39 protein-coding genes and 1 pseudogene (1 of these 40 only partly in view) are annotated in these 49,946 nt (G+C 60.8%); 31 read left to right on the top strand and 9 right to left on the bottom strand.

Going from position 1 to position 49,946, the window contains the following annotated elements; translation table 11 throughout:
• Positions 1–718: tRNA (5-methylaminomethyl-2-thiouridine)(34)-methyltransferase MnmC2 (mnmC2, locus tag L6D75_RS16125; protein WP_236193685.1), on the bottom strand; the 718-nt coding region annotated here is incomplete at its 3' end.
• Between the two features lie 200 nt (positions 719–918).
• Here mnmC2 and pap point away from each other — a divergent pair.
• Together pap and L6D75_RS16115 are read left to right on the top strand one after the other, a co-directional pair.
• Positions 919–2,412 (top strand): polyphosphate:AMP phosphotransferase, encoded by a 1,494-nt coding sequence (gene pap, locus L6D75_RS16120; protein WP_176517083.1) that lies wholly within the window; start codon positions 919–921, stop codon positions 2,410–2,412.
• 106 nt (positions 2,413–2,518) lie between these two features.
• The gene (locus L6D75_RS16115; protein WP_176517085.1) at positions 2,519–3,475 is read left to right on the top strand and encodes a DMT family transporter; all 957 of its coding nucleotides are present in this window, start codon (positions 2,519–2,521) and stop codon (positions 3,473–3,475) included.
• A 108-nt stretch (positions 3,476–3,583) separates the two neighbouring features.
• Here the strand turns inward: L6D75_RS16115 and L6D75_RS16110 are convergent, their stop codons facing one another.
• Positions 3,584–4,978 carry a class II fumarate hydratase gene (locus L6D75_RS16110; protein WP_176517087.1) on the bottom strand — a complete coding sequence of 465 codons (1,395 nt, stop codon included), beginning with the start codon at positions 4,976–4,978 and terminating at the stop codon, positions 3,584–3,586.
• A 154-nt stretch (positions 4,979–5,132) separates the two neighbouring features.
• Between L6D75_RS16110 and L6D75_RS16105 the strand changes: the two genes are divergently transcribed.
• From L6D75_RS16105 to L6D75_RS16075, 7 genes are all read left to right on the top strand, one after another.
• Entirely contained in the window at positions 5,133–5,657 is a 525-nt protein-coding gene (locus L6D75_RS16105; RefSeq protein ID WP_176517088.1) for a DUF2059 domain-containing protein, read from the top strand.
• Between the two features lie 10 nt (positions 5,658–5,667).
• Complete coding sequence (locus L6D75_RS16100) at positions 5,668–5,964, top strand: BolA family protein (protein ID WP_176517089.1); 297 nt, start codon at positions 5,668–5,670, stop codon at positions 5,962–5,964.
• Positions 5,965–6,168: 204 nt separating this feature from the next.
• Entirely contained in the window at positions 6,169–7,101 is a 933-nt protein-coding gene (trhO, locus tag L6D75_RS16095; protein WP_176517090.1) for an oxygen-dependent tRNA uridine(34) hydroxylase TrhO, read from the top strand.
• A gap of 3 nt (positions 7,102–7,104) precedes the next feature.
• On the top strand, positions 7,105–7,737 hold the full coding sequence (locus L6D75_RS16090) for a DsbA family protein (protein WP_176517091.1): 633 nt from the start codon (positions 7,105–7,107) through the stop codon (positions 7,735–7,737).
• Positions 7,730–9,562 carry an ABC transporter ATP-binding protein gene (locus tag L6D75_RS16085; protein WP_176517092.1) on the top strand — a complete coding sequence of 611 codons (1,833 nt, stop codon included), beginning with the start codon at positions 7,730–7,732 and terminating at the stop codon, positions 9,560–9,562. The genes L6D75_RS16090 and L6D75_RS16085 overlap by 8 nt, the downstream gene beginning before the upstream one ends.
• Before the next feature lie 105 nt (positions 9,563–9,667).
• Positions 9,668–12,124, top strand: coding sequence for an EAL domain-containing protein (locus L6D75_RS16080; RefSeq protein ID WP_236193682.1), 2,457 nt, complete (start codon positions 9,668–9,670; stop codon positions 12,122–12,124).
• Between the two features lie 39 nt (positions 12,125–12,163).
• A complete protein-coding gene (locus L6D75_RS16075) occupies positions 12,164–12,949 on the top strand; it encodes an iron-containing redox enzyme family protein (RefSeq protein ID WP_176514230.1) in 786 nt (261 codons plus the stop codon).
• Between the two features lie 75 nt (positions 12,950–13,024).
• On the opposite strand, the gene L6D75_RS16070 is transcribed toward L6D75_RS16075, so the two are convergent.
• From L6D75_RS16070 to ubiG, 3 genes are all read right to left on the bottom strand, one after another.
• On the bottom strand, positions 13,025–13,765 hold the full coding sequence (locus L6D75_RS16070; protein ID WP_176514228.1) for a YciK family oxidoreductase: 741 nt from the start codon (positions 13,763–13,765) through the stop codon (positions 13,025–13,027).
• Between the two features lie 87 nt (positions 13,766–13,852).
• A complete protein-coding gene (mupP, locus tag L6D75_RS16065; RefSeq protein ID WP_176514226.1) occupies positions 13,853–14,524 on the bottom strand; it encodes an N-acetylmuramic acid 6-phosphate phosphatase MupP in 672 nt (223 codons plus the stop codon).
• Between the two features lie 2 nt (positions 14,525–14,526).
• Positions 14,527–15,225 (bottom strand): bifunctional 2-polyprenyl-6-hydroxyphenol methylase/3-demethylubiquinol 3-O-methyltransferase UbiG, encoded by a 699-nt coding sequence (gene ubiG / locus L6D75_RS16060; RefSeq protein WP_176514224.1) that lies wholly within the window; start codon positions 15,223–15,225, stop codon positions 14,527–14,529.
• 110 nt (positions 15,226–15,335) lie between these two features.
• Here ubiG and mtnA point away from each other — a divergent pair, with 110 nt between their 5' ends.
• From mtnA to L6D75_RS15980, 16 genes and pseudogenes are all read left to right on the top strand, one after another.
• Positions 15,336–16,412, top strand: coding sequence for an S-methyl-5-thioribose-1-phosphate isomerase (mtnA, locus tag L6D75_RS16055; RefSeq protein WP_176514222.1), 1,077 nt, complete (start codon positions 15,336–15,338; stop codon positions 16,410–16,412).
• A gap of 335 nt (positions 16,413–16,747) precedes the next feature.
• Positions 16,748–19,510, top strand: coding sequence for a DNA gyrase subunit A (gene gyrA / locus L6D75_RS16050; protein ID WP_176514220.1), 2,763 nt, complete (start codon positions 16,748–16,750; stop codon positions 19,508–19,510).
• Positions 19,511–19,767: 257 nt separating this feature from the next.
• On the top strand, positions 19,768–20,853 hold the full coding sequence (gene serC, locus L6D75_RS16045; RefSeq protein WP_176514218.1) for a 3-phosphoserine/phosphohydroxythreonine transaminase: 1,086 nt from the start codon (positions 19,768–19,770) through the stop codon (positions 20,851–20,853).
• A complete protein-coding gene (gene pheA / locus L6D75_RS16040; RefSeq protein WP_011532773.1) occupies positions 20,853–21,947 on the top strand; it encodes a prephenate dehydratase in 1,095 nt (364 codons plus the stop codon). Before serC ends, pheA begins: the two co-directional genes overlap by 1 nt.
• Positions 21,948–22,095: 148 nt before the next feature.
• The gene (locus tag L6D75_RS16035) at positions 22,096–24,336 is read left to right on the top strand and encodes a bifunctional prephenate dehydrogenase/3-phosphoshikimate 1-carboxyvinyltransferase (RefSeq protein WP_176514216.1); all 2,241 of its coding nucleotides are present in this window, start codon (positions 22,096–22,098) and stop codon (positions 24,334–24,336) included.
• Positions 24,333–25,019 (top strand): (d)CMP kinase, encoded by a 687-nt coding sequence (gene cmk / locus L6D75_RS16030; RefSeq protein WP_176514213.1) that lies wholly within the window; start codon positions 24,333–24,335, stop codon positions 25,017–25,019. The genes L6D75_RS16035 and cmk overlap by 4 nt, the downstream gene beginning before the upstream one ends.
• 123 nt (positions 25,020–25,142) lie before the next feature.
• A complete protein-coding gene (gene rpsA, locus L6D75_RS16025) occupies positions 25,143–26,819 on the top strand; it encodes a 30S ribosomal protein S1 (RefSeq protein WP_008095150.1) in 1,677 nt (558 codons plus the stop codon).
• A gap of 242 nt (positions 26,820–27,061) precedes the next feature.
• Positions 27,062–27,358 carry an integration host factor subunit beta gene (gene ihfB / locus L6D75_RS16020; protein WP_167058638.1) on the top strand — a complete coding sequence of 99 codons (297 nt, stop codon included), beginning with the start codon at positions 27,062–27,064 and terminating at the stop codon, positions 27,356–27,358.
• 19 nt (positions 27,359–27,377) lie between these two features.
• A complete protein-coding gene (locus L6D75_RS16015; RefSeq protein ID WP_176514211.1) occupies positions 27,378–27,644 on the top strand; it encodes a LapA family protein in 267 nt (88 codons plus the stop codon).
• A gap of 99 nt (positions 27,645–27,743) precedes the next feature.
• Positions 27,744–28,056: pseudogene (locus L6D75_RS16010) on the top strand (MBL fold metallo-hydrolase); the annotation flags it as partial.
• A gap of 751 nt (positions 28,057–28,807) precedes the next feature.
• Positions 28,808–30,061: a glycosyltransferase family 4 protein gene (locus tag L6D75_RS16005; protein WP_236193680.1), complete on the top strand. Its 1,254-nt coding sequence runs from the start codon at positions 28,808–28,810 to the stop codon at positions 30,059–30,061.
• Positions 30,061–30,921 (top strand): dTDP-4-dehydrorhamnose reductase family protein, encoded by an 861-nt coding sequence (locus tag L6D75_RS16000; protein ID WP_176514209.1) that lies wholly within the window; start codon positions 30,061–30,063, stop codon positions 30,919–30,921. Before L6D75_RS16005 ends, L6D75_RS16000 begins: the two co-directional genes overlap by 1 nt.
• Before the next feature lie 21 nt (positions 30,922–30,942).
• Positions 30,943–31,953: a polysaccharide biosynthesis protein gene (locus L6D75_RS15995; protein ID WP_176514207.1), complete on the top strand. Its 1,011-nt coding sequence runs from the start codon at positions 30,943–30,945 to the stop codon at positions 31,951–31,953.
• Complete coding sequence (gene wecB / locus L6D75_RS15990; protein WP_176514205.1) at positions 31,946–33,070, top strand: non-hydrolyzing UDP-N-acetylglucosamine 2-epimerase; 1,125 nt, start codon at positions 31,946–31,948, stop codon at positions 33,068–33,070. Before L6D75_RS15995 ends, wecB begins: the two co-directional genes overlap by 8 nt.
• 205 nt (positions 33,071–33,275) lie before the next feature.
• Positions 33,276–34,202, top strand: a complete 927-nt coding sequence (locus L6D75_RS15985) for an NAD-dependent epimerase/dehydratase family protein (RefSeq protein ID WP_176514203.1) — start codon at positions 33,276–33,278, stop codon at positions 34,200–34,202.
• A complete protein-coding gene (locus L6D75_RS15980) occupies positions 34,199–35,326 on the top strand; it encodes a glycosyltransferase (RefSeq protein WP_176514201.1) in 1,128 nt (375 codons plus the stop codon). The genes L6D75_RS15985 and L6D75_RS15980 overlap by 4 nt, the downstream gene beginning before the upstream one ends.
• Positions 35,327–35,377: 51 nt before the next feature.
• Here the strand turns inward: L6D75_RS15980 and L6D75_RS15975 are convergent, their stop codons facing one another.
• The 4 genes from L6D75_RS15975 to L6D75_RS15960 all read right to left on the bottom strand — a co-directional run bounded on the left by L6D75_RS15975 (position 35,378) and on the right by L6D75_RS15960 (position 40,860).
• Positions 35,378–36,739: a hypothetical protein gene (locus L6D75_RS15975; protein ID WP_176514199.1), complete on the bottom strand. Its 1,362-nt coding sequence runs from the start codon at positions 36,737–36,739 to the stop codon at positions 35,378–35,380.
• Positions 36,740–36,915: 176 nt separating this feature from the next.
• The gene (locus L6D75_RS15970) at positions 36,916–38,532 is read right to left on the bottom strand and encodes a hypothetical protein (protein WP_176514197.1); all 1,617 of its coding nucleotides are present in this window, start codon (positions 38,530–38,532) and stop codon (positions 36,916–36,918) included.
• A gap of 71 nt (positions 38,533–38,603) precedes the next feature.
• Positions 38,604–39,512 (bottom strand): glycosyltransferase, encoded by a 909-nt coding sequence (locus L6D75_RS15965; protein WP_176514195.1) that lies wholly within the window; start codon positions 39,510–39,512, stop codon positions 38,604–38,606.
• Complete coding sequence (locus tag L6D75_RS15960; RefSeq protein ID WP_176514193.1) at positions 39,502–40,860, bottom strand: lipopolysaccharide biosynthesis protein; 1,359 nt, start codon at positions 40,858–40,860, stop codon at positions 39,502–39,504. The genes L6D75_RS15965 and L6D75_RS15960 overlap by 11 nt, the downstream gene beginning before the upstream one ends.
• A 459-nt stretch (positions 40,861–41,319) precedes the next feature.
• Between L6D75_RS15960 and L6D75_RS15955 the strand changes: the two genes are divergently transcribed.
• The 6 genes from L6D75_RS15955 to L6D75_RS15930 all read left to right on the top strand — a co-directional run.
• Positions 41,320–43,308, top strand: coding sequence for a polysaccharide biosynthesis protein (locus L6D75_RS15955; RefSeq protein WP_176514190.1), 1,989 nt, complete (start codon positions 41,320–41,322; stop codon positions 43,306–43,308).
• A gap of 258 nt (positions 43,309–43,566) precedes the next feature.
• Positions 43,567–44,631 (top strand): LPS O-antigen chain length determinant protein WzzB, encoded by a 1,065-nt coding sequence (locus tag L6D75_RS15950; RefSeq protein ID WP_176514188.1) that lies wholly within the window; start codon positions 43,567–43,569, stop codon positions 44,629–44,631.
• Between the two features lie 156 nt (positions 44,632–44,787).
• Positions 44,788–46,137 (top strand): Wzz/FepE/Etk N-terminal domain-containing protein, encoded by a 1,350-nt coding sequence (locus tag L6D75_RS15945; protein WP_176514186.1) that lies wholly within the window; start codon positions 44,788–44,790, stop codon positions 46,135–46,137.
• Between the two features lie 253 nt (positions 46,138–46,390).
• Complete coding sequence (gene tviB, locus L6D75_RS15940) at positions 46,391–47,668, top strand: Vi polysaccharide biosynthesis UDP-N-acetylglucosamine C-6 dehydrogenase TviB (protein WP_176514184.1); 1,278 nt, start codon at positions 46,391–46,393, stop codon at positions 47,666–47,668.
• Positions 47,669–47,725: 57 nt separating this feature from the next.
• Entirely contained in the window at positions 47,726–48,748 is a 1,023-nt protein-coding gene (locus L6D75_RS15935; protein ID WP_176514183.1) for an NAD-dependent epimerase/dehydratase family protein, read from the top strand.
• Positions 48,749–48,825: 77 nt separating this feature from the next.
• Positions 48,826–49,946: the 5' portion of a glycosyltransferase gene (locus L6D75_RS15930; RefSeq protein ID WP_176514181.1), read on the top strand. The gene runs 73 nt beyond the window's last position; the window shows 1,121 of its 1,194 coding nt (coding positions 1–1,121); its start codon is at positions 48,826–48,828; its stop codon lies off the right edge, out of view.

Genomic DNA, 49,946 nt, shown 5'->3' with positions numbered 1-49,946 from the left:
GGAGGGGGCCGACGTAGGCGCCGCTCATCACCTCCCACTTCTTGCCGATACCCGGCACCTTCTTCATGGCAAAGCCCGCCTCGACCAGGCTGCGGCGCACCCAGCCGGTGGTGGTGAAGGTGCCCAGCACAGTGCCCAGGTGCGACAGCCGCGCCAGCTGAGCGAACAGCTCCGGTGTCCACATGTCGGGGTTCTTGGCGGGGGCGAAGCCGTCGAGGAACCACACATCGATCTGCGCATCGAGTTGCGGCAGCTGTTCCAGCACATCGCCGATCAACAGGGTGAGGGTGACCCGGCCTTCGGCGAAGGTAAATTGCTGGAAGCCCGGGTGCACCGCCACGTACTGCGCCAGCAGCGGCTCGGTGTAGGCGGCAAGCTCTGGCCACAGGCGAACGGCGCGGGCCATGTCGGCGTGGCCGAGGGGGTATTTTTCGACGCTGACGAAGTGCAGGCGCGCATCGCTGTGCGCGTGCTGCTCGAACAGCTGCCAGGCGCAGAAGAAATTCATGCCGGTGCCAAAACCGGTTTCGCCGATCACCACGCAGGCGTGCGGCGCCAGGTTGGCAAAGCGCTCGGCCAGGCGGGTCTGGCCGAGGAACACGTGCTGGGTTTCCTCGATGCCTTCGTTGACCGCGAAATAGACGTCGTCGTATTGCCGCGAATGGGGGCGGCCCTGGTCGTCCCAGTCGATCTGGGCGTGTTGCAGAAGGGTGGACATGGTTGGCTCGGTTGCAGCGGATGTGCGGATTTTATGCCATCTGCCGGATTTGCGCTGTGCCAGTAATGGCCCTGTCGCCCGCAAGCCGGCTCCCACCAGGAACCTGCCGAACCTTGTGGGAGCCGGCTTGCCGGCGATTGGGCCTTTACAGCCCCCGAGGAAAATCCGCTAGTCTTGCTAATCCAATGAAGGAGCCCAGCATGTTCGAATCCGCGGAAATCGGTCACAGCATCGACAAGGAAACCTACGAGGCCGAAGTGCCCGCCCTGCGCGAGGCGCTGCTCGAAGCCCAGTACGAACTCAAGCAGCAGGCGCGGTTCCCGGTGATCGTGCTGATCAACGGCATCGAAGGCGCCGGCAAGGGCGAGACGGTCAAGCTGCTGAACGAGTGGATGGACCCGCGCATGATCGATGTGCTCACCTTCGACCAGCAGACCGACGAAGAACTGGCCCGGCCCCCGGCCTGGCGCTACTGGCGCGCCCTGCCGCCGAAAGGGCGGATGGGCGTGTTCTTCGGCAACTGGTACAGCCAGATGCTCCAGGGGCGGGTGCACGGGGTGTTCAAGGATGCCGTGCTCGACCAGGCCATCGCCGGTGCCGAGCGCCTGGAGCAGATGCTCTGCGATGAAGGCGCGCTGATCATCAAGTTCTGGTTCCACCTGTCCAAGAAACAGATGAAGGCGCGCCTCAAGGCGCTCAAGGACGACCCGCTGCACAGCTGGCGGATCAGCCCGCTGGACTGGCAGCAGTCGGAAACCTACGACCGTTTCGTGCGCTTCGGCGAGCGCGTGCTGCGCCGCACCAGCCGCGACTACGCGCCCTGGCACATCGTCGAAGGCGCCGACCCGCACTACCGCAGCCTGGCGGTCGGGCGCATCCTGCTGGACAGCCTGCAGACGGCGCTGGCGGTCAACCCCAAGGGCAAGCACCAGGGCAACATCGCCCCGCTGGGCCGCAGCATCGACCAGCGCAACCTGCTTGGCGCGCTGGACATGACCCTGCGCCTGGACAAGCAGGACTACCAGGAGCAACTGGTGACCGAACAGGCGCGCCTGGCCGGCTTGCTGCGCCACAAGCACATGCGCCGGCATGCCCTGGTGGCGGCCTTCGAAGGCAACGATGCCGCAGGCAAGGGCGGCGCCATCCGCCGCGTGGCGGCCGCGCTGGACCCGCGGCAGTACCGCATCGTGCCGATTGCCGCGCCCACCGAGGAGGAGCGTGCGCAGCCCTACCTGTGGCGCTTCTGGCGGCATATCCCGGCACGCGGCAAGTTCACCATCTTCGACCGCTCGTGGTACGGGCGGGTGCTGGTCGAGCGGGTCGAGGGCTTCTGCACGCCCAATGACTGGATGCGCGCCTACAGCGAAATCAACGACTTCGAGGAGCAGTTGGTGAACGCCGGCGTGGTGGTGGTCAAGTTCTGGCTGGCGATCGACCAGCAGACCCAGCTGGAGCGCTTCGAGGAGCGTGAGCAGATCCCGTTCAAGCGCTACAAGATCACCGAGGACGACTGGCGCAACCGCGACAAGTGGGACCTGTACGTCGATGCGGTGGGCGACATGGTCGACCGCACCAGCAGCGAGATCGCGCCATGGACACTGGTCGAAGCCAATGACAAGCGCTGGGCCCGGGTGAAGGTGCTGCGCACCATCAACGAGGCGCTGGAAGCGGCGTTCGCCAAGCACAAGAAGTAAGCCTGCATGCCGCCGGGGAATGAACTGATGAATTCTTTTCCCGGCAGTTTTCCCTCAAGCCCTTAGAATCCAGCCTACCCCCACCACGGGCTCGATCGAGGACTTTATGCACACAACATCCGGCCGCTGGGGCTATGGCCTGTTCCTGGCACTGCTTACCGCGCTGCTCTGGGGCATCCTGCCCATCAAGCTCAAGCAAGTGCTGCAGGTGATGGACCCGGTGACCGTCACCTGGTACCGCCTGATGGTGTCCGGTGGTTTGCTGTTCGCCTGGCTGGCGATGCAGCGGCGTTTGCCGGCCGTGGGCAAGCTGCCGGCCAGGGGCAAGGGCCTGCTGGTGGTCGCGGTGTTCGGCCTGCTCGGCAACTACGTGCTGTACCTGTTCGGCCTGAAGCAGCTCAGCGCTGGCACCACGCAGCTGGTGGTGCAGATGGGCCCGGTGTTGTTGCTGGTGGCCAGCGTGCTGGTGTTCAAGGAGCGCTTCAGCCTGGGGCAGGGCGTCGGCCTGTTGATCCTGCTGGGGGGCTTTGGCCTGTTCTTCAATCAACGCCTGGAAGAGCTGCTGACTTCGCTGGGCATTTACACCACCGGGGTGCTCACGGTGCTGCTGGCCACCAGCATCTGGGTGTTCTATGCGCTGAGCCAGAAACAGCTGCTGACGGTGTGGCATTCGCAGCAGGTGATGATGGTGATCTACCTGGGCTGCGCCGCGCTGCTGACGCCCTGGGTGCACCCGCTGCAGGCGCTGCAGCTGTCGCCGCTGCAGGGCTGGCTGTTGCTGGCCTGTTGCCTGAATACCCTGGTGGCTTATGGCGCCTTTGCCGAGGCGCTGGCGCACTGGGAAGCCTCGCGGGTGAGTGCCACGCTGGCGATGACGCCGCTGGTGACGTTCGTGGCGGTGGCGGTGGCAGCCTGGGTGTGGCCTGACTATGTGCAGGCCGAGGACATCAATGCCCTGGGGTATGTGGGGGCGGTGACGGTGGTGCTGGGGTCGACGCTGGTGGCGGTGGGGCCTTCGCTGGTAGCGGGCTGGCGGGCGCGCACGGCCAGGGTGGCGGGTTGAGGCTAGTGGCCCTATCGCCGGCAAGCCGGCTCCCACAGGGTCACCACAACCTTGAACAGTGTGGGGTGCCTGTGGGAGCCGGCTTGCCGGCGATAGGGCCGGTACAGATCAGCCTTTGCCACCGGGTGCCAGCATGTTCTCCGGCCGCACCCACTGGTCGAACTGCTCGTTGGTGAGGTACTTCAACTCCAGCGCCGCCTCGCGCAAGGTCTTGCCTTCGCTGTAGGCCTTCTTGGCGATTTCCGCCGCCTTGTCATAGCCGATATGCGGGTTCAGCGCCGTCACCAGCATCAGCCCGCGCTCCAGGTGCGCAGCCATCTGCTCGGCATCCGGCTCGATCCCGGCCACGCAGTGCAGCTGGAAGTTGCGACAGCCATCGGCCAGCAGCTCGATCGACTGCAGCAGGTTATGGATGATCACCGGCTTGAACACGTTCAGCTGCAGGTGCCCTTGGCTGGCGGCAAAGCCGATCGCCGTGTCGTTGCCCAGCACCTGGCAGGCCAGCATCGACAGCGCCTCGCACTGGGTCGGGTTGACCTTGCCGGGCATGATCGAGCTGCCCGGCTCGTTGGCCGGCAGGCGCACTTCGGCCAGCCCCGCGCGTGGGCCGGAACCGAGCAGGCGCAGGTCGTTGGCGATTTTCATCAAGGCCACCGCCAGGGTCTTCAGGGCGCCGGCCAGGCTGGTCAGTGGCTCGTGGCCGGCAAGCGCGGCGAACTTGTTCGGCGCGGTGACGAAGGGCAGGCCGGAGAGGGCGGCAAGCTCGGCGGCGATGGCTTCGGCAAAACCGTGCGGGGCATTCAGCCCGGTGCCTACCGCCGTGCCGCCCTGGGCCAGCTCGCACACCGCCGGCAAGGTGGCGCGGATGGCGCGCTGGGCATAGTCGAGCTGGGCGACGAAGGCCGACACCTCCTGGCCGAAGGTGATCGGCGTGGCGTCCATCATGTGCGTGCGGCCGGTCTTGACCAGCTGGTGGTGGCGCGCCGACAGCTCGGCCAGGCCCGAGGACAGCTCGGCCACCGCTGGCAGCAGTTGCTCGTGCACCGCTTGCGCCGCAGCGATGTGCATGGCGGTGGGGAAGCAGTCGTTGGAGCTCTGCGAGCGGTTGACGTGGTCGTTCGGGTGCACCGGCGCCTTGCCGCCGCGGCCCTTGCCGGCCAGCTCGTTGGCGCGCCCGGCGATCACTTCGTTGACGTTCATGTTGCTCTGGGTGCCGCTGCCGGTCTGCCACACCACCAGCGGGAACTGATCGTCGTGCTCGCCATCGAGCACTTCGTCGGCGGCCTGCTCGATCAGCCGGGCGATATCGGCCGGCAGGTCGCCATTGCGGTCGTTGACCCGCGCCGCGGCTTTCTTGATCAGGGCCAGGGCGTGCAGCACCGCGAGCGGCATGCGTTCCTTGCCGATGGCAAAGTTGATCAGCGAGCGCTGGGTCTGCGCGCCCCAGTAGGCGTTCTCCGGAACTTCGACTGGGCCCAGGCTGTCTGTCTCGATACGGCTCATGCTGCGTTCACTCCTTTGTCAGTCAGAATCAGCAGTTTAGGCCCTCATGCGAACGTGCGGTTCAATCGCTCGTCGTGCCACTTGAGCGCTGCGCCCCTGCGGGAGCAGAATGCTCTACTCTGAGGTACCGCCTCCCCCTCCTGAAGGAAATGCAATGACCCGTCTTCGTGTCCTCTGTGCCGCCGTCGCCCTGGCCTGTGCCAGCGGCCAGGTACTCGCTGCCACCGCCAGCCACAACGCTGCTGCCGAGAAATTCCTGACCCTGGCCAACGCCGACAAGCTGGGCACTCCGGTGTACATGCAGGTGCAGCAGATGTTCGCCCAGCGTTTCGCCCAGACCAAGGCGCCGTCTTCCAAGCAGCCGGTGCTGGAAAGCTACCAGGCCAAGGCCAACGCCGCCCTGGACAACGCCATCGGCTGGAACAAGCTGAAGCCGAAGATGGTCGACCTGTACACCCAGACCTTCACCGAGCAGGAGCTCAAGGACCTGGTCAAGTTCTACGAGTCGCCACTGGGCAAGAAAGTGCTGCGTGAAATGCCCAAGGTCACCCAGCAGTCGGCCCAGCTGACCCAGCAGAGCCTGGAACCTGCGGTACCTGTGGTCAACAAGCTGCTCGAAGACATGACCAAGGAACTGGACCCCAACGCTGGCAAGGCCGCCGCCCCGGCGAAGAAGTGAGTAGCGAGCGATGAGCATGCAGCAACGCATCGAGCAGCAGTTGGCCGCGCTGGCCCCGCAACACCTTGAAGTGCTCAACGAAAGCCACATGCACAGCCGTGGCCAGGAAACCCACTACAAGGCGGTGATCGTCAGCGAGCAGTTCGCCGGGCTCAATAGCGTCAAGCGCCACCAGAAGGTGTACGCCGCCATGGGTGAGCTGATGGGCGAGATTCACGCCCTGGCGATCCACACCTACACCGCCGAGGAGTGGGCCAAGGTCGGTGCTGCACCGGCCTCGCCGGTGTGTGCTGGCGGCGGGCACTGAATCCGTTCCGTCGTTCTGGTACAATCTGCAACATCCCAAGGGGGCCGCTGAGCGGCCCATCGCCGGCAAGCCGGCTCTCACAGGTACAGCGCACGCCGCATCTGTGGGAGCCGGCTTGCCGGCGATGGGCTGCGCAGCAGCCCCCTGTTTCATGTCAAACCCGGTCCGCCCCTTACGAGGGCAACCACCTGGAGATTCACTTACATGTCCCAACCGATCGTCGTGGCGGCGCTGTACAAGTTCGTCACCCTGGAAGACTACGTCGAACTGCGCGAGCCGCTGCTCAAGGCCATGCTCGACAACGGCGTCAAAGGCACCTTGCTGATTGCCCATGAAGGCATCAACGGCACCGTCTCGGCCACCCGCGAAGGCATCGACGGCCTGCTCGCCTGGCTGCGCAGCGATGCGCGCCTGGTGGATGTCGACCACAAGGAGTCGTACTGCGACGAGCAGCCGTTCTACCGCACCAAGGTCAAGCTCAAGAAAGAGATCGTCACCCTGGGCGTGCCGGGCGTCGACCCGAACCAGGCCGTTGGCACCTATGTCGAGCCCAAGGACTGGAACGCGCTGATCAGCGACCCGCAAGTGCTGCTGATAGACACCCGCAACGACTACGAAGTGGCCATCGGCACCTTCAAGGGCGCCATCGACCCGAAGACCGAGACCTTCCGCGAGTTCCCCGAGTACATCAAGGCCAACTTCGACCCGAGCAAGCACAAGAAGGTGGCGATGTTCTGCACCGGCGGCATCCGCTGCGAAAAAGCCTCCAGCTACATGCTCGGTGAAGGCTATGAGGCGGTCTATCATCTTAAGGGCGGCATCCTCAAATACTTCGAGGAAGTGCCTCAGGAAGAGAGCCTGTGGGATGGCGACTGCTTCGTCTTCGACAACCGCGTCACGGTGCGCCATGACCTGAGCGAAGGCGAGTACGACCAGTGCCATGCCTGCCGCCACCCGGTCAACGTGGAAGACCGCGCGTCCGAGCACTATTCGCCAGGCGTGAGCTGCCCGCACTGCTGGGACAGCCTGAGCGAAAAGACCCGGCGCAGCGCCATCGACCGGCAGAAGCAGATCGAGCTGGCCAAGGCCCGCAACCTGCCGCACCCGATCGGTTACAACTACAAAGCCGAGGCCTGATGCATGACCGCACGCCTGCTCTATGTGATGGACCCGATGTGCTCCTGGTGCTGGGGGTTCGCGCCAGTGGCCGCGGCCCTGATCGCCCAGGCGGCTGAGGCGGGCGTGCCGACGCGGCTGGTGCTGGGTGGCTTGCGCAGTGGCGGCAGCGCCCTGGATGCCTCCACCCGGCGCTACATCCTCGAACATTGGCAGGCGGTGAGCGAGGCCACCGGGCAGCCGTTTCGTTTTGACGGCGCCATGCCCGACGGCTTCGTCTACGACACCGAGCCGGCTTGCCGGGCCCTGGTCACCGCCCGCGAGCTGGACGCCGAGCGCGTATGGCCGCTGCTGGCGCTGATCCAGGCGTCGTTCTACGAGCAGGGCGTGGACGTCACCACCGCCCCGCACCTGGTCGAGCTGGCCGAGCGGGCCGGTTTTGACCGCGCGCTGTTCGCCGAGGCCTTCGCCCGCGCCGATCTGCGCGCCGCTACGGCCGCTGATTTCAGCTGGGTGCAGGACTTGGGCATCGCCGGCTTCCCGACGCTGCTGGCCGAACGCAATGGCCAGCTGGCGCTGCTGACCAACGGCTACCAGCCGCTGGAAAGCCTGCAACCGTTGCTCGGCCGCTGGCTGCAGCAGGCCGTCTGTGCTTGATTTGCCAGGGTCGCCCGACCCTGTGCCAGGGAAGCCCGCTGCTGTGCCCGACCGCCTGAGCTGGGCAGAAATCCGCCGCCTGGCCCTGCATCACAAGAAAAACCTGTGGACTGCCAACCTGGTGGCGGTGTTGGCTGCCTGCTGCAGCGTGCCGATCCCGTTGCTGCTGCCGTTGCTGGTCGACGAAGTGCTGCTGGGCCATGGCGACGCCGCCCTGAAGTTCATGAACCACCTGCTGCCCAGCGGCTGGCAGGTGGCGGCCGGCTACATCGGCCTGATGCTGGTGGTGACGCTGTGCCTGCGCCTGGCCGCGCTGGCGTTCAACGTGGTGCAGGCCAAGCTGTTCGCGGGCCTGGCCAAGGACATCGTCTACCGCCTGCGCATCCGCCTGATCGAACGGCTCAAGCGCATCTCGCTCAAGGAATACGAAAGCCTGGGCAGCGGCACCGTGACCACCCACCTGGTCACCGACCTGGACACCCTGGACAAGTTCGTCGGCGAAACCCTCAGCCGTTTCCTGGTGGCCATGCTCACGCTGACCGGCACCGCGGCGATCCTGATGTGGATGCACTGGAAGCTGGCGCTGCTGATCCTGCTGTTCAACCCGCTGGTGATCTACTTCACCGTGCAGCTGGGCAAGCGCGTCAAGCACCTGAAGAAGCTCGAGAACGACAGCACGTCGCGCTTTACCCAGGCGCTGGCGGAAACCCTCGATGCCATCCAGGAAATTCGCGCCGGCAACCGCCAGGGCTACTTCCTCGGCCGCCTTGGCCTGCGCGCCCGCGAAGTGCGCGACTACGCCGTGGATTCGCAATGGAAGAGCGACGCCAGCGGCCGCGCCAGTGGCCTGCTGTTCCAGTTCGGCATCGATATCTTCCGCGCGGCGGCGATGCTCACGGTGCTGTTCTCCGACCTGTCGATCGGGCAGATGCTGGCGGTGTTCAGCTACCTGTGGTTCATGATCGGCCCGGTCGAGCAGCTGCTCAATCTGCAATACGCCTACTATGCGGCCGGTGGTGCGCTGAGCCGCCTCAACGAGCTGCTGGCGCGCGATGACGAGCCCCAGTACGCGGCGGCCAGCGACCCGTTCGCCGGCCGTGAGACCGTGGGCATCGAAGTGCGCGACCTGCGTTTTGCCTATGCCGACGAGCCGGTGCTCGAACACCTCGACCTGTCCATTGCGCCGGGTGAAAAGGTGGCCATCGTCGGTGCCAGTGGCGGCGGCAAGAGTACCCTGGTGCAGTTGCTGCTGGGCTTGTACAGCGCCCAGGCCGGCACTATCCGCTTCGGCGGTGCGAGCCTGCAGGAAATCGGCCTGGAAACCTTGCGCGAGAATGTCGCGGTGGTGCTGCAGCACCCGTCGCTGTTCAACGACAGCGTGCGCGCCAACCTGACCATGGGCCGCGAGTGCACCGATGAAGCCTGCTGGCAGGCTCTGCGCATCGCCCAGCTGGACGCCACCATCGCCGCCTTGCCCCAGGGCCTGGACAGTGTGGTCGGGCGTTCCGGGGTGCGCTTGTCGGGCGGGCAGCGCCAGCGCCTGGCGATTGCCCGCATGGTCCTGGCCGAGCCCAAGGTGGTGATCCTCGACGAGGCCACCTCGGCGCTGGACGCTGCCACCGAGTACAACCTGCATCAGGCCCTGGCGCGTTTTCTCAGTGGCCGTACCACGCTGATCATCGCCCACCGCCTGTCGGCGGTGAAGCAGGCTGACCGGGTGCTGGTGTTCGATGGTGGGCATGTGGCCGAGGACGGAGGCCATCAGCAGCTGATTGCCGAAGGCGGGCTGTATGCCAAGTTGTATGGGCATTTGCAGCAGACCTGAATCCTGATATCCCTGGCGAAATTCCCCGTCATGCAGATGGCAAATGGCCTACGCTGTGCTTGTCTGGGTTGAATCGAGCCTTTTCTGCTCTGTGACAGGGACTACATGAAGGGATATCGCACGCTAGAGGCGCCAAGGTTGCTGGGTATCATCTGGCCCTTCATCGCCGTTGTAGTCTTCCAGGTCTTGCTCGGCAGCCTCAGTCTTTATGCGCTGTCGGCGGTGCGGGCCTATGTCGCGGGCGAAAGCCTGTGGTCCAAGGCGCAGAAAGATGCCATCTACTACCTGAACCTGTATGCCGACAGCGGCGACGAGCGCACCTATGAGCGCTACCGCCAGGTCATCACCGTGCCCCAGGGCGACCACTTGCTGCGCGAGGTCCTCGACCAGCCCGACCCGGACCTGGAGGCCGCGCGCCAGGCCGTGCTGCAGGGCGGCAACCACCCCGACGACGTCGACCGGATCATCTGGTTCTACCGCAACTTCCACCAGATCAGCTACATGCAGACCGCCATCGCCTACTGGAACATCGGCGACGACTACCTGAACAAGCTGGACGTGCTGGCCAACGAAGTGCGCGACGGCTTCGCCAAGGGGCAGGCCACGCCTGAGCGGGTGGGCGACTGGCGTGCCCGCATCGTCTTCATCAATGAAGGCGTGACCCCGGCGGCCAAGGCCTTCAGCGATGCCCTGGGCGAGGGCTCGCGCATGCTGCTGCGGGTACTGCTGATCACCAACCTGCTCACCGCGCTGTTTCTCATCACCATCGCCTGGCGCCGTTCGAGCAAGTTGCTGGCCCAGCGCCAGGCCTTCGCCAGCGCCCTGCAGGAAGAAAAGGAGCGGGCGCAGATCACCTTGCAGGCGATTGGCGATGCGGTGATCACCACCGATGTCGACGGCTGCATCGGCTACATGAACCCCGCCGCCGAGCAACTCACCCACTGGCAGGCCGGGCAGGCCGTGGGGCTACCACTGACGGCGCTGTTCAGCCTGGTCGAGGAGCAGGCCGAGAGCGATGGCAGGGGGCTGCTCGAGCAGGTGCTCAGTGGCAACCTCAAGGGTGGTGCCGAGCATGCCCGGCTGATCCAGCGCCTGGACGGCACCACGGTATCGATCAACCTAGTCGGCTCGCCGATCATCAATGACGGGCAGGTGGCCGGCATCGTGCTGGTGCTGCACGACATGACCCAGGAGCGCCAGTACATCGCCAACCTGTCATGGCAGGCGACCCACGACGCCCTGACCGGCCTGGCCAACCGCCGCGAGTTCGAGTACCGCCTGGAGCAGGCGCTCAATGGCCTGGTGCGCCAGGCCGGGCGGCACGCGCTGATGTTCCTCGACCTCGACCAGTTCAAGCTGGTCAACGATACCTGCGGCCATGCCGCCGGCGATGAGTTGCTGCGGCACATCTGCGCCGTGCTGCAGTCGGGGCTGCGCGAGGGTGACACCCTGGCCCGCCTGGGCGGCGACGAATTCGGCGTGCTGCTGGAAAACTGCCCGCCCGAGCAGGCGGAAAAGATCGCCGAAAACCTGCGCCAGGCCGTGCAGAGCTTGCACTTCGTGTGGAAGGGGCGGCCCTTCGTGACCACCGTGAGCATCGGCCTGGTCAACATGGCACAGGCGCCTTCCACCCTGGAAGCCTCCCTGCGGGCGGCCGATATGGCCTGCTACATGGCCAAGGAGAAGGGGCGCAACCGGGTGCAGGTGTACCACGCCGATGACAGCGAGCTGTCCATGCGCTTTGGCGAGATGGCCTGGATCCAGCGCCTGCACGTGGCCCTGGAAGAAAACCGCTTCTGCCTCTACGCCCAGGAAATTGCCCCGCTCGCGGCCATCGACGGGCCTGGCCATATCGAAATCCTCCTGCGCCTGCACGATGAAAGCGGCCGCACCATCCTGCCGGACAGCTTCATCCCGGCGGCCGAGCGTTATGGCCTGATGACGGCGCTCGACCGCTGGGTGGTGCGCAATGTGTTCCAGGTCATCCGGCAAAGCCTGGACGAAGGCCGGGAAGGCCCGCTGGCCATGTGCGCGATCAACCTGTCGGGTTCGAGCATCGGCGATGACAAGTTTCTCGAGTACCTGCGGCGACTGTTCGTCGAATATGCCATCCCGCCCCGGCTGATCTGTTTCGAGATCACGGAAACCAGCGCCATTGCCAACCTGGGCAGCGCCATCCGATTCATCAACGAATTGAAAGGGCTGGGCTGCAAGTTCTCGCTGGATGACTTCTGTGCCGGAATGTCGTCATTCGCTTATTTGAAACATTTACCCGTCGACTTCTTGAAGATCGACGGAAGTTTTGTCAAAGATATGCTGGATGATCCGGTCAACCGGGCCATGGTCGAGGTGATCAACCACATCGGCCATGTCATGGGCAAACGGACCATCGCCGAGTTCGTTGAAACACCGTTGATCGAGCAGGCCTTGCAGGAGATCGGCGTGGACTACGCCCAGGGCTATCTGATCGAACGACCGCAGGTGTTCACCTGCGACAGTCTGCAGCGCCAACGGATTGCTGCACGGCCCCTGCTGCATCGGGCGCCTGGAACCTTTCGCTGAATACATGCCGGCAAGATCACAGGGATCAAGGAGCTGAAAGTGATTGATGCATTCGTTCGTATCGGGCCATTGATGGACCCCGCCAGTTACCCCCAATGGGCTCAGCAGCTGATCGAAGATTGCCGGGAGAGCAAGCGCCGGGTGGTCGAGCATGCGTTCTACCAGCGCTTGCGCGATGGCCAGCTGCGCCAGGCGACCATTCGCCAGTACCTGATCGGTGGCTGGCCGGTGGTGGAGCAGTTCTCGCTGTACATGGCCCATAACCTGACCAAGACCCGCTACGCCCGCCACCCCGGCGAGGACATGGCGCGGCGCTGGCTGATGCGCAATATCCGCGTCGAACTCAACCATGCCGACTACTGGGTGCACTGGTGCCACGCGCACGGTATCCACCTGCACGAACTACAGGGCCAGGAGGTGCCGGCGGAGCTCAACGGGCTGAACGACTGGTGCTGGCGAGTGTGCACCACCGAGTCGCTGGCCATTGCCATGGCGGCCACCAACTACGCCATCGAAGGGGCGACGGGGGAGTGGTCGGCGGTGGTCTGCGCCGAGGACACCTATGCCATGGGCTTCCCGGAAGACCAGCGCAAGCGCGCCATGAAGTGGCTGAAGATGCATGCCCAGTATGATGACGCGCACCCGTGGGAGGCGCTGGAAATCATCTGCACCCTGGCCGGCGAGAACCCCACCCAGGGGCTGCGCAATGAACTGCGCAAGGCGATCTGCAAGAGTTACGACTGCATGTACCTGTTCCTGGAGCGGTGCATGCAGATGGAAGGGCGGCAGCAGGGGCGTATGCGCCCGGCGTTGGCTGCGGGTTGAGGTTGAGACTGTGCCGGCCCTATCGCCGGCAAGCCGGCTCCTACAGGGAGCTGGCTTGCCGGAGGCGACACAGGCTCACTGGGCGTTGAACGCCTGCCCATTGACCCCGGTGCTGTCCGGCCCCATCAGGTACAGGTACACCGGCATGATCTCTTCAGGCAGCGGGTTGTTCTGCGGGTTCTCGCTCGGGTAGGCCTGGGCCCGCATCGCCGTGCGCGTGGCGCCCGGGTTGATGCTGTTGGAGCGCACCGGCGCGACCCCTTCAAGCTCGTCGGCCAGGGTCTGCATCAGCCCTTCGGTGGCGAACTTCGACACCCCATAGGCGCCCCAGTAGGCACGGCCCTTGCGCCCGACGCTGCTGGAGGTGAACACCACCGAGGCGTCCTCCGACAGCTTGAGCAGCGGCAGCAGGGTGCTGGTGAGCATGAAGGTGGCATCGACGTTGATGTGCATCACGCGCATGAAGTTGTCGCCGGAGAGCTGCTCCAGTGGCGTGCGCGGGCCGATGATCGAAGCGTTGTTGAGCAGGCCGTCGAGGCGCCCGAACTGGTCCTCGATCATCACCGCCAGCTCGTCGTACTGGTGGGGCAGGGCGGTTTCCAGGTTGAACGGGATCACCACCGGCTGCGGATGGCCGGCGGCCTCGATCTGGTCGTAGACCTCGTTGAGGTTGGCTTCGGTCTTGCCCAGCAGCAGCACGGTGGCGCCCAGGGCGGCGTAGGCCTTGGCAGCGGCGGCGCCGATGCCGCGGCCGGCACCGGTGACCAGGATGACCCGGCCTTTGAGCAGGTCGGGGCGGGCGGTGTAGTCGAACATTGAATATTCCCTATCTCTATGGGCTGACACGGGCCTTGTGGGAGCGGGGCAAGCCCGCTCCCATAGAGTTCGCGTTGATCGTCAAGCTCAGCAACCGCACAGGGCGCTGTCGATCACCTTGCGCAACTCCAGCGGGTGGTCCACCACCACATCGGCACCCCAGTTGTTCGGGTTGTCTTCTGGATGAATATAGCCATAGCGCACTGCCGCGGTGCGGGTGCCGGCGTCGCGGCCGGACTCGATGTCGCGCAGGTCGTCGCCGACGAACAAGACGCTGGCCGGGTCCAGGTTCAAGGTCTTGCAGGCCAGGATCAGCGGCTCGGGGTCGGGCTTGCTGTGCTTGACGTGGTCCGGGCAGATCAGCAGGGCCGAGCGCTCGGCCAGGCCCAGGCGCTGCATGATCGGTTCGGCGAAGCGCACCGGCTTGTTGGTGACCACGCCCCACAGCAGGTTGCCCTTCTCGATGTCGGCCAGCAGTTCGCCCATGCCGTCGAACAGCTTGCTGTGCACCGCGCAGTCGCGCTGGTAACGCTCCAGGAACTCCAGGCGCAGCGCCTCGAAGCCGTCGTCTTCGGGGGCCATGGCGAAGGTCGCGGCGACCATCGCGCGGGCACCCCCGGAGATCACGTCACGGATCAGCTTGTCGTCGACGGCCGGCAGGCCGCGTTCGGCCAGCATGGCCTGGCAGATGGCGATGAAGTCCGGCGCCGTGTCGAGCAGGGTGCCGTCCATGTCGAAGAGTACTGCTCGCAAACGCATGCTCATTCCTCGCGCAGGGTCTGGATCATGTAGTTGACGTCGACGTCGCTGCACAGCTTGTAGTGCTTGGTCAGCGGGTTGTAGGTCAGGCCGATGATGTCCTTCACTTCAAGGCCGGCAACGCGGCTCCAGGCGCCCAGCTCGGACGGGCGGATGAATTTCTTGAAGTCGTGGGTGCCGCGCGGCAGCATCTTGAGGATGTATTCGGCGCCGACGATGGCCAGCAGGTAGGCCTTGGGGTTGCGGTTGATGGTCGAGAAGAACACCTGGCCGCCGGGCTTGACCATGCGGTAGCAGGCGCGGATCACCGACGATGGGTCGGGCACGTGCTCGAGCATTTCCAGGCAGGTGACCACATCGAACTGCTCGGGCATTTCTTCGGCCAGGGCCTCGGCGGTGATCTGCCGGTACTCCACTTGCACGCCCGATTCCAGCTGGTGCAGCTGGGCCACGGCCAGCGGCGCTTCGCCCATGTCGATACCGGTGACGCTGGCACCGCGCAGGGCCATGGCCTCGCTGAGAATGCCGCCACCGCAGCCCACGTCGAGGACTTTCTTGCCGGCCAGGCTGACGCGCTCGTCGATCCAGTTGACGCGCAGCGGGTTGATGTCGTGCAGCGGCTTGAACTCGCTTTCGCGGTCCCACCAGCGGTGCGCCAAGGCTTCGAACTTGGCGATTTCGGCGTGGTCGACGTTGCTCATTGAACAATCCTCTGAATCTTCTACGAATTGCGCCGGAGTATACCCGAGCGCCCAAGGCCCAGGGTCGCTATAATCGCCGGCTTTTGATATCCGAACGACGGGGAGAGGGGATGCGCGAGCGACTTTTGGCGGCACAGAAGGTGACCGGGATTCGCTGGCAGCACCGCGTCCTGCACCTGCTCGATCAGCGCCTGCTGCCGTCGCAGGAGCGCTGGCTGGCCTGCGACAATGTCGCGCAGGTGGCCGCAGCCATTCGTGACATGGCCGTGCGCGGCGCGGCGGCCATCGGCATCGCCGCGGCCTATGGCCTGGTGCTGGCCCTGGAAGAGCGCCTGGCCGAGGGCGGCGACTGGGAGATGGACCTGGAAGAGGATTTCCTCACCCTGGCCGAGTCGCGGCCCACCGCCGCCAACCTGTTCTGGGCGCTCAACCGCATGCGCGAGCGCCTGCAGCGGCTGCGCCCCGACGAGGACGTGCTGGCGATCATGGAGGCGGAGGCGGTGGCCATCCACGAAAGCGACCGCGAGGCCAACCTGACCATGGCCCAGTACGGCATCGAGCTGATCCGCCGGCACCAGGGCAACGCGCAGACCCTGCTGACCTACGGCAATGCCGGGGCGCTGGCCAGTGGCGGCTTCGGCACGGCGCTGGGAGTGATCCGCGCGGGCTACCTGGAAGGCATGGTCGAGCGTGTGTATGCCGGCGAAACCCGCCCCTGGCTGCAGGGTTCGCGCCTGACCGCCTGGGAGCTGGCCAACGAAGGCATCCCGGTGACCCTGTGCGCCGACTCGGCCCTGGCCCACCTGATGAAGACCAAAGGCATCACCTGGGTGGTGGTCGGTGCCGATTGCATCGCGGCCAACGGCGACATGGCCGGCAAGATCGGCACCTATCAGCTGGCGGTCAGCGCCATGCACCACGGGGTGCGCTTCATGGTGGTGGCGCCGAGCACCAGCATCGACCTCAACCTGGCGACCGGCGAGGACATTCCGCTGGAAGAGCGCGATGCCGACGAGTTGCTCGATTATGCCGGCACCCGGGTGGCGCCGGATGTCGAGGTGTTCAACCCGGTGTTCGACGTGACCCCGGCAGACCTGATCGATGTGATCGTGACCGAGCGTGGCATCGTCGAGCGGCCGGATGCGGCCAAGCTCGCCCAGCTGGTGTGCCGCAAGCGTTTGCACTAGGCCCATCGGGCCCTATCGCCGGCAAGCCGGCTCCCACCGGTTCAGCACAGGCCCAAGCTTCATGTGGGAGCCGGCGTGCCGGCGATAGGGCCGCGGCGAACCCCTCATATTCTTGCCCAGCGGCAGGCTGCCACATCTCCCCACCGCCACTGCCTTTGTGATAACATCCGGCAGTTTCCAAGACCGCCCATCACGGCGGCCAATTTTGCGCAGATCCATGGCACAACTCATTGATTTGTCGTAAGTCGTCGCACCCCTAAGCGCTGCGGCGGCGAGCTTCGTTCGGCCCTTGATGGAGCTACGAAGTTTCACCAGAAAAAGGAATCAGGCTTCTCATGGGCGAACTGGCCAAAGAAATCCTCCCGGTCAATATCGAAGACGAACTGAGACAGTCTTACCTCGACTACGCGATGAGCGTGATTGTCGGGCGAGCGCTGCCCGATGCGCGTGACGGCTTGAAGCCCGTGCATCGTCGCGTTCTCTATGCGATGAGCGAACTGGGCAACGACTGGAACAAGCCGTACAAGAAATCCGCCCGTGTGGTCGGTGACGTGATCGGTAAGTACCACCCGCACGGCGACACTGCGGTCTACGACACCATCGTGCGTATGGCCCAGCCGTTCTCGCTGCGCTACCTGCTGGTCGACGGCCAGGGCAACTTCGGTTCGGTCGACGGCGACAACGCCGCGGCCATGCGATACACCGAAGTGCGCATGGCCAAGCTGGCCCACGAGCTGCTGGCCGACCTGCACAAGGAAACCGTCGACTGGGTGCCTAACTACGATGGCACCGAGCAGATCCCGGCGGTCATGCCGACCCGTATTCCCAACCTGCTGGTCAACGGCTCCAGCGGTATCGCCGTGGGCATGGCGACCAACATCCCGCCGCACAACCTCGGCGAGGTCATCGACGGCTGCCTGGCGCTGATCGACAACCCGGACGTCACCATCGATGAGCTGATGCAGTTCATCCCGGGCCCGGACTTCCCGACTGCCGGCATCATCAACGGCCGCCAGGGCATCATCGAGGCGTACCGCACCGGCCGTGGCCGCATCTACATGCGTGCGCGCTCGGAAGTCGAAGACATCGACAAGGTCGGTGGCCGCCAGCAGATCGTCGTCACCGAGCTGCCGTACCAGCTGAACAAGGCGCGCCTGATCGAGAAGATCGCCGAGCTGGTCAAAGAGAAGAAGATCGAAGGCATCACCGAGCTGCGCGACGAGTCCGACAAGGACGGCATGCGCATCGTCATCGAGCTGCGCCGCGGCGAGGTGCCGGAGGTGGTGCTCAACAACCTCTACCAGCAGACCCAGCTGCAGAGCGTGTTCGGCATCAACGTGGTGGCCCTGATCGATGGTCGCCCGCGCCTGCTCAACCTCAAGGACCTGCTCGAAGCGTTCGTCCGTCACCGCCGTGAAGTGGTGACCCGCCGTACCGTGTTCGAGCTGCGCAAGGCCCGCGAACGTGGCCATATCCTTGAAGGCCAGGCGGTTGCGCTGTCCAACATCGACCCGGTCATCGCCCTGATCAAGGCTTCGCCGACGCCGTCGGAAGCCAAGGAAGCGTTGATTTCCACTGCCTGGGAATCCAGTGCCGTGCAGGTCATGGTCGAGCGCGCCGGCGCCGATTCCTGCCGCCCGGAAGACCTGCCCGAGCAGTTCGGCCTGCGCGATGGCAAGTATTACCTGTCGCCGGAACAGGCCCAGGCGATCCTCGACCTGCGCCTGCACCGCCTGACCGGCCTCGAGCACGAGAAGCTGCTGGCCGAGTACCAGGAGATCCTGGAGCAGATCGGCGAGCTGATCCGCATCCTCAGCAGCGCCGAGCGCCTGATGGAAGTGATCCGCGAAGAACTCGAAGCGATCCGCGCCGAATACGGCGATGCGCGCCGCACCGAGATCCTCAACGCCAGCCACGACCTCAACTACGGCGACATGATCCCGGAAGAAGAGCGCGTGGTGACCATCTCCCACGGTGGCTATGCCAAGACCCAGCCGCTGTCCGCCTACCAGGCCCAGCGCCGTGGCGGCAAGGGCAAGTCGGCGACCGGGGTGAAGGACGAGGACTACATCGAGCACCTGCTGGTCGCCAACAGCCACGCCACCCTGCTGCTGTTCTCCAGCAAGGGCAAGGTGTACTGGAAGAAGACCTACGAAATCCCCGAGGCTTCCCGCGCCGCGCGTGGCCGCCCGCTGGTCAACCTGCTGCCGCTGGAAGAGGGTGAGCGCATCACCGCCATGCTGCAGATCGACCTCGAGGCCTTGCAGCAGAGCGCCGATCCGGACGAAGAGCTGGAGGACGGCGACGAGGGCGTGATCGAAGGTGAAGTGGTCGAAGTCGAGGAAATCGACGAAGAAGACGGCGACACCCCTGAGTGGGTGGCCGAGCCTACCGGCGCCTACATCTTCATGGCCACCGCTTCCGGTACCGTCAAGAAGACCCCGCTGGTGCAGTTCGCCCGTCCGCGCTCCAACGGCCTGATCGCCCTGAAGCTGAAAGAAGGCGACACCCTGATTGCCGCGGCCATCACCGATGGTGCCAAGGAAGTCATGATGTTCTCCGACGCCGGCAAGGTGATCCGCTTCGCCGAAAGCGTGGTCCGCGAAATGGGCCGTACCGCCCGCGGCGTGCGTGGCATGAAGCTGGGCAAGGGGCAGCAGATCATCTCGATGCTGATTCCGGAGTCCGGCGCGCAGATCCTCACCGCCTCCGAGCGCGGTTTCGGCAAGCGCACGCCGCTGTCGAAGTTCCCGCGTCGCGGGCGTGGTGGCCAGGGCGTGATCGCCATGGGCACCAAGGGCCGCAACGGGCTGCTGATCGGCGCCATCCAGGTGCAGGAAGGCGAAGAGATCATGCTGATCTCCGACCAGGGCACGTTGGTGCGCACACGGGTCGGTGAAGTGTCCAGCCTGAGCCGCAACACCCAGGGTGTGACGCTGATCAAGCTAGCGGCTGACGAAACGCTGGTTGGCCTGGAGCGTATCCAGGAGCCTTCGGAGGACGAGCTCGACGAACTGGTCGAGGCGGACGCGGAAGGCGTCGAGGCCGATGCGGCGGACGGTGACAATGCCGGCGCCGAAGAGGCACCGCAAGAGTAAGCAAGCGCAACAACCCGAGCGGGGCGACCAAGGTCGCCCCGTTTGACTGATTAGAGACGTCAATGGGGCCGCTTTGCGGCCCATCGCCGGCGAGCCGGCTCCCACAGGTGCAGCGCAGGCCGTGAATCTTGCGCGACCCGCTGTAGGAGCCGGCTTGCCGGCGATGGCCTGCAAGGCAGGCCCCAGGCAAGCGACACAGTGGCAACTGGTCGGCATCGAATTACGATTTTGTTCTATTTGGCAGAGCGAGAGTGGATGTGAGCAAACGAGCCTTTAACTTCTGCGCAGGCCCTGCCGCGCTTCCTGAAGCTGTCCTGCAGCGTGCCCAGGCCGAAATGCTGGACTGGCGCGGCAAGGGCTTGTCGGTGATGGAGATGAGCCATCGCAGCGACGATTACGTGGCCATCGCCGAGAAGGCCGAGCAGGACCTGCGCGACCTGCTGTCCATCCCCTCGAACTACAAGGTGCTGTTCCTGCAGGGTGGCGCCAGCCAGCAGTTCGCCGAAATCCCGCTGAACCTGCTGCCCGAAGATGGCACCGCCGACTATATCGAAACCGGTATCTGGTCGAAAAAAGCCATCGAGGAAGCGCGCCGCTTCGGCAACGTCAACGTCGCCGCCAGTGCCAAGCCCTACGATTACCTGGCCATTCCTGGCCAGAACGAGTGGAAGCTGACCCAGAACGCCGCCTACGTCCACTATGCGTCCAACGAAACCATCGGCGGCCTGCAGTTCGACTGGGTGCCCGAGACCGGTGACGTTCCGCTGGTGGTCGACATGTCGTCCGACATCCTCTCGCGCCCGATCGATGTGTCCCAGTACGGCCTGATCTACGCCGGCGCGCAGAAGAACATCGGCCCAAGCGGCCTGGTGGTGGTGATCGTGCGCGAAGACCTGCTGGGCCGCGCCCGCAGCAGCTGCCCGACCATGCTCGACTACAAGGTCTCGGCCGACAACGGCTCCATGTACAACACCCCGGCAACCTATTCCTGGTACCTCTCTGGCCTGGTGTTCGAGTGGCTCAAGGAGCAGGGCGGCGTCGAGGCCATGGAGCAGCGCAACCGCGCCAAGAAAGACCGCCTGTATGGCTTCATCGATGCCAGCGAGTTCTACACCAACCCGATCAGCCACAACGCCCGTTCGTGGATGAACGTGCCGTTCCGCCTGGCTGACGAGCGCCTGGACAAAGCCTTCCTGGCCGGTGCCGATGCCCGCGGCCTGCTCAACCTCAAGGGCCACCGCTCGGTCGGCGGCATGCGCGCCTCGATCTACAACGCCCTGGGCCTGGAAGCGGTCGAAGCGCTGGTGGCCTACATGGCCGAATTCGAGAAGGAGCACGGCTGATGTCCGATCAGGAGTTGAAGGCGCTGCGTGTGCGCATCGACAGCCTCGACGAGAAGATTCTCGAGCTGATCAGCGAGCGCGCCCGTTGCGCCCAGGAAGTGGCCAAGGTCAAGACCGCTACGCTGGCTGAAGGCGAAAAGCCGGTGTTCTACCGCCCTGAGCGTGAAGCCGCTGTGCTCAAGCGCGTCATGGAACGCAACAAGGGCCCGCTGGACAACGAAGAGATGGCGCGCCTGTTCCGCGAAATCATGTCGTCCTGCCTGGCCCTGGAAGAGCCCCTGAAGATCGCCTACCTCGGCCCTGAAGGCACCTTCACCCAGGCTGCGGCGATGAAGCATTTCGGCCATGCCGTGGTCAGCCGCCCGATGGCGGCCATCGACGAAGTGTTCCGCGAAGTGGCGGCAGGCGCCGTCAACTTCGGCGTGGTGCCGGTGGAAAACTCCACCGAAGGCGCGGTCAGCCACACCCTGGACAGCTTCCTCGAGCACGACATGGTGATCTGCGGCGAAGTCGAGCTGCGCATCCACCATCACCTGCTGGTGGGCGAGAACACCAAGACCGACAGCATCACCCGCATCTACTCCCACGCCCAGTCCCTGGCCCAGTGCCGCAAGTGGCTGGACGCGCATTACCCGAATGTCGAGCGGGTGGCGGTGTCGAGCAATGCCGAGGCGGCCAAGCGCGTCAAGGGCGAGTGGAATTCGGCGGCGATCGCCGGTGACATGGCAGCCAACCTGTACGGCCTGACCCGCCTGGCCGAGAAGATCGAAGACCGCCCGGACAACTCCACGCGCTTCTTGATGATCGGTAGCCAGGAAGTGCCACCGACCGGTGACGACAAGACCTCGATCATCGTGTCGATGAGCAACAAACCGGGTGCCCTGCATGAACTGCTGGTGCCGTTCCACGAGAACGGGATCGACCTGACCCGCATCGAGACCCGCCCGTCGCGCAGCGGCAAATGGACCTACGTGTTCTTCATCGACTTCGTCGGCCATCACCGCGACCCGCTGATCAAGGCGGTGCTGGAGCAGATCAGCCAGGAGGCTGTGGCGCTGAAGGTGCTGGGGTCGTATCCGAAGGCAGTGCTTTGATTCAAGGCTGCAGGGGCCGCTTTGCGGCCCATCGCCGGCAAGCCGGCTCCTGCACAATACCTGTGGGAGCCGGCTTGCCGGCGATGGGCTGCGACGCAGCCCTAGTGGCCACACAGACTGTCCTGATTTCTGAACAGGGTTCGCACTCGTGGTAAATGCAGTAACAACCAAACCCGCACCGCTCATCAATCGCCTGGTCGTGGTCGGCCTTGGCCTGATCGGCGGCTCCTTCGCCAAGGGGCTGCGTGAAAGCGGCCTGTGCCGCGAAGTGGTCGGTGTCGACCTGGATGCCGCCTCGCGCAAGCAGGCCGTGGCCCTGGGCGTGGTCGATCGCTGCGAGGAAGACCTCGCCAGTGCCTGTGTCGGCGCCGATGTCATCCAGTTGGCGGTGCCGATCCTGGCCATGGAAAAGCTCCTGGCCCGCCTGGCTCGGCTCGAGCTTGGCAATGCCGTGATCACCGACGTCGGCAGTGCCAAGGGCAACGTGGTGCGCGCCGCCCGCGAAGTGTTCGGCCAGAGCCTGCCACGCTTCGTGCCCGGCCACCCGATCGCCGGTTCCGAGCAGAGCGGGGTGGAAGCCTCCAACGCTACCCTGTTCCGTCGTCACAAAGTCATTCTCACGCCGCTGGCCGAAACCGACCCGGCCGCCCTGGCCCTGGTCGATCGCCTGTGGCGCGCGCTGGGCGCCGATGTCGAGCACATGCCGGTGGAGCGCCACGACGAGGTGCTGGCCGCGACCAGCCACTTGCCGCACCTGCTGGCCTTCGGCCTGGTCGATTCGCTGGCCAAGCGCAATGAAAACCTCGAGATCTTCCGGTACGCTGCGGGTGGTTTCCGCGATTTCACGAGAATCGCCGGTAGCGATCCGACCATGTGGCACGACATCTTCCTCGCCAATCGCGAGGCGGTGCTGCGCACCTTGGACACATTTCGCAGCGACCTCGACGCCTTGCGCGACGCGGTCGATGCTGGGGACGGGCACCAGCTGCTGGGTGTATTCACCCGCGCACGGGTTGCCCGCGAGCATTTCAGTAAAATCCTGGCCCGCCGGGCCTATGTGGACGCTATGAACGCCAACGATCTGATTTTCCTGGCCCAACCGGGTGGCCGCCTGTCGGGGCGAATCCGCGTACCGGGCGACAAGTCGATTTCCCACCGTTCGATCATGCTCGGCTCGCTGGCCGAAGGCACGACCGAAGTCGAAGGCTTCCTCGAGGGTGAGGACGCCCTGGCGACCCTGCAGGCGTTCCGTGACATGGGAGTGGTCATCGAAGGCCCGAACCATGGCCGCGTGACCATCCATGGCGTTGGCCTGCACGGCCTCAAGCCGCCACCCGGGCCGATCTACGTGGGCAACTCCGGTACCTCGATGCGCCTGCTCTCGGGCCTGCTGGCCGGGCAGTCGTTCGACGTGACCATGACCGGCGACGCGTCGCTGTCCAAGCGCCCGATGAACCGCGTGGCCAACCCGCTGCGCGAAATGGGCGCGGTGGTCGAGACCGGCCCCGAGGGCCGCCCGCCGCTGACCATTCGCGGTGGCCACAAGCTCAAGGCATTGACCTACACGCTGCCGATGGCCAGTGCCCAGGTCAAATCCTGCCTGCTGCTGGCCGGCCTGTACGCCGAAGGCAAGACCACCGTCACCGAACCTGCGCCGACCCGTGACCACACCGAGCGCATGCTGCGTGGCTTTGGCTACTCGGTGCAAACCGATGGCCCGGTCGCTTCGCTGGAGTCCGGTGGCAAGCTCACCGCGACCCGCATCGAAGTGCCGGCAGACATCTCTTCCGCAGCCTTCTTCCTGGTGGCGGCCTCGATCGCCGAAGGCTCCGAGCTGGTGCTCGAGCACGTCGGCATCAACCCGACCCGTACCGGCGTGATCGACATCCTGCGCCTGATGGGCGGCGACATCACCCTGGAGAACCAGCGTGAAGTGGGTGGCGAGCCGGTGGCAGACCTGCGCGTGCGCGGCGCCAAGCTCAAGGGCATCGACATTCCTGAAGAGCTGGTGCCGCTGGCCATCGACGAGTTCCCGGTGCTGTTCGTGGCCGCGGCCTGCGCCGAAGGGCGTACCGTGCTGCGTGGCGCCGAAGAGCTGCGGGTCAAGGAATCCGACCGCATCCAGGTCATGGCCGACGGCCTGATTACCCTGGGCGTGAAGTGTGAGCCGACCCCGGACGGCATCATCATCGATGGCGGCCCGATGGGCGGCGGCGAAGTGCATGGCCACGGTGACCACCGTATCGCCATGGCCTTCAGCGTCGCTTCGCTGCGTGCCAATGCGCCGATCCGCATCCACGATTGCGCCAACGTCGCCACCTCGTTCCCGAACTTCCTCAAGCTGTGCGCCGAAGTCGGCATCCGCGTCGCCGAAGAGGGCAAGTCGTGAATTCGCAAGCACCGGTCATTACCATCGACGGCCCAAGCGGCTCGGGCAAAGGCACGGTCGCAGGCCTGCTGGCCCGCGAGCTGGGCTGGAGGCTGCTGGACTCCGGCGCGCTCTATCGCCTGCTCGCGTTCAACGCCACCAACCATGGTGTCGACCTGACCAACGAAGAGCTGCTCAAGGCCTTGGCCGCCCATCTGGATGTGCAGTTCATCGCCGCCGAGCCGGGTAAGCTGCAGCAGATCATTCTCGAAGGCGAGGATGTCAGCAACGTCATCCGCACCGAGACCGTCGGTGCCGGCGCATCGATGGTCGCCTCTTTGCCGGCGGTGCGCGAGGCGCTACTGCAGCGCCAGCGCGCCTTCCGCGAAGCGCCAGGGCTGATCGCCGATGGCCGCGACATGGGCACCGTGGTGTTCCCGGACGCGCCGTTGAAGGTTTTCCTGACCGCCAGCGCCGAGGAGCGTGCCCGCCGCCGCTACCTGCAGTTGAAGGGCAAGGGTGAAGATGTTAGTCTGTCGAGTCTGCTAGATGAGATTCGTGCGCGCGATGAGCGTGACACCCAGCGTGCAGTGGCCCCGCTCAAGCCAGCGGCCGATGCCATTCAGCTGGACTCAACCGAGTTGTCCATCGAGCAGGTGTTGCAACGTATCAGAAGCGAGCTCGCCCAGCGCGACTTGATCTGATCGCCAGGAGAGCCGGCAGGGGCACCAGTCATCGTCCTGCCAGCTTTCCTTTACTTAACGAAACCCACATTGTCTGGAATGTGGCTATGGGCGTCTGTTTCGCCCGAATCTACAGGAATTAAAATGAGCGAAAGCTTTGCAGAACTCTTTGAAGAAAGCCTGAAAACCCTCAATCTTCAGCCGGGCGCGATCATCTCCGGTATCGTTGTCGACATCGACGGCGACTGGGTTACCGTACACGCTGGCCTGAAGTCCGAGGGCGTCATCCCGCTCGAGCAGTTCTACAACGAAGCTGGCGAGCTGACCATCAAGGTCGGTGACGAAGTTCACGTTGCGCTGGACGCGGTCGAAGACGGCTTTGGCGAAACCAAACTGTCCCGTGAAAAAGCCAAGCGCGCCGAGTGCTGGATTGTTCTGGAAGCAGCTTTCGCCGCCGAAGAAGTGGTCAAGGGCGTTATCAACGGTAAGGTTAAGGGCGGCTTCACTGTCGACGTTAACGGCATCCGTGCGTTCCTGCCGGGCTCCCTGGTTGATGTCCGCCCTGTGCGCGACACCACCCACCTGGAAGGCAAAGAGCTGGAGTTCAAGGTCATCAAGCTGGACCAGAAGCGCAACAACGTTGTCGTTTCCCGTCGCAGCGTGCTGGAAGCCGAGAACAGCGCCGAGCGCGAAGCCCTGCTGGAAACCCTGCAGGAAGGCCAACAGGTCAAAGGTATCGTCAAGAACCTCACCGACTACGGCGCCTTCGTGGACCTGGGCGGCATCGACGGCCTGCTGCACATCACCGACATGGCCTGGAAGCGCATCAAGCACCCGTCGGAAATCGTCAACGTTGGTGACGAAGTCGACGTTCGCGTTCTGAAGTTCGACCGTGAGCGCAACCGCGTTTCCCTGGGTCTGAAGCAGATGGGCGAAGATCCGTGGGTAGCTATCACTTCGCGTTACCCAGAAGGTACTCGCGTACAGGCTCGCGTTACCAACCTGACCGACTACGGCTGCTTCGCTGAGCTGGAAGAAGGCGTTGAAGGTCTGGTACACGTTTCCGAAATGGACTGGACCAACAAGAACATCCACCCGTCGAAAGTCGTTCAGGTTGGCGACGAAGTGGAAGTCATGGTTCTGGACATCGACGAAGAGCGTCGTCGTATCTCCCTGGGCATCAAGCAGTGCAAGTCCAACCCATGGGAAGACTTCTCCGGCCAGTTCAACAAGGGTGACAAGATCACCGGTACCATCAAGTCGATCACCGACTTCGGTATCTTCATCGGCCTGGACGGCGGCATCGACGGCCTGGTTCACCTGTCCGACATCTCCTGGAACGAAACCGGCGAAGAAGCCGTGCGTCGCTTCAAGAAGGGCGACGAGCTGGAAACCGTCATCCTGTCGGTTGACCCAGAGCGCGAGCGCATCTCCCTGGGCATCAAGCAGCTGGAAGACGATCCGTTCTCCAACTTCGTTGCTGTCAACGACAAGGGCGCTATCGTCAAGGGCATCGTGAAAGAAGTTGACGCCAAGGGCGCCATCGTCACCCTGGCCGACGACATCGAAGCCACTCTGAAAGCTTCCGAAATCAGCCGTGATCGCGTTGAAGACGCGCGTAACGTCCTGAAGGAAGGCGAAGAGATCGAAGCCAAGATCATCAGCGTTGACCGCAAATCGCGCGTCATCAGCCTGTCGATCAAGTCGAAAGACGACGCTGAAGAGCGTGAAGCCATCCAGAGCCTGAAAAACGCTCCGGAAGCGGCTGCCGACACCACCATGGCTGCGCTGCTGCGCGAAGCAATGGCCAAGCAGAACTGAGTTCTGTTTGATCGGTAAAAAAGGGTGGCCTTCGGGCCACCCTTTTTTTATGCCCGATTTTCTCTTGCTCCTGCGCCGCTCCTGGCGGGAGCTGGCTTGCCGTCTGTGGTCCCGCTGTTATTTCTTCGGGTGGCGTTCTTGAATTTTTTTATTAAGTCAAGATCCACCCTGTTCAAAACCCTCCGAGCGTGCTACAAACTGATTAAGCAATGATCTAGCTGCTTGATAACGAAGGGAAAAATATGACGAAGTCGGAGCTGATCGAACGTATTGTCACCCATCAAGGGCTGCTCTCGTCCAAGGACGTGGAGCTGGCCATCAAGACCATGCTTGAACAGATGTCGCAATGCCTGGCCACTGGCGATCGTATCGAGATCCGTGGTTTTGGCAGCTTTTCCTTGCACTATCGCGCGCCGCGCGTGGGGCGCAACCCCAAGACTGGTCAGTCGGTCGAGCTCGAAGGCAAGTTCGTGCCACATTTCAAGCCGGGCAAAGAGCTGCGCGACCGGGTCAATGAAGAAGAACACGAACACCTCTGAGCCATGAAGGAGCAGTCTGATGCGTAACCTCAAGCGCGCCCTGGCGGCGTTGTTCGTGCTGCTGTTGGCGGCTGTGGTGCTGTTCTTCGTGCTGGAGAACCAGCAGGCAGTGTCGCTGGTGCTGTTCGGCTGGTCGGCACCGGCGTTGCCCGTGGCCGTGCCTGTGCTCGCTGCCTTGATTGTAGGGTTGGCGGTAGGGCCGCTGTTGGGGGCTTACGGCGTGCAGCGTAGTAAGCGCAAGATTCGCGCATCTGCACGTCAGGCGGCATTGAGCGGCAGCCGATGAAAATTCCTACGTCTTTGTAGGAATGTCTCACCTATGCGTGCGCCCATCGAAATGGAGTAATAGATACTTCATTTCCGGCTTTGGCGAGCGCGCAGCAGTATGGAGATTCCCGCCCTTTCCCATCATGGTGGCACTCGAGAAGTAAGAGGTTCGTGCCATCAGCTTCATTTCCACCCAGCCACCCGTCTGCCGATCGACCGCAGCCTGAATAGCCGGGTTCGAAGTTCGCGCAGGTCTCCGCTATCCAGGCGCTGGTCGTCACTCACGTTCATCTTGATCACGTCGGCCCAACTCCAATGTTGCTGGCTCCTGGTTATCGTGGGCCACTTCTGTGTAGCGAGCCTTCAGAAGGCTGTTTCCGTTGGTGCTGGAAAATGTCTCCACGTTAGGTATCGGCGCCGATCCGGGGCGGGAGTGACGCAATCCTGCGCTACTCAACAATTGATCGCGGACAAGCTGATTAGCCATCCTCATCCCGGGCTTCAGGCTAGGCGCTGGTGTCAATCGACTGGGTAAGTTTGATACGTTCGCCCTCGTTCTGCGTACTTGGTACAGCGACCACGCATAATTTAATTTGGGCATCTGGCTGCGATGCACAATCATGGATATGCTGGGCGCCAAGCAGCTGTGTTTTTCGCTAAACCGATAAGTGGTCGTGTTTTTTGCGCGCCACAAAGGAACTACCTATGGCGGCCGGGGACTTAAAACAGGCCTTCGGGGTCTGTTTGAAACGTCTTGAGGCGAAGGTCGGGCAACGCGAAAGCAGCCGAGGAAGCGGAGTTTACGGGTAGTGAATGAGCAATCGGGGCTGTTTTCAGCGCAGCCTAGCAAGGTCTGTGCACAGGTCACTGTCATATGAGCTGGGCAAAGTCAGGGGGGGCGACCTGAATCAGGTCGATCCGGCATTGGGGGGAAGCCAAAGGATGGCGATTTTTGGATAACTATAAAAGTATGCGACAAGTTAGGGGCAGGATCCGGATGCAAATGCAGCTAGTCTTTTCTGTCTACAAGTTATTGATTTGGCGGATATTTGTTTTACTCTCTGGTTGGCATGTTGCTTTTCATTGTGCGCCGAGCTATGCATCCGGGCGAGCCTCTGCCATTGAAGGGAGGGTTGTGTCCCTACTCTGGCAGATGACGCCAAGCCAGAAGGAAATGCCCGCGTGACGCGAACCTCCTTGAAAGTTGCTGTTGTGAGCCAGTATTTCTTTCCAGAAAACTTCATTATTAACGATATAGTTAAGGAGTTGGCGGCGTTAGGCCATCACGTTGAGGTGTTCACCGGCAAGCCCAACTACCCAAGTGGCGAGATTTTTTCAGGCTATCAGGCAGAGGGGTGTGTTGAGGAACGCTTTGGTGACAATGTCACTGTTCATCGCGCGCCGCTTCGTCCACGTAAGCAGGGAGGTGCAAAGAATCTCATTCTCAATTACTGGTCGTTTGTTTTCAACGGTACCCGCTACTTCAGCAAACAGGCCAGGCGTGGCAAATTTGATATCTATTTCGTCTTTGCACCTTCACCGATCCTTTCCGTGATTCCAGCGTTGGCCATGAAACGGCTGTACCGTGCGCCGGTTTTCCTGTGGGTGCAGGATCTGTGGCCGGAGAGCCTCGAGGCGACCGGTTTCATTCGCAACAAGCTGCTACTGCGCCTCGTTGGTGTGCTTGTTCGTGGCCTCTACTGGGCTGTCGATGCTATTCTCGTGCAATCTCGGGCCTTTATCGAACCTGTCAGTCGTTATGCGCGTGCTGACAAGATCAGCTACTACCCCAACTCCTATCTCCAGGATGATGTCCCGGAGGTGGGGGCATTGCCTGGTACGCTCACGAGCCTGTTGCAGGATCATTTTTGTGTGGTGTTTGCCGGTAACTTGGGGAATGCCCAGGGTTTAGGTACCGTCGTCGAAGCGGCACGGTTGCTGAAAGCGGCAAGTTCGCCTGTGAGGATTGTAATGGTCGGCACGGGCAGCAGAGCGCAATGGTTGTCGGAGGAAAAACACAGGTTGGGCCTGGATAACCTGGTGATCACAGGTGCTTTTCCTCGCTCTGCAATGGCCGAACTATTCGATCGCAGTGCCGCGTTGCTGGTGACACTGAAGCGAGACGAGATTTTTGGTTGTACGATCCCCAGCAAGGTACAGGCATACCTGGCTGCTGGACGGCCGATTATCGGTTCGCTGGATGGGGAGGGTGCTCGGGTGATCAACGATTCAGGCGCTGGCGTGACCTGTGCAGCTGAAGACGGCGCTGGGCTGGCCGCATGCATAGAGTCAATTCAAGGCCTGCCTGCCGCCCAGCGTGAGCAGATGGGTGACCACGGAAGAAGCTACTTTTTGAAACATTTTGAACTGCGCGCCCAATGCGAGGCGCTGGTACAGAAGTTCGAACAACGGATTCAACAGGACAAAGCACAGTAATGAAGATATTGGTATTGGGCGCAACGGGCATGCTGGGCAATGCCGTAATCCGGTATATCTCAGCCAACTCCACCCATCAGGTTTATGGCACCTTGCGCTCAGATTCCGGACGCAAGTTCTTTCCCCGGCAGCAGGCCGACTTTCTGCTGCCAGGAGTGGATGTTCTTGATTGCGATGCTCTGATGGCCGCATTCGTCAAGGTTCGACCGGATGTTGTGATCAACTGCGTAGGCTTGATCAAGCAGCTTGCCGATGCCAAAGACCCTCTGACAGCATTGCCCTTGAATGCCATGCTCCCGCATCGCCTGGCAACTTTGTGCCGGGTCTCCGGTGCCCGCCTGATTCATGTCAGCACCGATTGCGTGTTTGCTGGGGATAAAGGCATGTATCGGGAGGAGGATGAGTCAGACTGCACTGACCTGTACGGTAAGTCGAAGTACATCGGCGAGTTGCATGACTGTGATAACGCGGTGACCCTGCGAACCTCCATCATCGGCCATGAATTGCAGAGCAGTGCGTCGCTGATCGACTGGTTCCTTGCTCAGCAAGGCAGCGTCAAGGGGTTCAACAAGGCTATTTTCTCGGGGCTGCCCACTGCCGAACTGGCCAGAGTGATTCTGGAGCATGTTATCCCTGATGTTTCATTGAAAGGGCTTTACCATGTGTCTGCCGAGCCGATCAACAAATATGAACTGCTCAAAACGGTCGCAGACGTCTATGGGAAGGCCATCGAGATCGTGCCCGATGACAGACTGGTGATCGACCGTTCGCTCGATTCCTCGCGGTTCCGAGCGGCTACAGGTTACGCGCCGCCCTCCTGGCGTGCACTCATTGAGTTCATGCACGCACAGCGTCAATAAATCATTTCAAGGAGAGGACCCGTGTTCGACAACAAGATTCTGATGATTACCGGTGGCACTGGCTCATTCGGTAATACCGTGCTCAAACGTTTCCTCAACACGAACGTGAAAGAAATTCGCGTTTTCAGCCGCGACGAGAAGAAACAGGAAGACATGCGCATTGCCTTGTCCAACGACAAGGTCAAGTTTTACATCGGTGATGTGCGTGATTACCAAAGCGTGGCCGAGGCGATGATTGGCGTCGACTACATTTTTCATGCGGCTGCACTGAAGCAGGTACCGTCCTGCGAGTTCTACCCGATGGAAGCTGTCAAGACCAACGTCATCGGTACCGAAAATGTGCTCAACGCAGCGATTGCCAGCGGCGTGCAACGGGTTGTGGTGTTGAGTACCGACAAGGCCGTCTACCCGATCAATGCCATGGGTATTTCCAAGGCCATGGCTGAAAAGCTGATGGTTGCAAAGTCGCGCATGATCCCCGCCCGCGGTCCGGTCATCTGCGCTACCCGCTACGGCAACGTGATGGCCTCGCGCGGCTCGGTGATTCCGTTGTTCGTGGAGCAGTTGAAGTCGGGTAGTGAGTTGACCGTTACCGATCCGAACATGACGCGTTTCCTCATGTCTCTGGAAGATTCCGTGGATCTGGTTCTGCATGCCTTCGAGCATGCCGAACAGGGCGATATCTTTGTACAGAAGGCTCCAGCGTCCACTGTTGAAGCGCTTGCCGAAGCGCTGAAGCAGCTGTTCGGGCGTGACAACACGGTCAAGGTTATCGGTACTCGCCATGGTGAAAAGCTATACGAGTCGCTGATCTCCCGCGAGGAGATGGCCAAGGCTGACGACATGGGCCGTTACTACAGGATTCCAGCAGACAATCGTGACCTTAACTACAAGAAGTATTTCGTTGAGGGCGAGCAACATATTTCCGATCTGGATGACTATACCTCCCACAATACCGAGCGCCTCGATATCGATGGCATCAAGGCGCTGCTGCTGAAACTCGACTACATTCAGGAAGAACTCAATGCTTAAGGTCATGACGCTGGTCGGTACTCGTCCCGAACTGATCAAGATGAGCCGTGTCATCGCCGAGCTGGATGAGCAGACTCATCACGTACTGGTGCACTCTGGTCAAAACTACGACTTCGAACTCAATCAGGTTTTCTTCGACGACCTGGGCATTCGCAAACCTGACCACTTCCTGGGGGCGGTCGGTGCAACTGCTGCGGGCACGATTGCCGAAGTGATCGCCAAGTCCGATGAGATTTTCGAGCTGGAAAAACCAGATGCTTTGCTGCTTTACGGCGACACCAACACGTGCTTGGCAGTGATTGCAGCCAAGCGTCGCAAGATACCGGTATTCCACATGGAGGCCGGTAATCGCTGTTTTGATCAGCGTGTACCCGAGGAGCTCAATCGCAAGGTGCTTGATCATCTTAGCGATATAAACATGGTGCTCACGGAACATGCACGGCGTTACTTGTTGGCCGAGGGGATCCGCCCTGAGACCATCATCAAGACCGGCTCGCATATGGACGAAGTGCTCAACTACTATCGTCCGCGTATCGATGCGTCGACGGTACTGGAGCGGGAAGGTCTTGTTGAAGGACAGTACTTCGTCGTCAGCACGCACCGTGAAGAAAACGTCGATACACCACAAAATCTACGAGATCTGCTGGCGTCGTTGCGTGCCTTGGCAGACGCCTATGGCCACCCGATCGTGGTGTCCACTCACCCGCGTACGCGCAAGCGTCTCGAGGACCTGGGTGAATCGATTGATCATCCGCTGATCCGCTTCGTCAAGCCATTCGGCTTGCTCGATTACATCAAGCTGCAGATGGGCGCACGTTGCGTGCTCTCCGACAGCGGTACCATCACCGAGGAGGCATCACTGCTGAACCTCCCTGCGGTCACTATCCGCAACGCCCATGAGCGTCCAGAGGGCATGGATGAAGGCACGTTGATCATGTGCGGCCTGACCCCTCAGCGTGTGCTGGATGCTGTGCGCGTGGTGGTCAGCCAGCATGATCGCAATCGACGCGTGATCCCGGTAGTCGACGATTACTTGGGCGGCCCGGTTTCCAAGCAAGTGGTGCGTATCGTTTACAGCTACACCGACTACATCAACCGGACTGTCTGGTCCAAGTAGCGTCTCCAAGCCAAGGCTGCCCGCAGGGTTTACGGCGGCGGCCTGGGTTGAAGTACGTGCGGGTGAATTGCGCAGGCAGCTTGCTTGCGCATGCCGATCTGTCTGTGCCATTACCTGTCGATAACCCACGTGGTGACGTTGAACTGCGCAGGGTTGCCATGTTCGCGGTTTTGCCCAGGCCACCGGAATGGAGAACTCACGACACATGAAAAAGCTGGTGGTAATTGGAGGAAGCGGATTTGTCGGGCGCCACTTGCTTGCCTGTAAAGGCAGCCTTGCGGGCGTTGAGATGATTTACGCAGTTCACCGCAGTGAGCCGGACTGGCTGATTGCATCTTCGGTCCAGGTGGAGCGTTTCGACGTCAATGAAACCCACTCCTTGGAATCGATTTTGTCCCCGGGTTGTACCGTCATCAATTTACTCAGGCCCGATGGCAGTGGCTGGTTCGAGGGGGCGATTGCCAATATTCTCGACGCCTGCAAGGGCGCAAGGATCAAGCGTTACGTGCACGTCTCGAGCATTGATGTATTCGGCTCGGCACCGGATGCAGTCGTTGATGCTTCTACGCCTATTGATCCGCGCACGCCCTATGAACGGGAACACGCAGCCGCTGAAGCACGGGTTCGCAATGTACCGGCGCAATGCTTTGAGGCGCTGGTGTTGCGGTTAGGCGCGGTTTTTGGAGTTGGGGGGCTGAACATCACGTCGTTCGTCGATGAGGTTGCTCGCGCACCGCTCTGGAAGCTTGCGTTGCGCAGGTTGCTTTACGGGCAAAGAAGGATGCACCTGGTCAGTGTCGAGCGGGTGGTGCAAACCTTGCTGTTCGTATCGCAGGTTCCCCTTATTCGTCAGGGCGAAGTGGTGTTGGTTACCGATGATGCGTGCACTGACAACAACTTCGGTTTTTTACAGGATGCATTGCTGCAGGCGTTTGCTCGGCCATCGCTAGGCCGCTTGCCGCATTTGCCGCCCGCAGCGCTGGCGGTGCTGCTACGTATGCGCAAGATCAGCAATGCCAACCCCATGCGTCGCTTTCGTGAAACTCGGCTGGCCGAATGGGGCCAGCCTGAGGCAGCAGATTTCAACCTGCAGATACAGCGTTATGTGGCCGTGCTGAGGGCATCTGCATGAGAGTCTTGCTGGTCAATATCTCGCTTGACGCAAAGTTGGGTGGCGGTACTGCCGAGCGCACGCGACATCTGGCAGTGCACATGGCAAAAGCGGGGAGCGCCTGCGAAGTTTGGGCCATGTCTGGCAACTCGTGGCAGCAAGAGTTCCAGGCGCAAGGCGTGATGTGTTACATCACAGGTTGCATCGGCCGTAGGTTTCCGCTGCCGTTGTTGAACCCCGTGCGAGCTTGGCGTTCGATACGTAAGGCTGACGTGATACACATCATGGGCTATTGGAACCTGCTGAGCGTCGCCATGGGGTTCATGGCGCTGGCTTGCAGACGGCCTTTCATCCTGTGTCCGGCTGGTGAGTTCAGTTCGATCGGTTCGCCGCAGCGGATCAAGAAGGCTTTCCATTTTTGCCTGGGGCGGTGGCTGATAAAGGCCGCCTCAGGTTTCATCGCCATCACTGCCTTGGAGCGTGAGTTGATCGCCAAGGTGGCAAGTGTTGATGAAGCCGACATTCCCGTTGTGTGCAATGCAGTCGTGGAGCCTGAACAGTCATCGGTGGTGAGCATCCCAGTTCCGGATGAGCCGTTCATTCTGTTCATGGGCAGGCTGGCACCCGTCAAAGGGCCTGATCTACTGATTCAGGCATATATCGATACACCAGCAGCCCACCGTTACCCGCTGGTCATGGCTGGGCCGGACTTTGGCATGCAGCAGGAGCTCAAGGCTCTGGTCGACGCGGCTGGGCTAGAGCGTCAGATTTTCTTCATCGGTTTTCTTGATGAGGCGCAGAGGACGGCTGCTTACCGAAAGGCGATGATGCTGGTCATTCCGTCCCGGTCTGAGGCGATGTCGTTGGTGGCACTTGAGGCCGGTGTAGTTGGGTTGCCCGTACTGCTCACCGATACGTGCGGGTTCGACCAGGTCGCAGCGGTACAGGGTGGCATGGTCGTACCGGCCAGTGCCGAAGGTATCGCTTCAGGCTTGCAGAGCATGCTGGCTCAGCCTGATGAACTGCCCCGGCGTGGTGAACGTCTCAAAGCGTATGTACTGCACAACTACACCTGGACTGCCACGGTACAAATGATGCTGCAGCAATTCGCCCGCTTGCTGCGCACAGGCTCGATGATGAAGTGAAGTGTAAGGTTGGTATCGGCCCGCTGCTCGGGCCGATACACGTTACCTGCGTCAGCTTGCTACATGTACCGCAGCAGGTTCGGACCTGCGCCTTCCCGCCAAGGTGGCACTGCAAATGAACATCGTCAGTGCATAGGGCATCCAGACGACAGGCCGTTGATAGATGCTCAGGGCAAACAACGCGAAGAAGAGCAGAACCCATAACTTGCGCTTGGCGTTGCGGATGATGGCGAAGGTCAGGCTGATCATGCTCACGGCGAACAAGAACGTGCCGATCAGGCCGTAGTCGGTCAACAAGCGCGTGACAACTTGAGACACGCCACCATAGACAACGCTGGAGTCGGCACCCAAACCAAAAAGCAGGCCTTTGATGTCTGCGTTGCGATAGCGTTCGAGCAGCTTGTCCATTTCCGGCAGGGAGCGGTTATTGATGTACTGAACCTGGCGCAGGTGCTGCTCATCTTTGCGCGCAGAGGCAAGTTCGGGGGAAGTGACAGGGGCGCTGCTGACCGTGCGCTCATCTGCAATCGCAGGAGATTCCTGTTTCTGCTTCGCGGGTACCTCGACATGCACCTCGCTGATAGGTGGCGCAGCGCTGGGTTTGATGATGCCTAGAATCAGAAGCCCGAACAGGCCCAGCAGTGCCAGCGGTAGTAACGTCAGGAGCGACCTGGAATACAGCAAGCGAAACGCAAAGCCGATGAATGCCATGATGATGAACGCCAGGGAGCAGGAGAGCAGGCCCCCGAGGAATATCACCAGGCATGGCAGAGGTTTGAGGCGAAACCGATTGCCCGCCAGGAGAAAGGCCGCGATCGTGCCAACCATGCCAGGCTCGTCATACACAGCGCAGAGCCGATATAGCTCACCCCCCCAAGGCATCGAGAGGTTATTGCCCGAGAGCAGCAGAGCTCCGGGCGCATGTAGGTACGCCCCGCCTTGTGCAGCCATTTCCGGGTTGAGCAGTGGCATCGGTTCCATGTGCGGTGCAACGCCAAGGATGGCCGCTATGGAAACAAGGATGCCGGGCACCAGGCTGGCCGCGAATATCCATCCAAACCACTGCAGAACCTTGGCTCGACGCTCGTCCGAGAAGACTGAAAGGGCCAGAATCGTTGGCATGACGAAATACCACCGTGTGGTACTTCCATCGACTTTGGGTAGCATGCTGATGTACAGCACGAACAGGCAGATCAAGATGAAACCGGGCAGCTCGCTTCGGCGTGGGCGATCACCCTGCATCAGGGCAAGGATTGCCAGGCAGCCTGATAGTACGCCGGCAACTACCATATGGCGCAATGAGTGCCAGAGAAAATAGGGGTTTAGCGTTATCCAGGCACACAATGCGAACAGCGGCGAGAGGGCCGTATCGAGCGGAGCGCTTAAACGATGATGGCTGAGAGCGATTTTCATTGTGTGTGGATCTGCCTGATCACGCCGGGCACGTTTTGCCAGATAGCGATACGTGCGGCTGGCTTGGAAAATTGAGTAATTCGTCTATGACAGCCGGCTGATGCTAACGTGCACTATTATTTTGACCTGATCGCTAATACGTGATGCAAGTAACACAAGTGGAACTGCTATCACCCCTATGGGTTACAGGCTTTTCCCGCTATTGCCACACTTGGGGCCCGTATGTTGAGGGTAAGGCGTGCAAGGTAAAGCCCTGCGATGAAACCGAGCAACTCCAACAGGAAGAAGAACTGAACCCGCGGGAAGTTCATCTGCACCACGAGGTAGGCGAGGGCCACGCCAACGGCCGCCTGTGTAAAGATATTGCCTACCAGTTTCTTGGTCAGGCATTCTGCCAGCATTCCTGCCAGGAACAGCAATGCAAGGCCTGCTATCAGCACGGTGTAGTTTGCGCTGTATAACAAGATTGCAATGGGGCCGGGAATGGTCATGAACGTAAAGTTTTCGTAGGTAGCATACTGAGCATCGGACATCCGCTGGTAGATTGCTTGAGTACCGCTCTCCGGCCGTTCACCCAGGCTACTGACAAATAACGGCCACCCAGTATGTTCATGGCTGGTTACCGCCATCACGCCCTCGACACCTACCCATCTGTCTACTATCAGCTTGCTCAGCTCCATGAGCATGGCCTTCCAGCGTGCTGTCGTCACCTCTGCCGCCTGCGGTGCGGCGCTTTGCTGCTCCTGTGCTGTTACCGTAGCCATGCGCAGCACGGGAAGGCCCGGCGCGAGCCAGGCTGTGGTTGCGAGATTTACGTCTCTCGTAGCGGCCACCCATAGGTCAAGATGCGCCGCTTGGTTCAAAGGAGGGGCAAGCAATACATTCTGGGCGATGCTTGCACTGTTGACCGGCCGTGCCTGGGCAAACGAATGAAGGCGATCGGCGGACACCAGCAGTATGGATGCGACGAACAGCAGTGCCGTCACCAGCAGTATGCGCAGCCACTGAAGAGGGCGCAGGGTACTCACCAGTTCGCGGCCATGGGTAAGGTAGACCACAAATGGAGCGGCCACGTGGAGGATCATCTGTGCCCGGCTGCCCATGGACACGGCCGTGACCGCGCCTTCCAGGATGAGGATGTAGAAAAGGCTTTCCAAGCCAAGCTTGCGCGCCCTGACCATCCAGTAGCCAACCGACGCAAGGAGGATCAGGTTGCCCCAGGCAATCATGAATGACGCCAGCACATAGAGATAGCTGTTCAGTCTCAGACCGGGTTCGGTGCCCACCTTCAAAATGGCGTATTTGAAATTGAAGGCAAGGGCCGCGCAGGTAACCACAATGCAGAGCCACATGGCCGGGCGCAGCAGCGGTGAGTCTATATTGATAGCGCGCTCATGGTTCGCCCCAGGCAACGTTCGGGACGCGATGTACTGGCAGGTCAGGAGCGTGGCGAAGGCTATGTTCAATGCGGCCAGGCAGGTGTCCCAGGCACTCGGCGAGTCGTCAAAGGCGCCAATCGGTTCAATGAATTGGGTGCCGAGAATAAAGTGCAGGACCAGTTTGGCCCAGCAACCCAGTATCAAGAACGCCAGTAGGAAAAAGGAAAAAAAGCTGCTGCGATTGGTCAGTACGGTTCGCACAAGCAGTGTGGTCAGTACGCCGTTGAGAAGCAGCGGGCCGAGCGCGCCAGGGTAATTGACTGCAGCGGCAAGCGTTGCCACCACGACCACGACAATTGCAATGAACTGCACGGGGCGGCTGCCTAGCAGGTGCGAGTGCATGTGTTGATTCATGGAAGTGCTCCGGATACCGCATGAACCTAAAGGGTGCGTTCGCGTGTTCGAGGTAGCTGAATACTGCTGTTTCAAGCCTTGGATTTGGGCCGGACAATGGCCAACACATAGCTGACCATTTTGCGTGACAGCAGTGACGACGGATGAAGCAGTGCGGCTTTCCCCATGCGTGCCCAAAACAGCGAGTAGCGCCCCGAGAAGCCGTGCATGAAGCCGGATAACATCAGTGCGTTGGCTACAGCCTTGCGCTTCCAGGCAAGGATGGAGGGCGAGAGGTTGTGAGCCTCGTAAAAGCTACTTATCACACGTACCGGTTCATCAGAGCGCTCGGCGCTGCACGGGTTATAAGTGGTCGAACCGGAGTGGATGCGAAAATCTGCGAGCGCGCTGGCGACGCGTATGAATGGCCCGTGCTGGCAAAGTCGCAGAAAAAATTCCATGTCCGGGATATTGCGCAATGTTGTGTTCCAGCCGCCCACCTGCTCCCAAACTTTTCGACGAAACAGCGCGCCAGGCCCTGGCAGACATTGAAAATTGGCTATCAGCAGGCGCTCTTCATAGTCGGGCGCCTGAACGGTGCGGACCAGCGTCGAATGTTCATCGATCACACAGAAATCTGGATAGGCCAGTACGGCTTCGGGGTGCTGCTGCATCGCCGCGACAATGGTTTCGACGGCCTCAGGGTGAAGCCGATCGTCGGCACTCAGATAACCCAGCAACTGCCCGCTGCTCTGTTGCCATCCGAAGTTCATCGCCGCGCTCTGGCCCGCGTTGGTCTGGCGATAGCGTGTGAAGTGGCCCGTATGCTGTGCAAGCAGTTGCGGTGTTTCATCGGTAGAGCCGTCGTCGACGACGATCAGTTCGATATCGTCATAGGTCTGCTGCAGGACACTGTCGATAGCATCAAGCACATAACGCCCGGTATTGTAGGTAGGGATAATGATCGAAACCTTGGGCTTTGCGCTGCTGCTAACGTCCATGAGAGACCTTTTTACGGTAATAGAAGCGCACGAACCGGCGCAGAGAGATGTAATCCGCGGTAGTGCTCAAATTGAATATCCGCTTGACGCAACGAATTTGCGCCACTGACTGGCATGCGCCACCGAGGCTGTATACCACGGCCAAACCGATGATTCCATACAGCCACATCGCCACCAGGCCAGCGGCTATCATGCAGATTCCACTCACAACCGAAATTCGCATGGCGACGTGCTGCTTCTGCAGCATCATCAGTACGAACCCCGCAGTGCCTGCATACGTCTGTGTGAGTTGCGATACCCCGAGTATGGCGAATATGTAGTAGGCCTGGGCATACTCGCTGGACCACACATGCGATAGCACAAACTTGCCGCTGACCATGAACAAGAGATACCCGGCGAGGCCAAGGATCGTTGCTGCCCCGGCGCCAACCCCCAGGACTCGTTGCAGGTAGCGTTTCTTGCCGCGAACCCAGATTCTTCCGATCGATGGCGCCACCACGGTATTGATCACCGCCAGTGGTATGAGCACGAGTGCCGCCAGGCGCGATGCCAAGCCATATATGGCCAGGCCTGCGGTGTCTCCAAACCATGCGATGATCCACAAGTCCGCTTGTGACATGACAAAGAGCACCACGGTGGTGGTGACGTTGGGACGTGTATCGTGCAGGAGCGTGCGGTAGCTGGTTGGCGTGATGGGGCTGTTGCCAGACTGTGCGCGGTACCAGCGCCTCAGGCTGTAGGCGCCCAGCAAAGTGGTGCAGCCAGCGCCGGCGAGCCCCGCAAGCAGGAGAATGTCCAGATCGAGATGAAATTCGCCGCGCCAGGCAAGGATGACAGTTGCCGCGCTGGCGAGGCTTGCGCCGGTGATCAGGAAGCTGGCCTGGACAAAATGCCCAAGGGCGCGGTGCTGTTCCGAAAGGATCGTGGTCATGGCAGCGAGCAGCATGCTGATCGATACCAGAGGCGCCAAGTGCTGCAGCAACTGCAGCAATTCGGCGCCCTCATAGCGTGAGAGCACACGCATGAAGACGTTGAAGCCGATAGCTAGAGTGACTGTGGACACCAGGGCAATGAGCAGGGTGCGCCGTATGACCTGCTTGACCTTGCCGCTGTCACGTTGGCCCTGAGCAATGGAAATGCAGGCAGGCGCGGTGATGCTCAAACCGAGTTGGCCTAGCGTGGCAAGGGCGGCGATGATGGATTGAGCGAGGAAGAACAGGCCGACTGACGTCTGCGGCATGGTCATCGGAATGATGATGCCTGTCAGGGCGCCTGAACCTAGTAACAGGAAACGTCCGAATACTGCAGCGATGCTCGCAGCCACAGGTGATGACAGCGCGTTGTTCACTTTCCCTATCGACATGACGCTTGTTGCTACCTGATTGAATTGGCGGATTCTGTTTGGTTTTGCTGATCGTGTCCACGATCGATTGAGGGTGATGGCTATGAGTCATCATTAGGCCGGAGGCGTCTCCGTTTTTTTGCCTGTACTGACGTTGTGGCTTGAAGTGCTTCGGCCTTTCTGCCTTTATAGTGGCCCGCTGGGGCTTATTGATTGTTCGCTCAGCATCGATACCTGTAGAAAAATCCAACGGTAACAGGTAATTGTCCAGCTACGCCCATTGTTATCGCCTGTACACACCCGAACAATAAAAGGTTGACGTTAATGAGATCTATTAGCTTTTGCGCTTTCTCTCATCAATGAGAGGAGGTGATGTGCTGCAGTGGTAAGTGGAAAATCGCACTAAAGTGACAAGGGTCGTGTGATTCAGAGCATTCAGGAACGGGTTCCGAGGGAGGATGGAAGGTGCGCGCAAAATTACTGGGGCTACCTCGTCGGCACAAGCGTTTGCTGCAGGTGGTGGCCGATACCGTATTGATCTGGGCGGCCTTGTGGTTGGCATTTGTCGTACGGCTCGGCATCGATGATCTGGCCAATCCGATTATCGATCACACGTGGTTATTCATCTGCGCGCCTGTGGTGGCTATTCCGCTATTCATTCGATTCGGCTTGTATCGGGCGGTGATGCGCTATTTCGGCAACGATGCATTGATTGCCATCATCAAGGCCGTCACTTTGTCGGCGCTGATCCTTGGTTTCGTCATCTATTGGGCCAGCAATCATCAGAACGTGGTGCCGCGCTCGATCACGTTCAACTACTGGTGGCTCAGCCTCATCATGATCGGTGGCCTGCGCCTGGCCATGCGTCAATACTTTCTGGGTGACTGGTTCGCCGCTGCTGCCAAGCATGTGCCTTTCGCAAGTCGCGACAACGGCCTACCCAAGGTGGCCATCTATGGTGCGGGTGCTGCGGGCAATCAGCTGGCCACGGCCCTGCGGATGGACAGGGCGATGCGCCCGGTGGCATTCATTGACGATGACCATAGCATCAGTGATCGGGTGATTTCCGGCCTGCAGGTCTATCAGCCGGAACGGTTGCAGCAGATGATCGACGCTACCGGGGCTGAGGAGATTCTCTTGGCCATTCCCTCGGCCAGTCGCACTCGGCGTCGTGAAATCCTCAATTTTCTCGAAGGTTTTCCGCTGCATGTGCGCAGTATCCCCGGCTTCATGGACCTGGCGAGCGGCAGGGTAAAGGTCGATGATATTCAGGAGGTCGATATTGCCGATCTGCTGGGTCGCGATGCCGTGCCGGCACAGCATGATCTGCTGGAGCATTGCATCGTCGAGCAGACGGTCTTGGTGACGGGGGCGGGTGGGTCGATCGGCTCGGAATTGTGCCGGCAGATTCTTGGGCAGGCACCTCGCACGCTGCTGCTGTTCGAGCACAGCGAGTTCAATCTATACAGCATACTTTCCGAGCTTGAGCAGCGTATTGCCCGGGAGTCGCTGGCGACGCAGCTCATTCCAATATTGGGATCGGTGCGCAATCAACGGCAGTTGCTCGACATCATGAAGGCCTGGCACGTCGATACCGTGTATCACGCAGCGGCTTACAAGCATGTGCCGATGGTTGAGCACAACATCGCCGAAGGCGTACTGAACAATGTCATTGGCACACTGCACACTGCCCAGGCGGCAGTGCAGGCAGGGGTCTCGAACTTCGTGTTGATCTCCACCGACAAGGCCGTACGCCCGACAAACGTGATGGGGAGTACCAAGCGGCTGGCGGAAATGACCTTGCAGGCGCTCAGCCGTGAAGTTGCACCTGTGCTGTTCGGTGATGGGGGCAATGTTTCGCAGGTGAACAAGACACGCTTCACCATGGTGCGCTTCGGTAATGTGCTGGGTTCATCCGGTTCGGTAATCCCGCTGTTCCACAAGCAGATCAAGGCGGGCGGGCCCCTCACTGTTACCCATCCGAAGATCACGCGATATTTCATGACGATTCCCGAAGCGGCTCAGTTGGTCATCCAGGCGGGCTCCATGGGGCAGGGCGGCGACGTGTTCGTGCTGGATATGGGAGGGCCGGTCAGGATCGTCGAGCTGGCGGAAAAGATGATTCACCTTTCCGGTTTTAGTATTCGATCCGAGCGTAACCCGTCGGGCGATATCGCCATCGAGTTCACCGGGTTGCGGCCTGGCGAAAAGCTGTATGAGGAGTTGCTCATTGGCGACAATGTCCTGGCCACGCGGCACCCGATGATCATGAGTGCCAGTGAGGATTTCCTGCCCTGGGATGTGCTCAAGGAGCGTTTGGCTGAATTGCTGGCAGCTGTGGCTGGCGAAGACTTCGCCCGGGTGCGTCAGATTTTGCGTGAGACAGTTAGCGGGTATTCACCAGATGGTGAGATCGTCGACTGGATCTATCAGCAACGGCGCCTTGACCCGTGATCTCGGGCGTGGGCACGCAAGGCGGATACCCCTGCTAACAAGCGTGGTCCTCGAAGTTGCCGTGGCCCCGTATATGGGGCGCTTGAACGCCCCGTCGCCAATTGACGGGGAACTTCTCTGCACTGATCTCCTCTACTACCCACCTGGCGCAACCTATGCCCGTACGCGGCCTGTGGGTTGCCAGGGCTTGCAGGCGGCGCTCGGTTCCCCCGATGTTGCTGCGCGGTAAAGCGTCCAGAGTAAGGAAAATCGGAACACATGCAGAGTGATCAAGCACGCCTGGTCGAGAGTGATGAAATCGATCTGTTCGAGCTGGTGGAAGGTATTTGGCGGCAAAAGCTGTTGGTCTTCCTCATTGCAGCGTTGGTAACGGCAGGGGCCTGTGCCTACGTTCTGCTGGCAACTCCGGTCTATGAGGCCAAGGTATTCGTGCAACCACCTTCGCAGAACGATATTGCTCAGCTGAAGTATGGCCGGGGAGGGGGGAGTGGTTTGAGTTCGTTCTCGGTCAAGGATGTCTACGGTGTCTATCTTCGCCATCTGCAGTCAGAGTCCTTGCGTCGAGAGTTTTTTCGCACGTATTACCTGCCGAGCCTGTCCGAAAAGAAACGTCATGACTCGCAGGATGCGCTGTACAACAAGTTCAAGGAAACACTGACGGTCGGGCCGGCCAGCAAGCAAGCGCCCGATCGCTTTGTGGTGATAGCCAATAACCCCGACTCCCAAAGCGCTGCGCAATGGGTCGTCCGTTATCTGGAAATGGCAGGTGAACGGGCAAAGCGTGAAGTGATCAAGGATGCTCGGGCCGATGCCCTTGTCAGGGCGGATAATCTGGAGCAGCAGATCACTGCCGCCCGAGAGAGCGCACGCAAGCAGCGTGAGGATGAACTGGTTCAGCTCAACGAGGCATTGAAAGTCGCCGAGTCAGTGGGGCTTGAGAAGCCGCCGATCATTTCCAATAGCCTCTCCAGTGAAGTATCCGCTGGTATGGACGGATCATTGGTCTATATGCGTGGTGCCAAGGCGCTGGAGGCAGAAATTGAAAACCTGCGCGCACGTCAGTCGGATGACCCGTTCATCAACGATTTGCGTCAGCGCCAGGAGTCCATCAGTTTCTATCGCTCGTTGCGTGTCGACCCTGCAGTCATCGCTGTATATCGCCAGGATGGGGCGATCGAGTCTCCTGACCGGCCCGTGCGTCCCAACAGGGTTCTGGTAGTCACCATGTCTGTGTTGTTGGGTGTCGTGCTGGGCGGGATTGTTGCCGTCATGCGTGACATTCGAGCAGGTCGGTGGCGACGGGGGCGTGTCATGGCGACGTGACTGACACCTGACTGTCACGTTTCGATGGTCAGTAAATGCTAGAAATGGCATAATGCCGGCTTCCATCCATTCGGGCCAAGGAGGGTTCCGCCTGTCTATTGCCGGCGTTGTCTTGCCTTATCCCGTGGGGAGACTCACTCACTGGCAGGCTTAAGCGTGACTAGCATTTCTTCGATTCCCTCCGTTTCAGTTCGTGACGAAGTTGACCTTCTTGCACTCTTGCAGGTGATCTGGCGTAAAAAGGCCCAGATCGCCACCGTTGCCGTGGCTTCGGGGTTGGTGGCTGCGGCTTACGCATTCCTCGTCACGCCAGAATATGAAGTCAGCACGCTGTTGCGCACAGCCGCCATCAATGATCTGGATGCGTTGAACCGCACCAAGATCTACAAGCTGCCGCCGGAGCAAGCGCTCAACCGGCTGGGAGCTTCGCTCGACAGCTACGATACGCGGCTGGGGTACTTCCGCACCAACGAGGAGCTGCAGGCAGCCTACCTCGAATCAGGTCGGACCCAGGAACAGGCATTTGAGGATTTCAACCGCAATGCGCTGAAAGTCGTACAGCCTGACCCGAAGAAGACCAATTTGCTGGCGAAGTTCATCGGTGTGGACATGCGCTATCCTGCCGGTGTCGACGGCAAGGCTGTACTCAACGGCTTGGTTCAGTATGCGGTACAGCGGGAGCGCGAGCAGATCTCCCAGGATCTCAAGGTCATTATCGACAACCGGGTCAAGGAACTGGATGGTCAGTTGGCCGTTGTTCGGGTCGATTATGAAGCCAACAAACAGAGCCGAATTGCCGTGCTGCGCGAAGACGATGTGCTCAAGCGTGCCCAGCTCAATGATGAGCTGCGCGCCCTCAGGGTTCAGCTGAAGCAGCGTCGTGATGATCGGATTGCGTTGTTGAACGAAGCGATATCGATTGCCCGCACGCTGGGTCTGAAAAAGCCGAGCACGCCATCCTCCATGGGAATGAGCGAGGCTGACAGTGGTGCGAACGTGATTCGTACCGAAATCAACAACCAGCAGATCCCCCTCTACTTCATGGGTACCGATGCGCTTGAGGCGGAAAAGCAGGCGCTGCGCAATCGTTCGTCTGATGACTTCGTTTCTCCGCGCGTTTCGGAAATCCGCAAGGAGCTGCTGATGCTGGAGCAGAACCGGAAGATTCAAGCCCTTGAACAGCGCAAGAACGACGAACTGTTCCTCAAGAATATCGAGGGCTTGCGCGCGGAGCGTGCCCGCTTGCTGAGCATCGACACTGACATGAGTGATCTGCGCCTGGTGGTCGTCGACAGAGCTGCGGTTGAACCGCTTCGCGCGGTGTTCCCCAAGAAGTCGCTGGTCATTGCCATGGGGCTGGCGATCGGCGTGCTGATCGGCATGGTCTTCGTGCTCATTCGCCATACCATGCGCATGCGTACGCGCGAGAACGAGGCATTGCGCGGGGAAATTTTGCCCGTGGCGCAAATCTTGCCAGCAGAAGCGCTGCCTTCCGCCAAAGCTTAAATAGGGCGCCTGGAGCCGGTATTACCCGTTAATGCCGGCTGCCGTTAAATCCTGCTGCAATCTGATGCATCAATGGCCTGCCTATTAGTAAACGAGCTTCCGCTTGCGCAGTGGCGGGTGGATTAACCACTGGAGTTGCAACTCTCCAATTACACATCGTTACAAATTCGATGTGATGGGAGTTGTTGTCGGACGTGACCTGGCTTGCCTGGCTACCGTCCTGCTTGGATTCGTAAAACATCTTGGAATGAACATGCACTCAATGGATAGCGTACGGCTCGCGGTTCTTGGCCTTGGTTATGTTGGCCTGCCCCTGGCCGTGGAATTTGGAAAAACACGCGAGGTAGTGGGTTTCGATATCAATCAAGCGCGGATCGACGCCTTGCGCAAAGGTCACGATTCGACGCTGGAAGTCAGCGATCGCGAACTGGCAGAGGCCACGAAGCTGAGCTTCAGCGCTGACATCAATGAGCTGCGTGATTGCAATGTATTCATTGTCACCGTGCCGACACCCATCGACGAATTTAACCAGCCCGACTTGACGCCACTGATCAAGGCGTCCGAAACCATCGGCAAAGTTCTGAAGGCGGGCGATATCGTCATTTACGAATCCACCGTCTACCCCGGCGCCACCGAGGAAGATTGCGTGCCGGTGCTCGAGCGGGTATCGGGCCTGGTGTTCAATCGGGACTTCTATGCGGGTTACAGCCCAGAGCGCATCAACCCGGGTGACAAGCAGCACCGTCTGGTCAACATCAAGAAGGTAACTTCCGGTTCAACCCCCAAAGTTGCTGAAGCGGTAGATAAGCTGTATCGGGAAATCATCGTTGCCGGTACGCACAAGGCCAGCAGCATCAAAGTGGCCGAGGCCGCCAAGGTCATCGAGAACACCCAGCGCGACCTGAACATCGCACTGATCAATGAGCTTGCGGTGATTTTCAACAAGATGGGGATCGATACCGAGGCCGTTTTGCAGGCGGCAGGTACAAAGTGGAACTTCCTGCCTTTCCGTCCGGGCCTGGTGGGCGGGCATTGCATTGGTGTCGACCCATACTACCTGACCCACAAGGCTCAAAGCCTCGGCTATCACCCAGAAATTATTCTGGCCGGGCGTCGGCTGAATGACAACATGGGCGCCTATGTGGTTTCGCAGTTGGTGAAGGCAATGCTCAAACGCAAGATTCACGTCGATGGCGCTCGCGTGCTCATCATGGGCTTGACGTTCAAGGAAAACTGCCCCGACTTGCGTAACACCAAGGTGGTCGACATCTATCGGGAGTTGCAGGAGTACAACGTCCAGGTGGATGTCTTCGATCCATGGGTCAGCGCCCAAGAGGCTGAGCAGGAGTACGGCATCACGCCGGTACAGATGCCAGACCATTCCACTTACGATGCCGTGATCCTGGCGGTCGCACATGAGCAGTTCAGTGAAATGGGCGAGCATGCCATTCGCGTCCTGGGCAAACCAGAGCATGTGCTGTACGACCTCAAATACCTGCTGCCAGCAGCCGCCAGTGACCTGCGTCTGTGAGTTGGCGCGCGCTCGTCGTTTCCAGTTGCTCGATTGATATCAATTAAAGGTGCCTACATGAGTGCTTACCAGACGCTCGTCTCTGAATTGCCATTGTCGCCACGGACCTGGCTGATCACTGGCGTCGCCGGCTTCATCGGTTCCAATCTGCTGGAAACCTTGCTCCTTCTGGGGCAGCGGGTACGAGGGTTGGACAACTTTGCCACCGGTCATCAGCACAACCTGGATGAAGTGAAGCAGCACGTCAGCGCCGAACAGTGGGCAGCCTTCGAGTTCATCGAAGGTGATATCCGCAACTTGCAGGACTGCCAGGCGGCTTGCGAAGGTGTCGATTATGTATTGCACCAAGCCGCGCTGGGTTCGGTGCCGCGATCGATCAATGACCCTATCACCACCAATGCCACCAACATCGACGGCTTTCTGAACATGCTCGTCGCTGCTCGGGATGCGCAGGTTAAAAGCTTCACCTACGCCGCGAGCAGTTCTACCTACGGTGACCATCCAGGGTTGCCGAAGGTCGAAGACCGTATTGGCAAGCCATTGTCACCCTATGCGGTGACCAAATACGTGAACGAGCTATACGCTGAAGTGTTTGCCCGTACCTATGGTTTCCAGACCATTGGCTTGCGCTACTTCAACGTTTTCGGCAAGCGGCAGGATCCAAACGGCGCCTACGCAGCGGTAATTCCCAAGTGGACGTCCGCAATGTTGGAGCAGGCCGATGTGCACATCAATGGTGATGGTGAAACCAGTCGTGACTTCTGTTTCATCGAAAACGTTGTGCAGATGAACCTGCTGGCCGCCACCAGCCAGCAGGCTGCGCAGAATCAGGTGTTCAACGTCGCCGTGGGAGACCGGACGACGCTCAACGATCTGTTCGCCTATTTGGCGCAGGCACTGGGCGAGAATGGTGCTCCTTATACCAAGGCGCCCCTGTACCGAGCGTTCCGCGAGGGGGATGTGCGCCATTCCCAGGCTGATATCAGCAAGGCCAGCACCCTCCTGGGCTATCGGCCTGAGTTCACTATCAAGGAAGGGATTCAGAAGGCGATGCCTTGGTACATCAACTTGTTGATGTGAAGTCGCCGCCTGCAGGGCATAGCGCTGCAGGCGTGCGGGTAACGGCACTGCCGGACTGATTGGAAGCTTGGGAAGATATGAGCAAGGGTACCGTTTTCTACATCGGCGGGTTTGAACTGCCAGACAAGAATGCTGCGGCGCTGAGGGTACTGGCCAATGGCAAGATCCTGCGCAACCTTGGCTACGAGGTGGTCTTCATTGGCATCGACACCGCATTGCCGGTCGGCTCCGCCGCTATGCGCTCCGATCATTCCGGGTTCGAATGCTGGGCAGTACCTTACCCGCGCGGGACCCTGGCATGGTTGAAATATCTAGTCGGCTTGCCCGCAGTGCTGGATGTGCTCAACGCAGAGCGCGATGTAAAACCGGTGGCAGCGATTTGCTACAACTATCCGGCAGTGGCCAGTCTGCGAATCCAGCAGGCGTGCCGCCGCCTGGATATCAAAGCCTTGGCTGATGCGACAGAATGGTATGACGCGACGGGTGGCAGCCTTTCCTATCGGCTGATCAAGTATGTCGACACCACCTTGCGTATGCATGTCGTGCACCCGCGTACCCAAGGGGTCATTACCACCAGTCGTTACCTGACGGATTTTTACCAGCGTCGGGGCAAGGCGACGGTCGAATTACCCACGCTGTTCGATGGCGACCGCTTCAAGGCGCCGCCATTGGTGGTTGACGAGCGTGCTGTGCATTTCATCTACGTGGGTTCGCCATTTGATGCAGGCAAGGTCAACCGCTCCCGTACGAACCTGAAAGAGCGGCTGGATACCTGCATCCAACTGTTCCATGCCTTGTTCCGTAAAGGCAGCGCGTTCAGGTTCGATGTGTACGGTATTACCCAAGCCGACTACCTAAGGGTGTTCCCGGAACACGAACAGATGTTGAGTGACATGCTGGCGTGCGTGGAGTTTCACGGGCGAAAACCCAACCAGCAGGTGTTGAACTGCATAGCCAGCAGTGATTTCAGCATCTTTTTCCGTGACCGTACCCGCGTCACGCTTGCCGGGTTCCCGTCCAAGCTGGCCGAGTCGATCAGTGCCGGGACGCCGGTCGTTTCCAACCAGATGCCCAGCCTGGAGTCTTTTGCCGCCAGCGCCGGCGTGGTGCTCGCCAAGCCTGGTGACGAGCTCAGGGTGGTGGAGGCACTGCTAGCGATGACGCGCGCCGAGATCGACACCATGAAGCAGCAGGCGTT

This window comes from Pseudomonas faucium (assembly GCF_021602585.1).
In the GTDB taxonomy this organism is placed as follows: Bacteria; Pseudomonadota; Gammaproteobacteria; order Pseudomonadales; family Pseudomonadaceae; genus Aquipseudomonas; species Aquipseudomonas faucium.
The sequence above is the reverse complement of the archived record's forward strand: the minus strand, read 5'-3'. Positions and strand labels throughout refer to the sequence as shown.

Excerpts from the sequence above, each read along its gene's own strand:
- pap (WP_176517083.1), top strand. The coding sequence starts at position 919 with ATGTTCGAATCCGCGGAAATCGGTCACAGCATCGACAAGGAAACCTAC.
- L6D75_RS16115 (WP_176517085.1), top strand. The coding sequence starts at position 2,519 with ATGCACACAACATCCGGCCGCTGGGGCTATGGCCTGTTCCTGGCACTG.
- L6D75_RS16110 (WP_176517087.1), bottom strand. The coding sequence starts at position 4,978 with ATGAGCCGTATCGAGACAGACAGCCTGGGCCCAGTCGAAGTTCCGGAG.
- L6D75_RS16105 (WP_176517088.1), top strand. The coding sequence starts at position 5,133 with ATGACCCGTCTTCGTGTCCTCTGTGCCGCCGTCGCCCTGGCCTGTGCC.
- L6D75_RS16100 (WP_176517089.1), top strand. The coding sequence starts at position 5,668 with ATGAGCATGCAGCAACGCATCGAGCAGCAGTTGGCCGCGCTGGCCCCG.
- trhO (WP_176517090.1), top strand. The coding sequence starts at position 6,169 with ATGTCCCAACCGATCGTCGTGGCGGCGCTGTACAAGTTCGTCACCCTG.
- L6D75_RS16090 (WP_176517091.1), top strand. The coding sequence starts at position 7,105 with ATGACCGCACGCCTGCTCTATGTGATGGACCCGATGTGCTCCTGGTGC.
- L6D75_RS16080 (WP_236193682.1), top strand. The coding sequence starts at position 9,668 with ATGAAGGGATATCGCACGCTAGAGGCGCCAAGGTTGCTGGGTATCATC.
- L6D75_RS16070 (WP_176514228.1), bottom strand. The coding sequence starts at position 13,765 with ATGTTCGACTACACCGCCCGCCCCGACCTGCTCAAAGGCCGGGTCATC.
- mupP (WP_176514226.1), bottom strand. The coding sequence starts at position 14,524 with ATGCGTTTGCGAGCAGTACTCTTCGACATGGACGGCACCCTGCTCGAC.
- ubiG (WP_176514224.1), bottom strand. The coding sequence starts at position 15,225 with ATGAGCAACGTCGACCACGCCGAAATCGCCAAGTTCGAAGCCTTGGCG.
- mtnA (WP_176514222.1), top strand. The coding sequence starts at position 15,336 with ATGCGCGAGCGACTTTTGGCGGCACAGAAGGTGACCGGGATTCGCTGG.
- gyrA (WP_176514220.1), top strand. The coding sequence starts at position 16,748 with ATGGGCGAACTGGCCAAAGAAATCCTCCCGGTCAATATCGAAGACGAA.
- pheA (WP_011532773.1), top strand. The coding sequence starts at position 20,853 with ATGTCCGATCAGGAGTTGAAGGCGCTGCGTGTGCGCATCGACAGCCTC.
- rpsA (WP_008095150.1), top strand. The coding sequence starts at position 25,143 with ATGAGCGAAAGCTTTGCAGAACTCTTTGAAGAAAGCCTGAAAACCCTC.
- ihfB (WP_167058638.1), top strand. The coding sequence starts at position 27,062 with ATGACGAAGTCGGAGCTGATCGAACGTATTGTCACCCATCAAGGGCTG.
- L6D75_RS16015 (WP_176514211.1), top strand. The coding sequence starts at position 27,378 with ATGCGTAACCTCAAGCGCGCCCTGGCGGCGTTGTTCGTGCTGCTGTTG.
- L6D75_RS16000 (WP_176514209.1), top strand. The coding sequence starts at position 30,061 with ATGAAGATATTGGTATTGGGCGCAACGGGCATGCTGGGCAATGCCGTA.
- wecB (WP_176514205.1), top strand. The coding sequence starts at position 31,946 with ATGCTTAAGGTCATGACGCTGGTCGGTACTCGTCCCGAACTGATCAAG.
- L6D75_RS15985 (WP_176514203.1), top strand. The coding sequence starts at position 33,276 with ATGAAAAAGCTGGTGGTAATTGGAGGAAGCGGATTTGTCGGGCGCCAC.
- L6D75_RS15980 (WP_176514201.1), top strand. The coding sequence starts at position 34,199 with ATGAGAGTCTTGCTGGTCAATATCTCGCTTGACGCAAAGTTGGGTGGC.
- L6D75_RS15975 (WP_176514199.1), bottom strand. The coding sequence starts at position 36,739 with ATGAAAATCGCTCTCAGCCATCATCGTTTAAGCGCTCCGCTCGATACG.
- L6D75_RS15970 (WP_176514197.1), bottom strand. The coding sequence starts at position 38,532 with ATGAATCAACACATGCACTCGCACCTGCTAGGCAGCCGCCCCGTGCAG.
- L6D75_RS15965 (WP_176514195.1), bottom strand. The coding sequence starts at position 39,512 with ATGGACGTTAGCAGCAGCGCAAAGCCCAAGGTTTCGATCATTATCCCT.
- L6D75_RS15950 (WP_176514188.1), top strand. The coding sequence starts at position 43,567 with ATGCAGAGTGATCAAGCACGCCTGGTCGAGAGTGATGAAATCGATCTG.
- tviB (WP_176514184.1), top strand. The coding sequence starts at position 46,391 with ATGCACTCAATGGATAGCGTACGGCTCGCGGTTCTTGGCCTTGGTTAT.
- L6D75_RS15935 (WP_176514183.1), top strand. The coding sequence starts at position 47,726 with ATGAGTGCTTACCAGACGCTCGTCTCTGAATTGCCATTGTCGCCACGG.